Source organism: Streptomyces sp. JW3 (assembly GCF_052216785.1).
Taxonomy (GTDB): domain Bacteria; phylum Actinomycetota; class Actinomycetes; order Streptomycetales; family Streptomycetaceae; genus Streptomyces.
This window is the reverse complement of the sequence record NZ_JBQOUX010000013.1, coordinates 1-56265: the sequence shown is the minus strand read 5'-3', so window position 1 is coordinate 56265 and position 56265 is coordinate 1. Positions and strand designations below refer to the sequence as shown.

Below are 56265 nucleotides of genomic sequence, written 5' to 3'. Positions count from 1 at the left end.
CAAGGCGGCTGTCGCCGCCGACACCTACTCCTGGCAGAACGCCCGGATCGACGGGGGCGGTTTCGTCCCCGGCATCGTCTTCAACCGCACCGAGCGGAACCTCGCCTACGCCCGTACCGACATCGGCGGCGCCTACCGCTGGCAGCAGGCGACCAAGACCTGGACGCCGCTGCTCGACCACGTCGGGTGGGACGACTGGGGGCACACCGGTGTCGTCAGTCTCGCCTCCGACCCGGTCGACCCGGACCGGGTGTACGCGGCGGTCGGCACGTACACCAACGACTGGGACCCGACCAACGGCGCCGTGCTGCGCTCCGCCGACCGGGGCGCGACCTGGCAGAAGACCGATCTGCCGTTCAAGCTGGGCGGCAACATGCCGGGCCGGGGCATGGGCGAGCGCCTGGCCGTCGACCCGCACGACAACGACGTGCTGTACCTGGGCGCGCCCAGCGGCAAGGGCCTGTGGCGGTCGACGGACGCGGGGGTCACCTGGTCGCAGGTGACGGCCTTCCCCAACCCCGGGAACTACGCCCAGGACCCGAGCGACACCAGCGGCTACGGCTCCGACAACCAGGGCATCACCTGGGTCACCTTCGACGAGTCGACGGGCAGCGGTGGCGCGGCGACGAAGACCGTCTACGTCGGGGTCGCCGACAAGGAGAACGCCGTCTACCGGTCGACGGACGCGGGCGCCAGCTGGCAGCGGGTCGCCGGGCAGCCCACCGGATACCTCGCGCACAAGGGGGTCCTGGACGCCGAGAACGGTTACCTGTACCTGGCCTACAGCGACACGGGCGGGCCGTACGACGGCGGCAAGGGGCGGCTGTACCGGTACGCGACGGCGACCGGCACCTGGACGGACATCAGCCCGGTCGCGGAGGCCGACACCTACTTCGGGTTCAGCGGCCTGACCGTCGACCGGCAGCATCCCGGCACGGTGATGGCGACCGCGTACAGCTCCTGGTGGCCGGACACCCAGATCTTCCGGTCCACGGACAGCGGCGGTACCTGGACGCAGGCGTGGAGCTACAGCTCGTATCCGAACCGGGAGAACCGCTACACGATGGATGTGTCGTCCGCGCCGTGGCTGACCTGGAGCGCGAATCCGACACCGCCCGAGCAGACGCCGAAGCTGGGGTGGATGACGGAGTCGCTGGAGATCGACCCGTTCGACTCGGACCGGATGATGTACGGGACGGGTGCGACGGTCTACGGCACGGAGAACCTGACCAACTGGGACTCCGGGGGCGAGTTCGCCATCACGCCGATGGTGCGGGGACTTGAGGAGACGGCCGTCAACGACCTCGCCGCTCCCCCGTCCGGCGCCCCGCTGCTCAGCGCGCTCGGTGACATCGGCGGCTTCCGGCACACCAGCCTGACCGAGGTGCCGTCGATGATGTTCACCTCGCCGGGCTTCACGTCGTCCACGAGCCTGGACTACGCCGAGACCAACCCGAACACGGTGGTTCGCGTCGGCAATCTGGACTCCGGTCCGCACATCGCCTTCTCCACCGACAACGGCGCCAACTGGTTCGGCGGGACCGACCCGTCGGGGGTGAGCGGCGGCGGCACGGTGGCGGCCGGGGCGGACGGCGGCCGGTTCGTGTGGAGCCCGGCCGGCACCGGGGTGCGGTACACGACCGGTTTCGGCACCTCCTGGCAGGCGTCGAGCGGCATCCCGGCGGGCGCGGTGGTGGAGTCGGACCGGGTCGACCCGTTGACCTTCTACGGGTTCAAGTCCGGGAAGTTCTACGTCAGTTCGGACGGTGGCGCGACCTTCGCGGCGTCGGCGGCGACCGGGCTGCCGAGCGGGGACAGCGTCCGGTTCAAGGCGCTGCCCGGCGGCGAGGGCGACATCTGGCTGGCCGGTGGCGCGAGCGACGGGGCGTACGGTCTGTGGCACTCCACGGACGGCGGCGCGAGCTTCACCAAGCTGTCGAACGTCGAGCAGGCCGACACCGTGGGCTTCGGCAAGGCGGCGCCCGGCGCCTCGTACCAGACGTTGTTCACCAGTGCGAAGATCGGTGGGGTGCGCGGCATCTTCCGGTCGACGGACCAGGGTGCCACCTGGACCCGGGTCAACGACGACGCCCATCAGTGGGGCTGGACCGGGGCGGCGATCACCGGTGATCCCCGGGTGTACGGGCGGGTGTACGTGGCGACCAACGGGCGGGGGGTCGTGTACGGCGACACCTCGGGGACCGGTACCGATCCCGGTACTGATCCGGAGCCCGAGCCGACCGGTGCCTGCTCGGTGACGTACACGATCACCAATCAGTGGTCCGGTGGCTTCCAGGCGGACGTGAAGCTGACCAACACGGGGCCGGCCGCCTGGAACGGCTGGGCCCTGACCTGGTCCTTCCCCGGCGGGCAGAAGGTGAGCCAGATGTGGAACGCCGAGCACTCCGCGTCGGGCGCGGCGGTCACCGCCAAGAACGTCGGCTGGAACGGGACCGTGGCGGCCGGTTCGTCGGTGGGGTTCGGCTTCACCGGTGAGTGGTCGGGGAGCAACGCGAAACCGGCGGCGTTCACGCTGGGCGGCAAGAACTGCGCGGTCGGCTGAGCCGAGCCGCGGACGGGACGGGCGGGGTGTGCTCTCCGGCGGGAGCACACCCCGTTCCCGTGCCGCCGTCACCCCGCCTGGGCGCCGATGATCTCGTCGGCGAGCCAGCGAGCGACGCCCTCGGGATACGGCGCCGGCAGCATCAGGACGAGGTGCCGGAAACCGGCCGCGGTCGCCCTGCCGATGGCCTCCCGGGTGGGTGCGGGGTCGTCGTAGGAGACCGGCAGGACCAGGGAGCGGGTGATCGTCGCCGGGTCGCGGCCCAGGTCGGCGCAGTGCCGGTCCAGGAGCGCGCCGCGCGCCACGGCGTCCTCGACGTCGTCGCCCGGGTAGTTCCAGATGTCGGCGTGTTCGGCGGCCACCCGGAGGGTCGCGGAGGCACGGCCGCCGATGAGGACCGGCGGGTGCGGGCGCTGCACCGGCTTGGGGTTGCCGTAGGCGCCGGTGAGCCGGACGTGGTCGCCGGCGAAGTCGAACGGCTCCGGCTCGGTCCACAGCCGCCGGATCACCGTGCACGCCTCGCCGAGGGCGCGCACGGCGTGCCCGCCGTCGTGGTAGGGCAGGCCGTGGGCGTCGTACTCGCGGCGGGCCATCGGGACGTCGGGCCGGGAACCGGCGCCGATGCCGAAGTCGAGGCGGCCGCCGGAGACGACGTCGACGGTCGCGGCGATCTTGGCCAGCACGGCGGGCGGACGGAGCCGGTTGCTGGTCACCATCACGCCGAGGCGCAGCCGACGGGTCTGCGCGGCGAGCGCGGCGAGCAGGGTCCAGCCCTCGTAGGTGACGCCCTTCGGGTCGCCGAAGATCGGCAGCAGGTGGTCGAAGAGCCAGGCGTGCTCGATCCCGGGGACGGTGTCGGCCTCGCGCCAGACCCGCAGGAGGTCGGCGTAGTCGACCTGGGAGGGGGCGGTCATGATGCCGAAGCTGGTGTCGGCCGGTGGTGTCATTGCGGTGTCCTTACTTGCTCTGGAGCCGGCCCAGCGGCTGCGGGTCGGCGTCCAGTTCGGCGCTCGCCGTGCGCCAGGCGGTGTCGTCGGGGTCGAGGGCGCTGCGCAGGTAGGCGGTGGTGAGGCGCTGGAGCAGGGCGACTCGCGCGGGGCTCTCGTCGGTGGTCTCGGCGACCTCGTAGCCCGGGATGCCGCCGAGCGAGTGGCCGGCGCCGAACAGGGTCAGCAGCGCCTTGTCCTTCGGGCTGAACTCGTAGGCGTCGGTTAGCCAGTCGGGGCCGCGGGTGGAGAGCGGGGAGTCGTCGGCGTCCCCGGCGACCACCAGGGCGGGGGTGGTCATGTCGTCGAACGTGGGGTTCATGAAAGGGAAGTGCTCGGCGGCGAACGGGGACAGGTCGGCGCCGCCGCGGCCGGTCAGCGCGAACAGCACGCCGGCCGTGACCCGGGGGTCGGACAGGTCCGCGCCCGGGACGCCGTCGGCGTCGAGGACGCGGGCGCCCAGCAGCATGCTCGCGCTCTGGGCGCCGAAGGAGTGCCCGGCCACGGCGATCCGGCCGTGGTCGACCCGGCCGGCGAGCCCCGGCACGGCCGCCTCCAGCGCGTCGAGCCGGTCGAGCACCCGGGTGAGGTCCTCGACCCGGGTGCGCCAGATCAGCGGGGTGCGCGGGTCGTCGGCGGGCAGGCCGAGCCGCCGGGAGTCGAGGTGGGTGGGCTGGACGACGACGAAGCCGTGGGCGGCCCAGTGGTCGGCGAGCGGCGCGTAGCCGTCCATCGACCAGCCGTAGCCGTGCGAGAAGACCAGGACCGGCAGGTCCTGCCCGGTGACGGGCGCGGAGATCCGGACCTGGAGGTCGTCACCGCGGCCGGGTGCGGAGAGCACGACCGGCTTCACGGAGACGATCGGGGCGGGCGCGGACGGGAATGCGGGCATGGGAGTGCCTTTCGCGGTCGGGCGGTCCGTCTGGCATGATGAATCCAAGCGGAACCGTGTTCCGCTAACGATACGGAACGACGTTCCGCTTCGCAAGGCGACCGAGCCCGGAGCCTGCGGCGGTCGCGGGAAGGAGCGGCACGGTGAGCGACGACGAGCAGGGCGCGGAGCGCACCGCGCGGCCCCGGCGGGCGGACGCCCGGCGCAACCAGAAGACGCTGCTCGACGCGGCGGCCGCGGTCTTCGTCCGGTCGGGGGTGGACGCGCCGGTCCGTGACATCGCCGCCGCGGCCGGGGTCGGCACCGGCACCATCTACCGGCACTTCCCGACCCGGGCCGACCTCATCGTGGCCGTCTACCGGCACCAGATCGAGGCGTGCGCCGAGGCGGGCCCGGCCCTGCTGGAATCCGCCGCGTCACCGCACGCGGCGCTGGGGCAGTGGATCGACCTCTTCGTCGACTTCCTGGTCACCAAGCACGGCCTCGCCGCCGTACTGCGCTCCGACGACCCCGGTTTCCAGGCGCTGCACGCCTCCTTCCTGGACCGCCTCCTCCCCGTCTGCGCCCGTCTGCTGGCGGCGGCGGCCGAGGCGGGTGAGATCCGGCCCGGCCTGGCGGCGTACGAGCTGATGCGCGGCGTCGGGAACCTGTGCATCGGCGCGGACAGCGACGACCACTACGACGCCCGCCGGCTGGCCGGGCTGCTCGTGGCGGGACTGCGGGCTTCCTGACCGCTCCCGCTTCGCCCCTGCCCCGGGTGTGCGCTCTCGCACGCCCTTGCCGCCGTCGCACCGGGCCTCGACCGTGGAATCAGGTGGGGTGACCTTTCGACGACGGAGGCCGTATGCGGCGACGATGGAACGGCGCGCTGGGCCGGCTGCTGCTGGCGCTGGCCGTGCTGCTGGAGAGATCGATGGCGGGCGAACGGGCGACGACCCGCTGGAAGACCCGCCGGAACACGGCGTTGCAGGCGGCGCACCGGCGGGGCGTTCCGGTGGAGGCGCTCGCGACGCGGCTGGAGCTGACCCCGAAGTGGGTCCGTGACGTGGTCGGCGACCCGCGCAAGGCGGCCGTCGCGGAGACCGGCCGGCCGCGCGGGCGCCGGGCGCGGCCCCCCGGCTGAACCGGGAGGCCGCGCTCGCGCGCTACGGCGTGTACACCGTGGGCCGCGGTGCCGTCGCCATCCCGTTGCCGAGGAAGAAGCTCGGGTGCGGGGGCTGGTTGTACGCCGTGTTCTGCCAGGCGAGGCCCGTGCGGTACATCGTGTCGTGGAGGAGGGTGGTGATCTTCGTGCTGGTCTCCACCGGCGTCGAGTAGATCCGCAGCGCGGTGTTGGAGCTGGTGCGCCAGATGACCTCCTCGCGCCAGTCGCCGAGGATGTCGCCGGAGAGCACCGGGGTGGCCTTGGTGCCGTTGTTGGAGGCGACGCCGGAGCCGGTGAGCAGGCGGGTGTCGGAGGACGTGCCGTACTTGTCGATGTGGGTGCCGTCCAGGAGTTCGCGGACGGTGTCGCCGTCCCACCAGGACAGGAAGTTGGCGGAGGACGGTTCGCGGCCCTTGGTGGCGCCGGCCTCGTCGCGGATGTAGGTGTCGGAGGCGGACCAGACCTCGGCGCCGTCGTTGCCGGCGTAGATGTCACCGGCGACCCCGCGGCCGTTGTCGCAGCAGGCGTCGAGCTTCCAGCGGACGGCGCCGCTCGCGGGGTTGATGTACACCTCGGCGGGCTGCGAGGTGGACTCGGAGACCTTGAAGTACTCCAGGCCCGAGGTGGCCGGGTCGAGGTCGCCCAGGTGCTGGGCGTCGCCGTGCCCGGTCTTGGTGGTCCACAGACCGTTGCCGTTGTCGTCCACGGCCATCGCGCCGTACACGATCTCGTCCTTGCCGTCGTTGTCGACGTCCCCGACGGAGAGGCTGTGCGAGCCCTGGCCGTCGTAGCCCTTGCCGCTGTTGGTGGAGGAGCTGGTGTCGAAGGTCCAGCGGCGGGTGAAGGCGCCGCCGCGCCAGTCCCAGGCGGCGATCACACTGCGGGTGTAGTAGCCGCGGGCCATGATGAGCGAGGGCCGGGCGCCGTCCAGATACGCCGTGCCGGCCAGGAAGCGGTCGACGCGGTTGCCGTAGGAGTCGCCCCAGGAGGAGACGGTGCCGCGGGCCGGGACGTAGTCGACGCTGCCCATCGCCTTGCCGGTCTGGCCGTTGAACATGGTCAGGTACTCGGGGCCGGACAGGATGTACCCGGAGGAGTTGCGGTAGTCGGCCGAGGAGCTGCCGATCACCGCGCCGGTGCCGTCGGTGGTGCCGTCGGCGGTCTTCATGGCGACCTCGGCCTTGCCGTCGCCGTCGTAGTCGTACACCTGGAACTGGGTGTAGTGGGCGCCGGAGCGGATGTTCTTGCCGAGGTCGATCCGCCACAGCCGGGTGCCGTCCAGCTTGATGCCGTCGACGATGGTGTTGCCGGTGTACCCGGACTGGGAGTTGTCCTTGGCGTTGGTCGGCTGCCACTTCAGGACGATGTCCAGGGCGCCGTCGCCGTCGAGGTCGCCGACCGAGGCGTCGTTGGCCTCGTAGGTGTAGGCGACGCCGTCGGGAGTGGTGCCGCCGGCCGGCGGGCTGATCGGCACGTCCTTGTAGCCGGCCCGGAACTGGATCGCGTTCACCGAGTCGGCCTGTTCGACGCCGTTCACGATGGCGCGGACGGTGTAGTCGGCCTGTTCGGGGGCGCCGGAGTGGAAGTAGTTGGTGGAGCCGGTGACCGGGGTGGAGTTGACCTTCGTGCCGGCCCGGTACACGTTGAAGGAGACGTCGTTCGGGTCGGTGCCGAGCCAGCGCCAGCTGACCAGGTTGCCGGCCGAGGTGTGGACGCTGACCACGCCCCGGTCCAGCTTCTCGACCTGCCGGGCGGTCGCGGCCTCGGCGGTGTCGGCGGTGAGCGTGGTCAGCCCGGCGCCGGCCAGGGCGGTGACCGCGGCCAGGGTGGTGATGAGGACGCGACGTCTGCCGCGCCCGTGCGGGTGCTTCATGGGGGTTGCCTCCTGAGAGAGGGGTGTTCCTCCCTCAGTCGCCGCCGGGGGCACGGGAGTTGCCGCCCCCTCCTCCTTCCGCGGCCGCCCGGCCGGGGAGCCGCCGCTGCCCTGCCGGGCAGGTACCGCGCGGGAAGTGGCGGGCCGATCGGCGCGCAGGCAGGCCCGCGCCCGCCTCCCGAAGCCGCCACTCGGTGCCGCGAACGCAGCGTGCCGAGCCGCGTCCAGCCGGTGGGGCCCGTCCTCGGCCAGCGCGTCGAGCAGCGTCCGCCGGTCGGGGTCCCCGGGTCGTGCTCGCCGGTCAGGGCCCCCAAGTCGTGCTCGCCGGTCAGGGCCCCCAAGTCGTGCTCGCCGGTCACGCCCCCGAGTCGTGCTCCCCGGTCAGGGCCCCGAGTCGTGCTCCCCGTGCGCGACACCGGGAAGGCCCGGGACCGCGCGCCGACCGGCCGCCGGTGGGCGGTCTCCGCGGAGCCGGCCGCGCGCCGGCCCGCCGTCGGTGGGCGGTCCCGCGGAGCTGATCGCGTCCGCGTCCCCCGCGCCCGCCGGTCAGGGCTTCTCGAACGCCAGCAGGGTGAACACCGGGTCGGGCCGGGGCCGGTCCTGGTCGGGGAGGGCCGCGAGGCGGGCGGCGAACCGGTCGGCGAGCGGGTCGCCCGGCGGGAGGGTCATGAACCAGCCGCGCCGCAGGTCGGCGATGGTACGGCGCGGGCTGCGGCCCTGTCCCCGGCCGGTGAACCGGGCCCGCCCGGCCGGCCGCAGCCCGTGCTCGCGGGCGTACCCCTCGACCGCCCCGGCCGAGTCCGGCACCGGGCTGGGCGGCCGGGCGGCGAGCACGGCGTCGATGTCGCTGCCCACGTTGTGCGAGGGGCCCTTGTCGACCGTGGTCACGTACACCCCGCCGGGCCGCAGCACCCGGGCGCACTCCCCGACGATGGTGCGCGCGTCGGACACGGCGGCCAGATGCAGCAGCCACACGCTGCTCACCGCGTCGAACGCCCCGGCGCCGAACGGCAGTCGGCGGGCGTCGGCCCGCAGCACCGCGCCGGGCAGCCGGGCCGCCGCCCGCCCGATCATGGCGGGTGAGAGGTCCACGCCGGTCACCCGCAGCTCCGCGCGGGCCGCCGCGAGGCGCCGCGTGACGATCCCGGTGCCGCAGGCCGCGTCGAGCAGGCGGCGCGCCCCCTCCGGGACCAGGCTCAGCAGCGCCTCGGCGGCCGCGGCGGCCCTGGGCTCGCCGCCGCGGGCGGCGTCGTACCGCTCCGCTTCCTTGTCGTAGTCCAGCACACAGCTCAGTGTGCCCCGTGGCCCGGGGCCAGATCCGCCACCCGGCGGGCCAGCTCGAGATCCTTCTCCGTCACCGCGCCGCCCGCGCTGTGCGTGTGCACGCTCAGCGACACCGTGTCGTAGCCCAGGGTCAGGTCGGAGTGGTGGTCGAGTTCCTCCTGCACCTGGGCGATGTGCACGACCATGGCGGTGGCCGCGACATGCGAGGCCAGCCGGTAGGAACGGGTGAGCCGGCCGTCGTCGAGCGACCAGCCGGGCAGCTCGGCCAGCCGGTCCTCGATGTCCTGCTGCGACAGCGGTTCGACGGGCATCGGCCGCGCTCCTTCCCGGGTCCGGACGGTCTCCCGCCCAGCCTGCCACAGCACTTCGTGCCGGACCTCTCTTGTGGGACGGGCAGGGTGACGTGAAAGACTGGTGAAGTACTTCGGCGCGTTGGAGGGGCGTGGCGTGAGTGACCGTAGGCCCGCGCCCACTGTGGGACAGGTGGTGCTGGGAAAGCGGCTCCAGGAGCTGCGCGAGAGGTCCGGCCTGAGCCGGGAGGCCGCCGCGAAGGTGCTGCGGGTGGCCCCGGCGACGGTACGCCGGATGGAGACGGCCGAGGTCGCGCTGAAGATCCCGTACGTCCAGATCCTGCTGAACGCGTACGGCGTGCCCGACGCCGAGGTGGCGTCCTTCGTCGACCTCGCGGAGGAGGCGAACCGGCCCGGCTGGTGGCAGCGGTACCACGACGTGCTGCCCGAGTGGTTCAGCCTGTACGTGAGCCTGGAGGGCGCCGCCCGCATCATCCGGTCCTACGAGCCGCACTTCGTGCCGGGGCTGCTCCAGACGGAGGACTACGCGCGGGCGGTGCTGGAGACCGGGACCATCGGGACGGCCGGCGAGGCGGCCGTGGAGCGGCACGTGGCGCTGCGCATGGAGCGGCAGGGGCTGCTGGCGCGCGACCGGCCGCCGCACCTGTGGGTGATCATGGACGAGACGGTGCTGCGCCGCCCGGTGAGCGTCGACGGCCGGGTGATGCGCGAACAGCTCGACAAGCTGCTGGACTTCGCCGGGCGGGAGCGGGTGACCCTCCAGGTCGCCGAGTTCGACACCGGCCCGCACCCGGGGACGTACGCGCCGTTCACGCTGTTCCGGTTCGCCGAGCCGGAGCTGCCGGACATGGTGTTCACCGAGTACCTGACCGGCGCCCTGTACCTGGACTCCCGGGACGAGGTCTCCACGCACCTGGAGGTGCTGGACCACATGACGGCCCTGGCCGCCTCCGCGCAGCGCACCCAGAAGATCCTGCGCGCGTACCGCGAGAGCTACTGAGCCGGTGCCACCGCCGAGCCGCCCCCCGCCCGCCCGACGACCCCGAGCCGCACGACGAGCCCGACCCGCACGACGAGCCCGAGGAGAACGCCGCGCATGACCGCCCGAGACGACGCCGTGCCCGCCATCGACACCAGCCGGCCGCACCCCGCCCGGGTCTACGACTGGTGGCTGGGCGGCAAGGACAACTACCCGGTCGACGAGGAACTGGCCCGCAGGATCCTCGCCGCCGACGAGACGGCGGTGCGCGGCGCCCGCGCCAACCGCCGGTTCATGCACCGGGCGGTCCGCACGGTCGCCGAGGCGGGCGTGCGCCAGTTCCTCGACATCGGCACCGGCATACCGACCCAGCCGAACCTGCACCAGGTGGCGCAGGGCGTCGCGCCCGAGTGCCGGGTGGTCTACGCCGACAACGACCCGATCGTGCTGCGGCACGCCGAGGCGCTGCTGCGCGGCTCCGCCGAGGGCTCGACGGACTACGTGCACGCCGACGTCCGCGACCCGGACACGATCCTGCGGCTGGCCGGCGAGTCCCTGGACCTGACCCGGCCCGTCGCCCTGTCGCTGGTGGCGCTGACGCACTACCTGGGCGACGCGGCCGACGGCGACGACGCGCACGGGCTGCTGAAGCGGTACGTGGACGCCCTGGCCCCGGGCAGCTTCCTGATCCTGTCGCAGGTCACCGCGGATCTGAACCCGGCGGCGGTGGGCAAGGCCGCCGCCCTGTTCGCGCGCGGCGGCACGCCGTTCTTCCCGCGTCCGCTGGCCGAGTTCGCCCGCTTCTTCGACGGTCTGGAGCTGCTGGGTCCCGGGGTGATCCCGGTGACCGGGTGGCGGCCGGAGCCGGTGGACGTGGCGGCGCAGGAGGAGGGCATCGTGCCGGTGTACGCGGGGGTGGCCCGCAAGCCCTGACCCTGCCGGGGAAACCCGTACGGCGACCCGTACGGCGACCCGTACGGGCCCCGTGAACGGGTGCGCTCCCGTGCCCGGCCCTAGGTTCGTGAACCAGGGCCGCCAGCAAGGGAGCGCACGTGACTCAGACGCGGACACCGCCCACCGAGCCGGGGGCGGCACTGCTGCGCGCGGGCCGGTTCCTGCGCCCGGGGACGGCCGCGCCCGACCTGCACAGCATCGGGCTGGCCGGCGGCCGGGAGGCGGACGCCTTCTACCGGGACCGCTGGAGCCACGACAAGGTCGTCACCTCCACGCACGGCGTCAACTGCACGGGTTCGTGCCGCTGGAACGTGTTCGTCAAGGACGGCATCATCACCTGGGAGACCCAGGCGACGGACTATCCGTCGGTCGGCCCGGACCGCCCCGAGTACGAGCCGCGCGGCTGCCCCAGGGGCGCCGCCTTCTCCTGGTACACCTACTCCCCCACCCGGGTGCGCTACCCGTACGTGCGCGGGGTGCTGCTGGAGATGTACCGGGAAGCGAAGGCCCGGCTGACGGACCCGGTGCTGGCCTGGGCGGACATCCAGGACGACCCGGAGCGGCGGCGCCGCTACCAGCGGGCCCGGGGCAAGGGCGGCCTGGTGCGGGCGTCCTGGGACGAGATGGTGGAGCTGGTCGCCGCCGCGCAGGTGCACACCATCAAGCGGCACGGCCCGGACCGGATCGCCGGGTTCTCCCCGATCCCCGCGATGTCGATGGTGTCGCACGCGGCGGGCGCCCGCTTCCACGCCCTGATCGGCGCTCCGATGCTGTCGTTCTACGACTGGTACGCCGACCTGCCCGTCGCCTCCCCGCAGGTCTTCGGCGACCAGACCGACGTACCGGAGTCCGGCGACTGGTGGGACGCGGCCTACCTGATCATGTGGGGCACGAACGTCCCGGTGACCCGCACCCCCGACGCGCACTGGATGGCGGAGGCCCGCTACCGGGGCCAGAAGGTCGTGGTGGTCTCCCCCGACTACGCCGACAACACCAAGTTCGCCGACCAGTGGCTGCATCCGCACCCCGGCACCGACGCCGCGCTGGCGCTGGCCATGGGGCACGTGGTGCTGAAGGAGTTCTTCGTCGACCGCGAGACACCCTTCTTCTCGGACTACGTACGGCGCTTCACCGACCTGCCGTTCCTGGTCACCCTGACCGAGCGGGACGGGGCGTACGTGCCGGCGAAGTTCCTGCGCGCCGCCGACCTCGGGCAGGCCGGTGAGGACGCCGGCTGGAAGACGGTGGTGCTGGACGAGGCGACCGGCCGCGCGGTCGTCCCGAACGGCTCGCTCGGCTTCCGCTGGAACGCGGCCGACCAGGGCAACTGGAACCTGGACCTCGGGGACCTCAGCCCCCGCCTCACCCTGCACGGCCACGCGGCGTCGACGGGCGTCGAGGTGCTCCTGCCCCGCTTCGACACCGACGGCGGCCCGCACGGGCAGGGGCACGGCGAGGTGGTCCGGCGCGGGGTGCCCGCGACGCGGCTCGGCGGCCCCGACGGACCCCTGGTGACCACCGTCTTCGACCTCCTGCTGGCCCAGTACGGCGTCGCCCGCCCCGGCGTCCCGGGCAGGTGGCCGGCGTCGTACGAGGACGCGGCGGACCCCTGCACCCCGGCCTGGCAGGAGACGCACACCTCGGTGCCGGCGGCGGCCTGTGTGCGCATCGCCCGCGAGTTCGCGCGGACCGCGGAGCGCTCCAAGGGCCGCTGCATGATCCTGATGGGCGCGGGCACGAACCACTGGTTCCACTCCGAGACCATCTACCGGGCCTTCCTGGCCCTGCTCCAGCTCACCGGCTGCCAGGGCCGCAACGGCGGCGGCTGGGCGCACTACGTGGGCCAGGAGAAGTGCCGCCCGCTGACCGGCTGGGCCGCCCTCGCCGGCGGCCTGGACTGGTCCCGGCCGCCCCGGCAGATGATCGGCACCGGGTACTGGTTCCTCAACACCGACCAGTGGCGCTACGACCGGTTCAGCGCCGATGTCCTGGCCTCGCCGCTGGGTGAGGGCCGGTTCGCGGGGATGACCGGCGCGGACTGTCTGGCGCTGTCGGCGCGGGCGGGGTGGATGCCGTCGTACCCGACCTTCGACCGCAATCCGCTGGAGCTGGGCGAGGTGTTCGGCGACCCGGTGGCCAAGGCGGTGGCCGAACTGCGCGCCGGGACACTGAAGTTCGCCTGCGAGGACCCCGACGCGCCGGAGAACTGGCCCCGAATCGTCACCCTGTGGCGGGCCAACCTGCTGGGGTCCTCCGCGAAGGGCGCCGAGTACTTCACCAAGCACCTGCTGGGCACGCACTCGTCGCTGCGCGCCGAGGAGGCGACACCGGACCAGCGGCCCCGGGACGTGGTCTGGCACGACGCGGCCCCCGAGGGCAAGCTCGACCTGCTGCTCTCCCTGGACTTCCGGCACACCTCCTCCACCCTGCTCTCCGACGTCGTCCTGCCCGCCGCCACCTGGTACGAGAAGCACGACCTGTCCAGCACCGATATGCACCCCTACGTGCACGCCTTCTCCCCCGCCGTGGACCCGCCCTGGCAGGCCCGCACCGACTTCGACACCTTCAAGGCGCTGGCGGAGAAGCTCAGCGAACTGGCCGTCGGTCACCTCGGCGTCCGCAAGGACCTGGTGGCCTCGCCGCTCCAGCACGACACCCCGGGCGAGCTGGCCCAGCCGGGCGGTGTGGTGCGGGACTGGAAGCGCGGCGAGTGCGAGCCGGAACCCGGCAAGACCATGCCCGCACTGGCCGTCGTGGAGCGCGACTACCCGGCGATCGGCGCGAAGTTCGCGGCGCTCGGCCCGCTGGTGGAGGCCAAGGGGCTGCCCGCCAAGGGCATCGCCCTGCGCCCGGACGCGGAGGTGACCGTGCTGCGGGAGCTGAACGGCGCGGTGCGCGGCGGTCCGGCGGACGGCCGGCCGGCCCTGGACACGGCGGTGAAGGCGGCCAACACGATCCTCGCCCTGTCCGGCACCACCAACGGCCGCCTGGCCGTGCAGGGGTTCCGCACCCTGGAGGCGAAGACCGGGCAGGAGATGGCCCACCTGGCCGCCGAGCACGAGGGCCGGCGCATCACCTACGCGGACACCCAGTCGGCGCCCGTGCCGGTGAACGCCTCCCCGGAGTGGTCGGGCAGTGAGCACGGCGGCCGCCGCTACACGGCGTTCACGCAGAACACCGAGCAGCTCAAGCCGTGGCACACCCTCACCGGCCGGCAGCACCTCTTCCTCGACCACGACTGGATGCACGAACTGGGCGAGGCGCTCCCCGTCTACCGCCCGCCGCTGGACATGCACCGCCTGTTCGGCGAACCCCGGCTCGGCCCGGACGGCACCCGGGAGGTGACGGTCCGCTACCTCACCCCGCACAACAAGTGGTCGATCCACTCCGAGTACCAGGACAACCTGTTCATGCTGTCGCTGTCCCGGGGCGGCCAGACCATCTGGATGGCGCCGCAGGACGCGGACGCGATCGGGGTGGCGGACGACGACTGGATCGAGGCGGTCAACCGCAACGGCGTGGTGGTGGCCCGCGCGGTCGTCTCGCACCGGATGCCGCCCGGCACGGTCTACCTGCACCACGCGCAGGAACGCACGGTGGGCGTCCCGCTGACCGAGACCACCGGCATGCGCGGCGGCATCCACAACTCGCTCACCCGGCTGATCCTCAAACCGACCCATCTGATCGGCGGCTACGCCCAGCTGTCCTGGGCGTTCAACTACCTCGGTCCGACCGGCAACCAGCGCGACGAGGTGACGGTGATCCGCCGCAGGAGCCAGGAGGTGACGTACTGATGCGGGTGATGGCCCAGATCGCGATGGTGATGAACCTCGACAAGTGCATCGGCTGCCACACCTGCTCGGTCACCTGCAAGCAGGCGTGGACCAACCGCCGGGGCATGGAGTACGTCTGGTTCAACAACGTGGAGACCCGCCCCGGCCAGGGCTACCCCCGGCGCTACGAGGACCAGGACAAGTGGCGCGGCGGCTGGGAGCTCAACAAGCGGGGCGCGCTGAAGCTGAAGGCGGGCGGCCGGTTCAAGAAACTGACCGGGATCTTCTCCAACCCCAGGCTCCCGGAGATCAAGGACTACTACGAGCCCTGGACCTACGACTACAAGAACCTCACCGACGCCCCGCTGGGCACCGACTACCCCGTCGCACAGCCGATTTCCCAGCTCGACGGCAAGCCGATGAAGATCGGCTGGTCCTCGAACTGGGACGACAACCTGGGCGGTGCCCCGGCCTACGGCGACCTCGACCCGATGGTGGAGCGGGTCCGGCAGCAGGCGGCCGAGAAGGTGCGGTTCGCGTACGAGGAGACCTTCATGTTCTACCTGCCGCGGATCTGCGAGCACTGCCTCAACCCGTCCTGTGTGGCGTCCTGTCCGTCGGGGGCGATGTACAAGCGGGCGGAGGACGGCATCGTCCTGGTCGACCAGGACCGCTGCCGGGGCTGGCGGATGTGTGTGACCGGCTGCCCGTACAAGAAGGTGTACTTCAACCACCGCACCGGCAAGGCCGAGAAGTGCACCTTCTGCTACCCGCGCGTCGAGATCGGCCAGCCCACGGTCTGCTCGGAGACCTGCGTGGGCCGGCTGCGCTATCTCGGCGTGCTGCTCTACGACGCCGACAAGGTGACGGCGGCGGCCGAGACGACGGACGAACGGGAGTTGTATCAGGCGCAGTTGGACGTGTTCCTCGACCCGGAGGACCCCGAGGTGCGGCGGGCCGCCGAGGCGGCGGACATCCCGTACGACTGGATCGAGGCGGCCCGGCGCTCCCCCGTGCGCGCGCTGGTCAGCACGTACCAGGTCGCGCTGCCGCTGCACCCGGAGTACCGGACCATGCCGATGGTCTGGTACATCCCGCCGCTGTCCCCGGTGGTGGACGCGCTGACGGAGACCGGGCACGACGGCGAGGACGCGGACAACCTGTTCGGCGCCATCGACACACTGCGCATCCCGCTGGAGTACCTGGCGGAGCTGTTCGCGGCCGGGGACACCGGCCCGGTGCGGGCCTCGCTGGAGAAGCTCGCCGCGATGCGCGCCCACATGCGGTCGGTCAACCTCGGTGCGGAACCCGACCCGGGGATCGCGGCGGCGGCCGGGATGGCGCCGGGCCAGATCGAGGACATGTACCGGCTGCTGGCCATCGCCAAGTACGAGGAGCGGTACGTGATTCCGACGGCGGCCGTCGGGGACGCGCACCGGCTGGAGGCGTCCGCGCTGCCGGACACGTGCAGCCTGGACTTCGACGGCGGGCCGGGCGCGGGCGGCGACGGGCCGTTCGGCCAGGACTCGGGACGCAGGCGGCTGCCGCTGGTGCCGGTGGAGAACTTCCATCTGCTGCGCCGCCGGCAGACCGCCGACGAACCGTCCGACGAGAGGGAGGTCTGATGCCCGGTTTCGAGGTGCTGTACCAGGCGGCGGCGCTCTGCCTGACCTACCCGGACGACGACTTCCGGGCCCGGCTGCCGCTGCTGCGGGAGGCGGCGCCGCAGTTGCGGGAGTTCACCGACCACGCGGCGGTGACCTCGCAGCCCGACCTCCAGGCGCACTACGTCGAGGTGTTCGACTTCAAGAACCGGCACAGTCTGTATCTGAGCTGGTGGAGCGACGGCGACACCCGGCGGCGCGGCATGTCGCTGGTCCGCTTCAAGGAGTGCTACCGGGCGCACGGCCTGGAGTGCACCGAGGAGGAACTGCCCGACTTCCTCCCGGCCGTGCTGGAGCTGGCCTCGCGGACCGGCGACACCCGGCTGCTCGTCGAGTACCGCGACGCCCTGGACCAGCTCCGCACCCGCCTCACCGCCTGCGGCACACCGTACGCGTGTGTCCTGGACGCGGTGTGCGCCACCCTGCCGCCCGCGACCGCCGGAGCCCGCCGATGACCGTCTTCCTGTGGGGTGTGCTGCCCTACGCCGCGTTCCTGTCCCTGGTGGCCGGCCTGGTGTGGCGGCACCGCTACGACCGGTTCGGCTGGACCACCCGCTCCTCCCAGGTGTACGAGTCGAAGCTGCTGAACATCGCCTCCCCGGTGTTCCACTACGGCATCCTGTTCGTCCTCGTCGGCCATCTGATCGGCCTGTTCGTCCCCGAGTCGTGGACGGCCGCGATCGGTGTCGACGAGCGCGCCTACCACCTCTTCTCCCTCTACGGCGGCACCCTCGCCGGGGTGCTGGCGGTGGCCGGCCTCGCGGCGCTGGTCTACCGGCGGCGCACCAACGCGCCGGTGTTCCGGGCCACCACCGGCAACGACAAGTTCATGTACGTCTTCCTGGTCGGCGCGATCGTCCTCGGCATGGTCGCCAAGCTCGCCCACTCCACCGGCACCGGCTACGACTACCGGCACTCCATCGCCCCGTGGTCGCGCAGCCTGTTCCGGCTCAGCCCGGAGACCGGGCTGATGACAGGGGTGCCGGTGCTGTACCAGGTGCACGCGGTGATCGGCATGCTGCTGATCGCGCTGGTGCCGTACACCCGGCTGGTGCACATGTTCAGCGCGCCGGTGCAGTACCTGTTCCGGCCGTACGTGGTCTACCGCTCGCGCGATCCCGAGCAGTTGGGTCCGCGGCCGGACCGGCCGGGGTGGGAGCGGGCGGAGCTGCGCGGGCCGGGCGGGGGACGGTAGCGGGTCACCTGCCGACCGCGTAGCCCTGCATCATGCGCGGGTTGGCCGCCGCCGACAGCACGCCCGTCTCCGGGTCGCGGGCGACCGCGCACAGCCGTCCCTCCGACCAGGGGCCGGCGACCGTGACGCGGTGACCGCGGCGGCGCAGCCCGGCTGTCACGGTGTCGTCGAAACGGGACTCCAGGACCAGCGATCCCGGGTCCATGAGCCGCGGGTAGAACGACGACGGGAAGCTCTCGGTGTGCCAGTTCGGGGCGTCGATGGCGCCTTGCAGGTCGTAGCCGCCGCGGAACTTCTCGCGCAGGGCGACGGCGAGCAGGAAGTGCAGGCTCCACTGGTCCTGCTGGTCGCCGCCGGGGGTGCCGAAGGCGAGCACCGGGACGCCGTCGCGCAGGGCGAGGGACGGGGTGAGGGTGGTGCGGGGGCGGCGGCCGGGGGTGAGGGAGTTGGGCAGGCCGGGCTCCAGCCAGGTCATCTGGAGCCGGGTGCCGAGCGGGAAGCCGAGGGCGGGGACGACCGGGTTGGACTGGAGCCAGCCGCCGCTGGGCGTCGCCGAGACCATGTTGCCCCAGCGGTCCACGATGTCGAGGTGGCAGGTGTCGCCCCGGGTGGCGCCGTCCCGGGCGACGGTCGGCTCCCCGGCCCCGGCCGCGGTGGTGCCCCGGCGGGCCGGCCCGGTGGCGAGCGCCGGCAGCCGGGGGGTGCGTCCGTCGGGGCGGCCGGGGCGCAGCTCGTACGAGGCGTGCGCGGGGTCGATCAGCGCACGCCGTCCGGCGTTGTACTCGGCCGACAGCAGCGTCCGCAGGGGTACGTCGGCCCCGGCCGCGTCGCCGTACCAGGCCTCGCGGTCGGCCATCGCCAGCTTGGTGCCCTCGACGAGGGTGTGCACGTACTCGGCGCTGGCGTACTCGGTCCCGCTGCCCGGGGTGCCGAAGTCGTCGTCCAGCAGGGCGAGTTGCTGGAGCAGGGCCGGGCCCTGGCTCCAGGGGCCGGCCTTGGCGACGGTCCAGCCGTTCCAGGTGTGGGTGACCGGCTCCTCGTAGTGCGCGGTGTATCCGGCGAGGTCGGCGCCGGTGAGGGTGCCGGTGTGGCGTTCGCCGGAGGTGTCCATGGTGGGGCGGGCGGCGAAGGCGGCCAGTTCCTCGGCGACGAAGCCCTCCCGCCAGACCCGGCGGGCCGCGGCTATCTCCCCCTCCCGGCGCTCGGAGCCGACGGCGCCCGCGGGGACGGCGGCGCGGGCCTCGGCGAGCAGGCGCCGCCAAGTCGCCGCGAGCGCGGGGTTCTTGAGGAGGGCGCCGGGGGCCGGGGGCCGGCCGCCGGGGAGGTAGATCTCGGCGGAGGTGGTCCACTCGGTCTCGAACAGTTCCCGGACCGTCTCGACCGTCGCGCCGACCCGCTCGACCGCCGGATGCCCGTGCTCGGCGTACCCGATGGCGTACTTCAGCACGTCCGCGAGGGACTTGGTGCCGTGGTCGCGCAGCAGGAGCAGCCAGGCGTCGAAGGCGCCGGGCACGGCGGCGGCCAGCGGGCCGGTGCCGGGCACCAGGTCCAGGCCGAGCGAGGTGTAGTGCGCGATGCTCGCGCCGGCCGGCGCGGGTCCTTGCCCGCACAGCACCCGGGGCGCGGACCCGGCGGGCGCGAGGACGACCGGCACCTCGCCCGCCGGGCCGTTCAGATGCGGTTCCACGACGTGCAGCGTGAACGCCGCGGCCACCGCCGCGTCGAAGGCGTTGCCGTCGTCCTCCAGTACGGCCATGGCGGCGGCGGAGGCCAGCCAGTGGGTGGTCGCCGCCATGCCGTGGGTGCCCTGGAGGGTGGGGCGGGTGGTGAACATACGGGTGAGGCTACCCAGCGCCCCGCGGCCCTTACCCCGGTGATCGACTCGGCGTAACCTCTTGCTGCGTACATCTTCTTCACCCAGGGGCCGGGGGAACCGCGTGCAGCACATGTCCACACCACTCGCGAGAACACTGGGGGCGACGGCCCTGGGGTCCGCGGCGGTCGCCTGGCTCGCGGCGGGGTTCCACTTCGTCGGCGCCCCGCGCTGGGACGTCCTGGTGCCGCTGGCACTGGCCGCGGTGTCGGCGCTGGGGTGGCTGCTGGCCTGCCGCGCGGCACCGGCCGTGCGACCGCTGCCGGTGACGGCTCCGCCGAGCGACACCATCCCCGGCAAGCTGGGGCCGATCCGCCGTGACTGGGGGTTCGCGGCGGCGGCCTGGCTGACCGTCTGGGCTCCGTACGTGGCCGGCCGCACCGCCTGGAAGGGCGACGGGTCACCGCTCGGCGCCCTGTACTGCCTGCTCGCCTGGTTCCTCGGGGTGGTGCTGACCCTGTTCGTCATCGGCCTGCTCAAGAACCAGCTCTACCCCGCGCAGCGCATGCTGCGAGCGGACGCCGCCGGGGGCGGTGTGCACGCGGTCCGGGTCCGGTTCGGCACCCCGCTGCGGGGCGTGTACCGCTACCCGACCGGGACCGGCGTCGGCAAGATCGCCGCCTTCGTCACGCACGGCGTCGAGCTGGTACCCGAGAACGGCACCGGAGACGGGCCGGCCGTCCGGCTGCTGGCCATGGAGGGCCACAACTTCCGGATCGCCCTCGGCGACAAGCACCTCACCCACGCCGCCGCCCAACTGGTCGGCCACACCGGATGGTTGTGCTGGCCCACCCGGTGGCGCGACATCGCCGCCACGAACCCCAAGCACAAGGTGCCCGCCGCCTTCGTCTCCGACTCCGGCCATGTGGTGTGGGGCGAGACGGCGGAGGACGGTCACACGCCCTACCTTCGGGGCGGCGCCGCGCCACTGCACGCCACCAGCCCGGCGCGCGCCGCCGACCCGCTGCCCCGGCCGTCCCGGTACTTCCCGAAGACCCACGCCTCGCATCTGCGGATCGCGGCCGTCGGCGCCCTGCTGGCCGTCCCTTACCTCACCGGCGTCGTGTCGTCCTGGCCGGGCATGCTGCTGGGCGTGGCGGCCGGGGCGGCCGGGCTCTTCGCGGGCATGACCATGGACGGTGTGGGCGTGGACAAGGAGCCGTGGACCACGCTGGAGAGTTCGCACCCTTCGCTGCGCTGACGGTCTCCTGACGGAGTGTCAGCGAGGGGCCGGGTTCCGGTGGCCGGCCGCCGCGAGGGCCGCCGCGGCCCGGTCCCGGTGGGTACGGAACCGGCGCAGGTACGACCGTGCCAGGGGGCCCGGCGGGACGCCCCGGGCGAAGGCGCGCATGTTGCGTCCACCGGTGTTGTAGCCCAGGGCGAGCAGCTCGTCGCGGGTGTAGCGGCGCACGTGGTGTGCCGGGAGGCTCCGGTCGAGGTCCTTCAGGTGCAGGGCGGCCACCTCGACGGCGAACTCCGGGTCGGCGCGCAGGTCCTGCCACCGGCCCGGCAGAGCGTGCGCGCGCCGGACCCGTTCGAAGGCCGCGCGGTGCATGTTGGCCAGCCCGAGGGAGGCGCCGGGCTTCCACCACTGCCACAGCCGCTCCAGCAGCGGATGGTGCGGCTTGTACGCCTCGTTGTAGAGGACGGTCATCAGGAGCAGCGGGGACACTCCGGCCGCCGCGGCACCGCGGACGACCGGGGCGGCGTAGTCGGCCGGGTCGTAGCCGCCGGGCCGCAGCGGGGGCGTCGGGGCGCCCCGGTGGCCGGCCGGCCGGGACCGCGGCACCGGCCGGTCCGGCCCCCGCCCGTCCGCCTCTCTCTCGTCCGTACCTCTCTCGTCCGTACCACTCTCGCCCGTCCCTTGGCCGTTCGTCCCATGCCCGTTCATCCGCCCGCACCTCTCCTGGAGCGCCCACCGTCGTGGGATGCGCGTGCCCGGGGGATCGGGAGCCATGCCGGTGACCGGTGGCCGGGCCCGGCGGGCGGCCGTGTCAGGCGCCGGCGGCGGCCGGTGCGGGGGCGGCCGTGCGCCGCAGCGCGGCGACGCCGAACGGTATCGCCAGCAGGGCGAACAGGGCGACGACCAGGACGTAGCCGACCGCGGTGTCGCGCAGCCCCGCGCGCGGCACGATCAGGCCGGCCACCACGGCCGGGACGCTGTTGGCCAGGTAGCAGACGACGTAGACCGAGGCGAAGAGCTGGGCCCGCTTCGCGTGGCCGGCGGTCTGCGCCAGCATCCGGAAGGCGCCGAAGAAGGACAGGCCGAAACCGAACCCGGCGACGACGGCCGCGGCCAGCAGCAGGGGCATCGACGGGACCAGCAGCGCGGGCAGGGTCAGCACGGCGCCGACGACCAGGCCGACGGAGCCGGTCACCATCATCCGCAGCGGCGCCATGGCGCGCAGGGTGACGCAGGCCACCGCGGCGGTCCCGCAGATCAGGGCCACCACGAGGCCGGCCATGACGTGGTTGCCCGTGTGCAGGATGTCGGCCGTCAGCGACGACCCCAGGGAGAGGTACAGGCCGCCGATCGCCCAACTGGCGATGAAGGCGGGCACCGCGATCAGGAAGGCCGCCCGGTCGGCGGACGGAACGGCGACCCGGGGCCGCAGCGAGGCGAGGGTGCCGGGGTGCCGCGGGGAGGTTTCGGGGATCAGCGGCACGGTCGCGGCCAGCAGCACGAAGGCGGCCACCAGCAGCGCGAAGACGACGATGTGCGGGGCGGGCGCGTACTGGGTGAGGACGCCGCCGGCCAGGGCGCCGAGGGCCATGCCGCCGGCGGTGCCGCTGCTGGTCAGCAGCGGGCCGAGCTTGGAGCCCGGATGCTGGAGGTCGATCAGTCCGGCGCTGATGGCGCCGGTGGCGGCACCGGTGGCGAGCCCCTGGAGGGCCCGGCCGACGATCAGCTGGCCGACGCCGCCGGCGGTCATCATCACCGCCATCGCGGCGGCCTCGGCCACCAGCGCGGCCACCAGCACCGGGCGCCGGCCCAGGTGGTCGGAGAGCCCGCCGACCACCAGCAGGGCGGCGAGCAGGGCCACGGCGTAGATCGCGAAGACGACGGTGAGGGCGGTGGCCGACAGGCCCCAGCGGTGCGCGTAGTCGGAGTAGAGCGGGGAGGGCGCGCTGCTGGCCGCCATGAGCGTGAGCTGGGTGAGACCCAGCAGCCAGAAGCCGGCTCCACGGGTCAGGCGCGGGGGACGGACACCGGGTGCCGGAGCCGGCCGAAGAGCGGTGGACATGAGAACTCCAGAGCAACTGTTCCATGATTCTCGAACAGTGAGAGCTTACGCCGCCTCCGCTGAATGTTCCAACAATCTCGAACCCTCTTTGTTCCAGTAGTCTCGAACCATGACTGGATCGACCCGCGAGTTCGCCCATCCCGAGGCCGCCGGACTGGAGCTGACCGGCGTGCTCTTCGCGCTGAGCGATCCGATCCGGCTCGACCTGGTGCGCCGGCTGGCCACCGAGGGCTCGCTGGAGGTCGCGGAGTGCCAGCCCCGCTCCGGCCCACTGCCGAAGTCGACCCTCTCCCACCACCTCAAGACGCTCCGCGAGGCCGGCGTCATCCGCAACGTCCCGAACGGCCGCCACCGCTCGCTCAGCCTGCGCCGGGACGACCTGGACGAACGGTTTCCGGGACTGCTCGACGCGGTGCTGTAGCCGCTCAGGCCGGGCAGGTCGGCTCGTCCTGCGGTGTGGTGGGTGAGGCGTCCGGCTCCGGTGTGGGGCTCGCCGAGTCCGTGGGGCACTGCGGCGGGGACGTCGGGTCGGGGGTCGGTGAGTCGGTGGGGTCCGGTGTGGGAGACGGGTCCGGCGTCGGCGGGGCCGAGGTGTCGGACGGCGAGGGGTCCGGTGGCTGCGAGGCGGTGGGCTCAGTCGCGGACGGTTCGGGGGACGGCGAGGGCGACGCCGGACGGGTCGGTGTCGGGGAGGGAGTGGGCGTGGCGGGGTCGTCGCCGATGACGACGCCGTCCTCGCGGCCCGCACCGCCCCGGCCGCCGCCGACCGGCTCGGTCGCCTGGGTGTCGCCGCCGGCGCCGGGGGTGACCGGGATCACGCCCTTGCCGTCCGGCACGGTGTGCACGCCCCGGCGGTAGAAGTCCAGCCAGTGGCGGACCAGGTCGAGGTAGGCGCGCGAGTTGTTGTAGCTGAGCACGGCCGCGTCGAGGTCGGCCGCGACGCTCAGGTTCCGGTCCCCGGCGCACAGGTAGTGGCCGGCGGCCAGGGCCGCGTCGAAGATGTTGTTCGGGTCGCTGCGGCCGTCGCCGTTGCCGTCCGCGCCCCAGCGGGCCCAGGTCGACGGCAGGAACTGCATCGGGCCCACCGCCCGGTCGTACACCGGGTCGCCGTCGTGCACGCCGTTGTCGCTGTCCAGGATCAGGGCGAAGCCCCGGCCGTCGAGTGCCGGGCCCGTGATGCGGCCCAGCGTGGTGCCGGCGCGGTCGACCGCGCCGCCGCGGGCCTGTCCGGACTCCACCTTGCCGATGGCGGCGAGCAGTTGCCAGGGCAGCCGGCAGCCCGGGTCGGTCCGGGCGACGGACGCCTCCGCGTCCCGGTAGGCGCGCAGCACGGTGCCCGGGATGCCGGACTCGGCGCGGATCCGGGCGGCCTGGGCGACGCGGGGCGCGATGTCCGGGGAGACCAGCGGCGGGAGTTCGGTGTGGTACGAGTCGTCGTCGGGCGGGGCGAGTTCGGCGTAGGGCAGGTCGGCGACCGGGGCGGCGCGGTCGTCGGCGGCCGGGCGGCCGTGCTCCTTCGGGGCGGGTCCGGGGGCCTGGGAGCCGGTGAGCGCCGCGACCGCGGTCACGGCGACGGCGGTGGCCAGCAGCCCCTGTCGGGTCCGGGCGGGCACCCGTCGGGCGCGGTGTCGGGGCATGGGCTGTCACTCCCTGGTGGTGAGGTGCGTACGGGGTCAGCGGCCGAAGGTGTCGATGCCCGAGACCAGCCAGCGGCCGTCGCGCCGCTGGACGTCCACGGCGAGCATCGCGCCCGCGTAGGTCCCGTCGTCGTCGGCCTTCTTGTCACCGGCGGTGCTGACGCTGCTCTGGTCGGCGTAGACCAGGACCCGGGCCCGGTCGCCGTCGATCCGCTCGACGGCGCTGTCGGTGACGGTGGTGGTGATCACCGCCTTCTGCTGGTCGGCCTGGGTGCGGACGGCGGCGAACAGGTCGCGGTGCTGGGCGACGGCCCGGCCCGTCAGCCACTCCTTCGCGGCCTTGTCGAAGGCGGCGGGGTCGGCGTGGTCGTACGAGAACAGCGCGCCGACCGCCTTGCTGGTGGCGCCCTTGATCTCGCTGGTGCGGGCGGTGTCCAAGAGCGCGGTGTTGCGGGCGGCGGGGGTGTCGCGGAGGCTCTCGGCGCGGGCGTGCGCCCAGCCGGCGAAGCCGCCGAGGAGGAGGGTGAGGAGGCAGAGGGCGGCAAGGGGCCGCCGGGAGCCGGGCGACGCCGTGGTGGTACGGGACGAGGGGTGGGTGCGGGTGGGTGGTGGCTGGTCGCGCGGTTCCCCGCGCCCCTTCATGGCGTCGGGGGCGGCCTGTGTGCGCAGCGTCTCGCGGGCCTGGCGGCGGCGGAGGGTGTTGAGGCTGTGGCGGGTGGTCGTCGGCATGGTCTGTGGTCCTCTCCTGCGGCCGGTCAGCCGGCCGACGTGCCGCCGACCGGGGCCTGCCCCAGGGCGCTGAGCTTCCAGTGGCCGCCGGTGCGGGTCAGTTCGCCGAGCATGCGGCTGTCCTTGTCGGTGCTCTCGTCGCCGGGCGCCCGCACCGTCACCCGCAGCGCGACCAGCACCCGGGCCCGGCCGGCCCGGTCGTCGAGTTCGGTGACGGCGCCGGACAGCACCTTGGCCGTGGTGACGGTCTTGGCGCTCTTCACCTGGGCGGCGAACTCCTCGCGTCCCGCGACCAGTTGGTCGTGCAGGTCGCCGGTGGTCGAGGACTCCCAGAGGTCGAGGCCGCGGTCGAGGCCGCGGTGGTCGAGGGTGTTGAGGTTCTGGACGGCCTGTTCCCCGGCGGCGAGGGCGTCGTCGCGCTGCTCGGCATAGGCCACGGTGTCGTCGTGGGCGGCGTCGTACCAGTCCTGGCCGGCCCACGCGGCGAAACCGCCCGCGAGCAGGACGAGGACGAGCGCGAGGGCGGTGACCGGCAGTGTCCGGAGTCCGGCCGCCGCCGCTCTGGTCCCGCGTTTCATGGGTGTTCCCCTCTTCCGCGCCCGCTCAGCGGGTCCTGATGTCGACGATCCACCACTGGTCCCGCTCCCAGCGCGCGGTGACCGTGAGCTGCGCCGCGGCGGCGCTGCTGCCGTCCTTGCCGCGGTCGGAGATCTGGTCGAGGAAGACCAGCAACCGCGCGCTGTCCCCGTCGAGTTCGATCACCCCGGTGCGCACCGCCTGGGTGCTCAGGGTGACGCGCCGCTTCTTGAGGTCCGCGCGCACCCGGTCGATCAGCTCGGTGTACTGGCGGGCCGCGCGTCCGGCGAGGACGGAGCGCGCGGAACGCTCGGTGGCGGCCAGGCCGTCCGGCGTGTACGAGAAGACCCGGGCCAGGGCGTTGCCGACGTCGCCGGCGACGCGGGTGGTCGCCCCGGCGTCGGTCAGCGCGTGGTTCCCGGCGGACGGGGTGGACCTCAACTGGTGGGCGCCGTAGAAGAATCCGCCGCCGGCGAGGACGAGTGCGGCGGCGGTGACGGAGGGGACGAGGCGCCGCCAGAGCGGCTTCCGCTGCCTGCGGTCACCCTCCGCCTCCGCCTTTGCTTCCGCCTCCGCTGTCGCTTCGGATGCCGCCGGGGTGGGTGGGTCTTCGGTGCCGGGCTCCTCGCGGAGGGGTTCGGCCTCCGTCCCGTCGCCCGAGGCGGTGGGGGGGCGCCGGCCGAGGGGCAGCAGCCGTGTCATCGGGTCGTGTCCTCCTGTGCCGTCCGTGCCAGCGGTACCGCGCTCAGTGCCTTGACCTTCCACTCGTCCTCGGCCGTGCGGGCCAGCACGGCCTCCAGCCGTTTGCGGTCCGTGGTCGGCGTCTTCGCGCCGGCCGGTGTGACCTCGACGCGGACGGTGGCGACGAGCTTGGCGGTGCCCGCGCGGGTGTCCAGGGCGGTGAGTGCCGCTTCCGTGACGGTGCCGCGTGCGGAGGCCCCCTTCGCGGGGCGGGTGGCGCCCAGTTCCCGCCGCAGCGGGCCGGTCGAGGCGGCCCGCCAGTCCGCGATGCCGGCCCGGGCCCGCGCCAGGGACGAGGCGTCGAGGGTGTTGAGGACGGCGAGCGTCTCGCGGCCGTCGGCCAGTGCCGCGTCGCGTTCCCGGCCGTAGGCGAGCGAGTCGTCGCCGCGGGCCTGCGCGTACGTCCACGCCCCGGTGCCGCAGAACGCCAGCGCCAGCGCCAGTCCCGTGCCGGCGAGTGTCCGGGCCCGGTTCATCGGCCCGCCGCCGCGCTCGCGTCGAGCAGTCCCGCCAGGCCCTCCGTGCCGGTGCCGCCCGCGTCGGGCAGGGCCAGCGCGCCCGGCAGCGCCGACTCGGCGGAGCGCGACGCGGCCGTCGCGGAACCCGTGCTGCCCGAGGGCAGTGAGCCGGGCTGGGCCGGGGCCGGCAGCGCGCCGCCGCTGGGCGCGTTGGCCGAGCCGCGTACGTTGACGCCGCTGGCGGCCGGCGCCGTACAGGCGGCGTCGGTGTTGAGGGCGGGCGCGGTGCCGAGGTCCAGGCCGGTGCGGTAGCGGGTGCCGCCGTACCCGTCCGTGCAGGGCAGCGGCTTGAAGAAGGTGACGGCCAGGCCGAGGTTCATCTTTCCTCCGTCGACGGCGGTGGCGCCGGCCGAGATGGCCGCCGGGTACTTCACCAGGAGTTCCTCGATGCCGCGCTGCCGGGTGAGAGCCACCTCGGAGGTGGTGACCAGGTTGGCGAGGACCACGCCCAGACTGGGGTCGAGGTCCCGCAGCAGCCCGCTGACCTGGTTCGCGGCGTCCGGCGTGACGGTGAGCAGGCGGCGCAGGTCGGCGTCGGAGCCCTTGAGGGCGGTGGCGAGTTCGGTGGCGCCGTCGGCGAAGCCGCGGATCGCCGCGGCCTCCTCGGCCTGGGTGCGCAGCACCGTCTCGCCGTCGGTGAGCAGCCGGGTGGTGGCGGGCAGGTTGCGGTCGGCGGCCTCGACGAAGGCGCTGCCGCTGTCCAGCAGCGCCTGGAGGTCGTCGCCGTGTCCTTCGAAGGTCTTGCCGAACTCGTCGACGACCGTGCGCAGATCCTCCAGCGGCACCGACCGGGTGAGGTCGTTCACGCTGGTGAGCACGTCGGTGACGGGCGCGGGCACCTCGGTGTCGGGCAGCGCGATCCGGGCGCCGTCCGCCAGGTAGGGACCCGCGTCGCTCTCGGGCCGCAGGTCGATGTACTGCTCGCCGACCGCGGAGAGCCCGGCGACCACGGCCCGGGTGTCGGCCGGGATGCCGGGCGCGGACTTCTTGATGCGCAGTTCGGCGACCACCCCGTCGGCGGTGAGGTCGAGGTCCCCGACCCGGCCCACCGACACCCCCCGGTAGGTGACGTCGGAGTGGGTGAACAGGCCTCCGGTGCGGGGGAGTTCGACGTCCACGGTGTAGTAGTCGGCGACGCCGACATAGCGGCCGAGGTCGGCGTAGCGGATGCCGAGGAAGCCGAGGACGAGGACGGCGATGAGGAGGAACGCGAGATTCTTCAGACGTACCGCGAGGGTGATCATCCCTGCTCACCCCTGTCCCCGGCGTCTCCCGAACCCCCGGTCGGTGTCTGCGCGGAGGGCAGCGGCAGCGGTGCCGACTTCTGCTTCGCCGTGCTGTCCTGCTCGCCCTGCGCCGTGGCGCTGGGCGTGGGCGTGGCGGACGCGGTGCCGGCCGGCACCAGCGGCGGGATCACCTGGGTGCCGGGCTCGGCGGTCATGTTCAGGTACACGTTGAGGTAGTCGCCCTTGACGCCCTTGAGCACCTCGTCGGTGAACGGGTAGGTGAGCAGCACCTGGAGCGAGTCGGGCAGGTCGGTGCCCGCGTCGGCGAGGGCCTTCAGGGTGGGCGCGAGGGCCTTGAGGTCGGCGACCATGTCGTCCTTGCTCGCTTCGATGGTGGAGACGGCGACCCCGGACAGCGTGTCCAGGGAGCGCAGCATGGTCAGCAGGGCGCCGCGCTGTTCGTGCAGGGTCTTCAGGCCGGGGGACAGGTCGCTGAGGACGGTGCGTACGTCGTCGTCGCGGCCGGCCAGGGTCGCGGCGAGCCGGTTGACGCCGTCGAGGGCGTCGGTGATGTCGGCGCGGTGGTCGTCGAGGTCGGCCACCAGTTCCTCGACCCGGCGGAGCATGGAGCGGACCTCGGGCTCGCGGCCGCCGAGCGCCTTGTTGAGTTCCTGGGTGATGGTCTTGAGCTGGGCGACGCCGCCGCCGTTGAGCAGCATGGACAGGGCGCCGAACACCTCCTCGACCTCGGTGTTGCGGCCGGTGCGGGCGACCGGGATGACATCGCCGTCGGCGAGCCGCCCGGCGCCGTCCGCTTCGGCGGGCGCGACGAGCTGGACGTACTTCTCGCCGAGCAGGCTGGACTGTTCCAGGCGGGCGCCGGCGTCGGCGGGCAGGTCGACGGCGCCGTTGATCTCCATGGTGACGCGGGCCGTCCAGTCGTCGCCGTCCAGGCGGATCCGGGTGACCCGGCCGACCGCGACGTCGTTGACCTTGACGGCGGCCTGCGGCACCAGGCTGAGGACGTCGTCCAGTTCGGCGGTGACGGTGTACGGGTGGGAGCCGAGGTCGGCGCCGCCGGGCAGCGGCAGGTCCTCGATGCCGTCGAAGCGCGGCGCGGTCACCGAGAACGCGCCGAGGGCGAGGGCGAAGCCCAGGCCGAGGGCGAGCAGGCCGCCGAGCCCGGCGCCGGCGGCGGCCCCGGTGGTCAGCGCGCCGCGCCGGACCGGGCCGGGCCGGCGCATCACCGCTCCCCCGCTTCGGAGGTCGCGGCGCCGCCGGTGGCGGGCAGCGGCAGCAGCGGGCCGCCCATGCTGATCTCGTTGAGGTTGGCGCGGCCGTCCAGCAGGCCGGTGTCGGGGTCGTAGGCGCCGACGAGGTTGTCCGCGGCCAGCGGGGCGACGTCCAGCGCCTCGGCCAGTGCGGCGCGCTGGTCGACCAGGGTCTGGGTGAGCGGCACCAGTTTGTCGACGTTCTTCTTCAGCTCGCCCCGGTTGTCCTCGATGAAGGTCTTCACCCGGGCCAGGGCGGTGCCGAGTTCGTCCAGCGCGCCGGCCAGGTCGTCCTTGTTGTCGGCGAAGTAGCCGACGACCGTGTCCAGGCGTTCCTGTGCGGTGCGGACGTCGGTGTCGTTGTCCTTCAGCATGGTGGTGAAGGTCTGGAGCCGGCTGAGGGTGGCGAACAGGTCGTCGCTGGAGCCGTCGAGGGTCTTGGCGGCCTTGCCGAACTCCTCGATGCTCTCGCCGATGGCCGCGCCGTTGCCGTCGAGGTTGGCGGCGCCGGTCGTCAGCAGGTCGGACAGGGCGCCGGCGGAGTTGGCGCCGTCCGGGCCCAGCGCCTCGCTGAGGTCGGTGAGCGAGGCGTAGAGCTGGTCGATCTCGACCGGGGTGCGGTTGCGGGAGGCGGGCAGTACGGCGCCGTCGGCGAGCGCCGGTCCGGAGCTGTAGGCCGGGGTGAGCTGGACGTACCGGTCGGCGACCACGCTGGGTGCGACGACCAGGGCGCGCGCCGACTTCGGGACCCGTACGCCGTCGTCGAGCGCCAGCTCGACCCGGACCCGGGTGCCCTGCGGGTGGACGGACTCCACCTCGCCGACCCGGACGCCGAGGATGCGCAGGTCGGAGCCGGCGTAGATGCCGACGGCGCGGTCGAAGTACGCGGTCAGGCGGGTGCCGGCGGAGTCGAGGGCGCGGGCGGTGGCCAGGCCGGCGGCGACCACCACCAGCGCGAGGGCCACGGCGAGAAGTTGTCGGCGCCTGGGCATCACTCACCACTCCCCTGGGCCGTCCCGGACTGCTTGGGCGGCATGCAGGACTTCTCGGGCTGGGACGTGGCGGGCAGGTAGTCCCGCGGCACGACCCCGCACAGGTAGCTGTCGAACCAGCGGCCGCTGCCCACGGTGTTGCCGAGCAGCCGGTAGTAGGGGCCGACCAGGGCGAGGGTCCGGTCCAACTGGGTGCTGTTCCGCTCCAGGACGGTGGTGACCCGGCCGAGCGCCGTCAGGGTGGGGCCGAGCTGTTTCTCGTTGTCCGCCACCAGGCCGGTCAGCTGGGCGCCGAGGTCGCGGCTGCCCTTGAGCAGGGCGGTGATGGCGTCCCGCCGGTCCTGGAGTTCGCCGAGCAGCGGTCCGGCGTCCTCGATGAGGGTCTCGAAGCTGGACTTCTTGTCCTTCAGGGTCTGTGTCAACTGGGCGCTGCCGTCCAAGAGTTCGGCCAGTTCGCGGTCGCGCTTGGAGACGGAGCGGGACAGGTCGGACAGTCCGGTGGCGGCCTGGCGGACGTGCGGCGGGGAGTCCGCGAAGGTCTCGGAGATGGTCTCGAAGCTCTCGGCGAGCCGCTGGGTGTCGATGTCGTCGACGGTGGAACTGAGGTCCTGGAAGGCTTGGGTGACGTCGTACGGGGAGGTGGTCCGGGTCCGCGGGATGCGGTGGCCGGGGTCCTGTTCCCCCGCGCCGAGCGGGTCCAGCGCCAGGTACTTGTCGCCGAGCAGGGTCTTGATGGCGATGGCCGCGGTGGTGCGGTCGCCGATCCAGGCGTCCTCGACCTCGAACGTGACCTTGACCCGGTCGCCGTCCAGGGCGACCCCGGTGATCTCGCCGACCTTGACGCCGGCCACCCGCACCTCGTCGCCGTCGTCGAGTCCGGCGGCCTCGGTGAAGTCGGCGGTGTAGGTGGTGCCGCCGCCGGTCAGGGAGAACCGGTCGGCGTGGTAGGCGAGGACGGTGAGCAGGGCGAGCAGCACCAGGCCGACCAGGGCCACGGTGACCGGGTTGCGTTCCTTGACCGGCTTCAGCCGCGGCCGGCGGGGGCGGCGGGGCGGTGCGGGGACGGGGGTGGGTGGCTGGTCGGGCCGCAGCAGCAGGGTCATGCGCCGCACCTCGCTTCGGTGACCGCGATGCCGGTGGGCGGCTCGGCGCCGGTGGAGGTGGTGACGCCGTCCACCCGGGCCTCGCAGAGATAGAGGTTGAACCAGGAGCCGTAGGAGGAGAGCCGGCCGAGCGCGGTCAGCTTGGCGGGGGTGTTGGCGAGGAAGTCCTCGATCTGGCCGGTGGCGCCGGCGAGGTTGCCGGAGAGCCGGCCCAGTTCGTGGATGTCCTGCTTGAGCGGCGCCCGCCCGTCCTCGAGGAGTCCGGCGGTCACCGTGGTGAGGTCGCCCATGGCGGCGACCGCCTCGCCGAGTGGCTCCCGGTCGTCGTTGAAGCCGGTGACCAGCTTCTGGAGGGTGTCGACGAGGGTGTCGAAGTCGGCCTCGCGGTCGTTGAGGGTGCCCAGCACCGTGTTGAGGTTCCTCACCACCTCGCCGATCACCTGGTCCTTGGCGGCCACCGTCGAGCTGAGCGAGCCGATGTGGGTGATGAGGCTGTCGACGGTGCCGCCCTCGCCCTGGAGCACCTGCACGATGGAGCCGGCCAGTTCGTTGACGTCTTTCGGGGAGAGCCCTTCGAACAGCGGCTTGAAGCCGTTGAAGAGCAGGGTGAGGTCGAGGGCGGGGGCGGTGCGGTCCAGTCCGATGGTGTCGCCGCTGTCGAGGGTGCCGGTGAGGTCGCCGCTGCCCCGGTCCAGGGCGATGTAGCGCTGGCCGACCATGTTGAGGTACTTCACGGCGGCGGTGGTCGAGCGGGGCAGGGTGCGGTCGTCGCGGACGGTGAAGGTGACCTGGGCGGTGCGCCGGTCGACCACGCGGACGTCGGTGACCTCGCCGACCTCGACCCCGGAGATACGCACACTGTCGCCGTCGGTGAGTCCGGTGACGTCGGTGAAGAGCGCCCGGTAGGAGGCCCGGTCGTCGTCGCCGACGCCGGTGCCCGCGACGCTCACCCCGAGGATCGTGGTGGCCAGCGCGGTCACCAGCAGGAAGGCGAGGGACTTGAGCACCGGGCCGGTCAGCGGGCGGCGCCGGGTGGCGTGGGTGCTGCGCCGAGAACTCATCGCAGGGTCACCTCCGTGCCGCGCAGCGCCGGGCCGACCAGCAGGCTGCTCCACTCCGGGAGGTCGGTGGCGGCCTGGCCGGCGGCCGGCGCGAGCAGTTCGTTCACCAGGTCGTTCTCCTGCGGGGAGTTGGCCGGGCCGAGGTCCTGCCCGGCCGCCGCGGGCACCTGTACGGCCGGTTTCGCGGCCACCCCGAGGTAGGGCACCGGGTAGCAGCGGGGGCCGCCGCCGGCGTCGTAGGAGGGGGTGTCGGTGCCGGGGCGGTAGGCGCCGCGGGAGGGCACGGTGGTGACGTCGACCCGCAGGCCGGGCCGGTCGGTGCCCTTGCCGAGCGCCTGGTCCATGGCCGGGACGAAGTCGGCGAGGGTGCGCAGGGTGCAGGGGAAGGCGGCGGAGTACTCGGCGAGCAGGTCGAGGGTGGGGCGGGAGGCGGCGGAGAGGCGGATGATGTTGTCCTCGTTCTGCCGCAGGAAGGCGGTCAGGTCCTCGGCCGTCCGGGTGGTGGCGCCCAGCGTGCCGGCCAGCTCGCTCTCCTTCTCGGCCAGTGTGCCGCTGGTGGTGGTGAAGTCGGTGAGGGCGGTGAGGATGTCGGGGGCGGCGTCGGCGTAGACCTGGCTGACCTTCACCAGCTCTTTCAAGTCCCGGTTGAGTGTGGGCAGTTGGGGGTTGAACTTCTTCAGGTGGTCGTCGAGGAGGGTGAGGGTGTCGCCCAGTTGGTCGCCGCGTCCGGCGAGTGCCTGGGAGACGGCGGAGAGGGTGGCGGAGAGTTTCTGCGGCTGGACGGCGGTGAGCATCGGCAGCACGTTGTCGAGGACCTGCTGGAGTTCGACGGCGCTGGCGGAGCGGTCCTGCGGGATGACGGCGCCGGCCGCCAGCGGCTCGGCGGAGGGCGACGCGGGCGGTACGAGGGCCACGAACCGCTCGCCGAACAGCGTGGTCGGCAGCATCTGGGCGCGTACGTCGGCCGGGATGCCGGCGCGGGCGCCGGGCTTCAGGGCCAGGGTGAGCCGGGCGCCGTCGGCGGTGGCGTCGATGGCGCGGACCTCGCCGACGACGACACCGCGCAGCTTGACCTCGGCGCCCAGGTGCATCTCGTTGCCGACGCCGGCGGTCTCCACGGTGACCGGGTCGGAGTCGGTGAACTGCTTGTCGTAGACGGCGACGGCCAGCCACACCAGCAGGACGGGCACCACCAGGAAGACCACCCCGGCCAGCCGGCGGCGCACTGTCGCGCCTCGCGATCCGCTCATCTCACCCCGCCACCTTCACGGTCGTGGTGGCGCCCCACAGGGCCAGCGACAGGAAGAAGTCGGTGACACTGATCAGCACGATGGCGTTGCGCACCGACCGGCCGACCGCCACCCCGACCCCGGCCGGGCCGCCGGAGGCCCGGTAGCCGTAGTAGCAGTGGGCGACGATCACCATCACGCTGAAGATGAGCACCTTCAGGACGGACAGCAGCACGTCGGTGGGTGACAGGAACAGGTTGAAGTAGTGGTCGTAGGTGCCCCGGGACTGGCCGTTGAACAGGACGGTGACATAGCGGGAGGCCAGGTAGGAGGAGAGCAGGCCGATCGCGTAGAGCGGGACGATGGCGACCACGCCGGCGATGATGCGGGTGGTGACCAGGTAGGGCAGCGAGCGCACCCCCATGCCTTCGAGGGCGTCGACCTCCTCGTTGATGCGCATCGCGCCGAGCTGCGCGGTGAAGCCGGCGCCGACGGTCGCGGACAGGGCGAGTCCGGCGACCAGCGGGGCGATCTCGCGGGTGTTGAAGTACGCGGAGACGAACCCGGTGAAGGCGGCGGTGCCGATCTGGTCCAGGGCTGCGTAGCCCTGGAGTCCGACGACGGTCCCGGTGAACAGGGTCATCGCGATCATCACGCCGATGGTGCCGCCGATCACCCCGAGACCGCCGGTGCCGAAGGCGACCTCGGCGAGCAGCCGCTGCACCTCCCGGAGGTAGCGGTGCAGGGTGCGCGGTATCCAGAGCAACGAGCGTACGTAGAACAGGAGTTGGTCGCCGGAGCGGTCGAGCCAGACGAGCGGGGAGGCCACCGGTGTTCAGCCTCCCTTCGGCGGAACGATCTGGAGGTAGACGCCCGTCATCACCATGTTGACGAAGAAGAGCAGCAGGAAGGTGATGACGACGGACTGGTTGACGGCGTCGCCGACGCCCTTGGGGCCGCCGCGCGGGTTGAGGCCCCGGTAGGCGGCGACGATGCCGGCGATGAACCCGAAGACCAGCGCCTTGAGTTCGCTGATGTACAGGTCGGGCAGCTGGGCGAGGGCGGAGAAGCTGGAGAGGTAGGCGCCGGGGGTGCCGTCCTGGAGGAAGACGTTGAAGACGTAGCCGCCGAGGATGCCGACCGCGGAGACCAGGCCGTTGAGCAGCACGGCGACGCCCATGGTGGCCAGTACCCGGGGCACCACCAGGCGCTGCACGGGCGAGACGCCCATGATCTCCATGGCGTCCAGTTCCTCGCGGATGGTGCGCGAGCCGAGGTCGGCGCAGATCGCGGAGCCGGCCGCGCCGGCGATCAGCAGGGCGACGATCAGCGGGCTGGCCTGCTGCACGACGGCCAGCACGCTGGCCCCGCCGGTGAAGGACTGGGCGCCCAACTGCTGGGTGAGCGAGCCGACCTGGAGGGCGATCACCGCGCCGAACGGGATGGAGACCAGGGCGGCGGGCAGGATCGTGACGCTCGCGATGAACCAGAACTGCTCGACGAACTCGCGGAACTGGAACGGCCGCCGGAAGATCGCGCGGGCCACCTCGGCGGCGAGCGCGAAGAGCTGTCCCGTCTGCCGCAGGGCACCGGTGATCATGTACCACTCCCGGCGGCGGGCATCGGGAGGGTGGCGGCGGCCGCGGCATCTGGTGCGCCGGGGGTGCCCGGTACGCCGCTGGGGGCGCCGGTGCTGCCCGGTACGCCGCCGGGGGTGCCGGTGCCGCCCGGTACGCCGCCGGGGGTGCCGGCGCCGCCCGGTGCGGCGAGGGTGCCGCCGTTGCCGTGCGTGGCGTAGGTGCGTTGGATGGCGGCGCGGGCCGCGGGCGGCAGCCGGTCCAGCATGCCCAGGACGCGTTCGCGGTGGCGGCCGGCGGCGCGGCGCGGCGGCAGTCCGGGGGACGGCTCCAGTTGCGGGACGATCTCCCGGGGGCCGGCCGGCACCGGGCTCGGGCCGGCCGCCTCGGCGGCCAGGGTGGCGGCGTCCTTCTCCTCGGACATGCCGATCGGGCCCTCGCGGCGTCCGGCCAGGAACTGCGCCACGGCCGGTTCCTCGCTGGTCAGCAGCACCTCGCGGGGGCCGAAGGTGACCAGTTCGCGCCGGTAGAGCATGCCCATGTTGTCGGGCACGGTGGCGGCGATGTCGAGGTTGTGGGTGACGATCAGCATCGTCGCGTCGATCCCCGCGTTCAGGTCGATCAGCAGTTGGGAGAGGAAGGCGGTGCGGACCGGGTCGAGCCCGGAGTCCGGCTCGTCGCACAGGATGATCTGCGGGTCCAGGACGAGCGCGCGGGCCAGCCCGGCCCGTTTGCGCATGCCGCCGCTGATCTCTCCCGGCAGTTTGCCCTCGGCGCCCAGCAGTCCCACCACGTCGATCCGCTCCATGACGATGCGGCGGATCTCCGACTCCTTCTTGCGGGTGTGCTCGCGCAACGGAAAGGCGATGTTGTCGAAGAGGGACATGGAACCGAAAAGGGCGCCGTCCTGGAACATGAGCCCGAACTTTTTCCGGGTCTCGTAAATATCGCGTTCCGGGCTGTTCACCATGTCCACGCCGTCGATGAGGACACGGCCCCGCTCGGGCTTGAGAAGTCCGATGAGCGACTTCAGAAAAACCGTCTTCCCGGTGCCGGACGGCCCGAGCATGACGCTGACTTCTCCGGCCGGCAGTGTGAGGCTCACGTCCTGCCAGATCCGCTGCTTGCCGAAGGACTTGGTGAGACCCTCGACCACCACTTCGATTCCCATATCACCTCCAAAGAGGGTGCGGCCGGTGTGCACCGCGGAGCGCACGTTAAGCCGGTGCGCCGTTCACTGACAATAGGCGGGACACGGCTCGCGCCGATCTTCTTGTTCTTTGTCACCGCGCAGACAAACCGGGTCGTGGACTTTGTCTGCCGGGTGCGGGGCAGGGCCGCACGGCCACCGGGGGGACGGTCCCGTACGGCTCTGCCGACGGATGTCCGCCCCTGAAGGAGGGCAAGGCCGGAAGTCATCCGTCGCGTCTCCTCAGCGAGGGGGCACCCACCGGGAGATCAGCGCCGTATCCGGCACGCTACGGCTGAGTAACCTGAGCGGGCAAGGGTCAGAACCTACTTTTCCGTAGGTTTCGGTTCGGCCATCGGCGCTTTGTCAGCCGGGCGACAAAAAGGCCCTTTCCTCTTGTCACCGGATGAGTACTGACGCCCCCTGCCGGGCCGGCCGCGGCGGTGGCGCCCGACTTGGCAGTCGGTGACTAAGCCGGGCACCGGACCGCTCATCTGGGGACAGATTCCAGGGCTTTCCCAAAGAATCATGGTCGGCGACATTGTTCGGCTAAGTTTCCCGCAAGTAACGTCAGGGTCGCGGTCGAGGATTTCCGAGCCGCGGACCGCCCGTTTCCCCGCTCGTCCAAGCGGGCGCGATCCCCCTTCGCCGGTCAATCCACAAGGAGAGTCCCGGAGTCATGAAGAAGCCCCTGACAAGAATCGCCGTCGTCGTCGGCGCGGGCGCCGCCGCCTTCGCCATGGCCGTCGCGCCCGCCTCGGCCGTCCCCTCCACCGTCTGGACCGTCACCCCGTCGCCGGCCAACTTCACGGCGAACAACAGCGGGAACATCATCCTGACCGCCAACATCCCGATGACGTGCACGACGTCGACCGCCACCGGCACGCTGAACAGCGCCACCGGCAACCCCGCGACGGTGGCCTCCATCAACGCCATCAACTTCGGCACCAGCGCCTCGCCGTGCACCAGCGTCCTGGGCAACGTCACGACCGTCGCGACCACCCCCTGGACCGTCGTCGCGCAGGACTACACCGCCTCGACCGGTGTCACCAAGGGCTACATCGGCAACGTCAAGGCGAAGGTGACCGCCGGCGCCTGCGCGTTCACCGTCGAGGGCAAGGCCACCGGCACCTACACCAACTCCACCGGCGTCCTGGCGGTCAACAGCGTCAGCGGCGACCTGGCCGTCACCTCGGTCTCCGGCTGCGGCACCGTGGTCACCACCGCCACCAAGCCCACCTTCAAGGGCAACTACCCGGTCAAGATCACGGGCACCACCACCATCCCGCAGATCGTCGGGACCAACCCGTAACCGGTGTGCGGCCCAGCGGCGCCCGGCCGGTGACCCCGGCCGGGCGCCCGCGGGTCGCCCGCCCGTACCCGGCCGCCGCCGGCCACCCCGACCCCGACCCACCCGAGCGGAGCGACAGATGACCGTCCCCCGTACCGTCCCGCGTCCCTCGGCCCGCGGCCGGGCCCGGCGCGCGGCCGCCGCCGCGTTCGTCGTGCTGGCCGCGACCGTGCCGGCGGCGGCCGGCGCCCAGGCGGCCGGTCCGCAGACGGTCGACGCCGCACTGCCCTACCTGTGCGCGCTGCCGTCCGGGGAACAGCCGGCGACGGTACGGATCTCCGCGACCCTCCCGGACCGGGCGGCCGCCGGTGCGCCGGTCCAGCCCGCGGACGTGACCACGACCGTCGAACTGCCGGAGCGGGCCACCGGGGACCTCACCGCGCTGGGCGCGGCCGGCGTCCGGGCGGCCACCCGGCTCACCGTCGGGGTCGCCCAGGGCGAGGCCGCCGCCGAGGCGACCTGGCGGGGCGACGCCGAACCCGTGGCCCTGCCGCCGTCCGGGCCGCTGACGCTGACCGCGACCGGAGACGTCCCCTCGGTGACCGGTCAGGGCACGCACGAGCTGACCTTCACCGCCGGGAACCTCGCCGTCGACCTGACCCCGTCCACCGCGGACGGCGGCGCCACCGCCCCCGCGTCGCTGACCGTTGAGTGCCGGCTCGCCGACGGGGCACCGGACGGAGGCCGGCTGGCGGCCGTTCCCCTCGGCACGGACGAGACCGGCGGCACGCGGTCCCCGAGCGGATCGCCCTCCGGGACCGCCTCCGCGTCGGGCCCGCCGGGGCAGTCCGCCGACGACGCCGGCCGGCAGGGCGAGCGCGCCCCGAAGGTGGCCGAGGCCCCGCCGGACGGCAGCACCGCCGAACGCACGGCGCCGCCCTGCAAGTACGACGACGAGTACCCGGCCGGGCCGATGTCGCTGAACGCCTACATCACCGGCTACGCCAACGTGAACAAGCTCGACGGGGCCGCGCTGATCCCGCCGTTCTGCACCCTGATCACCCAGGGCGAGCCGCAGTTCGAGTTCCTGCCGGACTTCAGCGGCGCCACCATCAGCCAGCACTCCACCGCCGACCTCTGGTACAAGCAGCGCAAGCAGAGCCCGCCGTTCCAGGCGACCTTCCTGTCCTTCGACTTCACCCCGACGAAGGCCACCATGGTGCTGGAGCAGACCGGCCCGATGACCATCGACTCCAGCGGCTTCACCGACTTCATGTTCACCAGCACGGACACCTACGTCCGGGCCCCGATCGCGCTGCGGGTGACATCCCTGGAGATCAACGGCACCCCGCTGGACGTGGGCGCCGAGTGCCGGACCAGGACCTCCCTGGTCTCCGAGGACCCGGAGCCGGAGAAATACCCCGGTGACCACCTGGTCCTGTACGGCCGGGGCGAACAGAACCTGGGCGAGACCGCCACCGGCTACCTCCTGCTCTCCGGCGGCCCGCTGACCGGTGAGGCCGCCATCCCCGCCTTCACCGGCTGCGGCACCGCCGACGGCGAGAACCTCGACCGCCTGCTCACCGCCTCCGTCTCCGGCCCCGGCAACTACATCAAGCAGATCCAGGGGCAGGCCTGCTTCGTCTCGGCCGAGGAGCTCAACCTGGACGAGTGCACCGCCGACGGCCAGCCCAAGAAGATCCCCGTACCCGAGCGCTGAGTTCCCCTCCCCCAGCCCCTTACGGAAGGCACCTCATGAACCGCTTCTCCCACCGCGCCGGAATCGCCACCACCGTCACCGCCGTCGGCACCGCGCTGGGCGCCTTCGCGTCCATGGGCACCGCGACCGCGGCGGCCGCCGTGCCGAACGGCGAGTGGGCGCCCTTCACCCGCTGTCCGGTGGACGCGCCGGCGATGCTGGCCGCGGACGGCCTGGCCCAGACCCCGCAGTGCGTGGTCTCCAGCTCGGCGAGCGGCTCCATCAAACTGGGCAACACCACCGTCACCACCGGCAGGACCAACCTCCAGATCGGGGTCGTGCAGAACTCCGACGGGACCAGCACCGTGGTGGCCCCGGCCGGCGGCGCGCTGATCGCCGACTCCGCGACCGTCCCCGGCGGGCTGCTGGGACTGATGTGCCCGAGCAACGTGCCCGCCGTCACCGCGATCTGCGAGCAGCTCAGCAACAGCTCCCTCAACAAGATCACCGCGACGGTGGAGTCGGTCGGCACACCCTACGCCTTCAACCAGACCGCGGGCATCGTCACCGGGGAGCCGATCGTCGCCATACCCGTCCGCATCCACCTGGAGAACCCGCTGCTCGGCAGCAAGTGCTACATCGGCACCCAGGCCAAGCCCGTCGTGCTCCAGCCGGAGAACCTGGAGTTCCCGGAGTTCGGCATGACGTTCTTCCAGGGTGACGGCACGCCCGCCGACGACGGCGAGATGAGCCGCATCAACCTCACCGGGTCGACCCAGAACGACAGCACCTTCGCGGTGCCCGGCGCCAGTGGCTGCGGCCTCGGACTGCTGGGCATCATCGACGCGGCGGTCAACCTCAAGACCGGGCTGCCCTCCGCCGCCGGGAAGAACAGCCTCACTCTCAACAGCACCCAGACCGCGCTCGCCGGTCTGAACGCCCCCGGCACCGTCGCCCCCGACGCCGGCGAGCGCCTGGCGCAGAACTGGCACTCCGCCGTCAATTAACGGCCGCGCAACGGCGATTCTCAGCCGTCCCGGCACCCCCGTCCCGTCCCTTCGCACCTAAATGTGCACGGACTGTGTACGTCCCACCGAACATGATTTAGCTTCAACAGCCCAGACACGCAGCACCCCAAGTCCGGTCGGGTGCCTCCCTCGCACCTGCTCCGGGGGCACCTGCCCGGCACACCGTGGGCACCGGAGAGCAAGGGACGGCACTCATGCCTTCAACCGCGCGGCCGCCGGAGGTCGGTGAACCGCTCGAACCCCTTCCCAAGGAGTTCGCCGCCTTCATGCGGCCGGAGTTGCCCGGTCTGATGAAGGAGATCGGCATCGAGGTCACCCGGGCCTACCCGGTGTACGGCCGGCTGCTCAACGGCCCGAACGCCGACGCCATCCGGCAAGGTGTCGAGCAGGCCCTCTACGCCTTCGTGGACCGGGTCGCCGACCCGGGCAAGAACGCCGCGCTGCGCGACGAACTGCTTCGCCGGTTCGGCCGGGTGGAAGCCTACGAGGGCCGGGAACTGGACACCCTCCAGGGGGCGTACCGGCTCGGCGCCCGGGTCGCCCTGCGCCGCGCCAAGGCGGTCGGCCAGCAGTACCGGCTCTCCCCCGCGCTGATCCTCGCCTTCGCCGACGCCCTGTTCGCCTACGTCGAGGAACTGGAGCGGATCTCCCGCGAGGGCTACGTCGAGGTGCAGTCCCGGGCCTTCTCCGAGGTGCCGGCCCAGCGAAGACGGCTGCTGCACCTCATCCTGGCCGCGCCCCCGCTGCCCCAGGCCCTGACCGGGCTGTGCGAGGCGGCCGCCTGGCCACTGCCCAGCGAGATCACCATGATCGCCCTGCGGTCCCCGGTGCCGGACCACCTGGAGGCGGGTCTCGCCGACGACGTGCTGTCCGACCTGGACGTCCCGCAGCCGCACCTGCTGGTGCCGGGCGCGCTCACCGCGGAGCGCCGGGCCATGCTCGACGCGGCCCTGACCGGCGCGCACGCCGTGGTGGGGCTGACCGTGCCACTGGCCCAGGCGGCGGACTCCATCCGCTGGGCGCGGCGGGTGGCGCAGCTGATCGACGAGGGCGTGGTGCCGGACGCGCCCGTGGTCCGCTGCGCCGACCACCTGGTGACCCTGTGGCTGCTGTCGGACCCGGCGCTGGTGACCCACCTCGCGGCCGGTGAGCTGGCCCCGATCGACCATCTGCCGGCCAGCCGCCGCGACCGGCTGGTGGAGACCCTGCGGGTGCACGTCTCCACCCGGGCCCCCGCCGAGCAGGTCGGCGAGCTGCTCGGCGTGCACGCCCAGACCGTCCGCTACCGGCTGCGCAACCTGGACTCCCTGCTGGGCGACCGGCTCGCCGACCCCGACCGCCGCTTCGCCCTGGAGGCGTCCCTGCGCGCCCTGCACCTGCTGGAACGGGACTGCGACGGCGGGTGACCCGCCGCCCCCTCCGCCGGGTCGCGGCGGAAGGGGCGCGCGCCGGCGGTTTCAGGCGAGCTTCGCCGACAGCGTGATGGTCGTGCCGGTCAGCGCCTGGCTGACCGGGCAGTTCTGCTTGGCGTCCTCGGCGGCGGCGACGAACGCGTCGTTGTCGAGGCCGTCGACGGTGCCCTCCACGGTGAGGTGGATGCCGGTGATGCCCTCACCGGGCTGGAAGGTGACGTCGGCGGAGGTGACGAGCTTGGTGGGCGGGGTGCCGGCGCCGGTCAGGCCGTTGGACAGCGCCATGGAGAAGCAGGACGAGTGGGCGGCGGCGATCAGCTCCTCGGGGCTGGTCTTCCCGTTCGCCTGCTCGGCGCGGGACGGCCAGGACACCGGCTGCTCGCCGATGCCGGACGAGTCGAAGGTGACGACGCCGTTGCCCTCGAACAGGTTGCCTTCCCAGACGGTGTGTGCGGAGCGCGTGGTGGCCACGTCAAGTCCTTTCGCGGTTCGGATGGTTCCGTCCCTATCCGATCACACTCGGGGCCCGTCCACGGAGAACGGGGGTGCACCGGCGGCTGAACGCCCCTCGCGGGTACGCCGGCCCGCCAGCACCGCGTACACCAGCACGCCGGCGAACAGGAACAGCGCGCCCTGGTAGACCGAGACGTACGGCCCGCCGGCGAGCGAAGCGAGTGGGGGTCCCCCCGCCCGAAGGGTGGGGGAGGATCGCGGGCGGCGAGCCGGCCGAAGACCAGCGCGAGGGCGATCGCGCCGACGGTGAGCACGCCGAAGGCGAGCAGGCTGACCGTGCCGAAGGGGGCGACGGAGGCCGGGAGCAGGAAGATGCCGCCGCCGATGATGTTGCCCATGACCAGGGCGGTGGCGACGGGGAGTCCGAAGCGGCGGGTGTGCCGGTCGGGGGTCCGCCGCGGGGCCGGCGGGGTTGCGGTCCCGGTGACGTGCATGGGTGGTGCGCCTCTCTGGCCTTTCCGGTGGTGCGGCCCGGGATCGCCGGGCGCCGCCCATGGTCGGGCACTCCCGGGCGGTCGGCCGAATCAGGCGCTTTTGTCCTGTACGACCCCGTCCGGCATCGCAAAAGGTGCGTCCTCGTGCGCTTCGGGCGGTGAATCGTCCAGCGGTATCTGCGGGCCGTCGGACTCGCGCAGCCAGCGGCGCAGGACCCGGTGCACATGTTCGGCGCCGACCAGCTCCGAGCCCTCGGCGACCGGGGCGGTCAGCGCGGTCGGGGAGAGCAGGAACGCCTTGGACTGGGCGCCGCCGAGCCCGCCGTGCGAGCCGATCTGCTCCTCGAAGGCGAGCACCTCGCCGTCGGCCGGGTCGAGCGAGGAGTTGACCATGATGTCGGCGGTGTGCGGGAAGGCGTGGGTGCGGCGGACCGCGTCGGCGGCGCCGGGGCCGAACGGGGCGAGCGGGCCGGGGTCCTCGCCGAGCCGGTCCAGCGGTATCTCCGCGCCGCGCGCGCCGAGCACCAGACCGTCGTACTCGTCGTCGGCGTGTGCCTCGCTGCGGACCAGCAGGAAGCCGACGCCGGGGTGGTTGGCGAGGGTGGTGAGCAGCGCGGGGTGGCGGGCGTCGATCTCCTCGCGGCTCATCCGGTGGCCGACGTCCGGGAAGGAGATCAGACCGAGGTTGCCGGAGGCCAGGACCAGGGGTTCGGAGCGGCGGCGCGAGGGGCGGTGCTGTTCGCCGCCCTCCTCGACCGGGCGGCCCATCGCGGCGCGGACGGTGTTGCGGGCCTCGGCGCCGCTGTGGGTGCGCTGGGCCTTGCGCGGCACGGGCAGTCCGCAGCCGGCCCGGACCAGGTCGGCGAGGGTGAGTCCGTAGCGGGCGTGGAAGGTCTCGCCGGGGCTCTGGCCGTGGTCGGACAGCACGACGATCCGGTACGGGCGCGGGGCGTGCTCGGCGGCCTTCTCGATCAGCGCGAGGGAGCGGTCCAGGCGGGCGAGGACCTTCTCGGCGTCCCGGCTGTGCGGTCCGGAGTGGTGCGCGACCTCGTCGTAGGCGACCAGGTCGGCGTAGACGGCGGTGCGGCCGGCCAGCATGTCGCCGATGACCGCGGCGACCACGACGTCCCGTTCGACGACGGTCGCGAAGGCCCGGACGAAGGGGTAGAGGCCGCCGCGCGAGACGCGGGGGCGGACCTTGCGGGCGCGGGCCCGCACGGACTGGCCGATCTCGCGGGCCACCTCGGCGCCGAAGGACAGGGCGGTGCGGACCGCGTTGGCGGGGTCGGAGAAGTAGGCGAAGTACCCGGCCCGGGAGCGGGTCTCCCGGCTGCGCCGGCGCACCGCGATGGACAGCACCAGGGCCTGCTGGTCGGCGCCGCCGCTGAAGAGGTTGCCGCGGCTGGCGCCGTCCAGGGTGAGCAGGCCGCCGTCGCCGGTGTGCTCGACGGCGCGGCGCTGGAGTTCGGCGGCGCTGGAGGGGCGGTTGCAGACCATGACCTCGCGGGTGTCCTTCTCGTACCAGCGGAAGGCGGGGACGTCGTGGTTGGAGCCGTGCAGGATGCCGAGCTGGCTGGCGCCGGTCTGGCTGGACCAGTCGGTGCGCCAGTGGGTGAGCCGGTGGCTGCCGGGGGCGGTGCCGGCGCCGAGCCAGCGGGCGACGGTGGGCATGGCGCCCTTGCCGGCTGCCGTCCGCAGTACGTCGTGGCCGACGCCGTCCAGTTGGATGAAGACGGTGCCGTGGCCGCTCGGGCAGGGCGGGGCGGTGCCGCGGCGGCGGTCGGCCAGGCGGTAGAGCCGGCGCCGGTAGGCGTCGTCGTCGCGGACGGCGAGGGCACCGCCGGTGGCGGAGGCGACGGCCGACATCACGGCCGCGACCACCACCGCGGTCTCCGGTCCGGCGGCACCGTGCGCGGCCGGGTTGACGCGCAGCGCCACCAGCAGCAGCGCGCCGTTGAGGAAGAAGACCAGCAGCCCGAGCACCAGGGCCGGCACCAGCAGCAGCAGCCGGACCAGCAGCGGCCACACCAGCGCCGACAGCAGACCGAAGGCGCCGGCGCCGAACGCGGCGGTCACCGCGATCTGCGTCGCGCTGTCCTCGTTGGCGGACTGGAGCTGGAAGTCCGGCAGGAGGCCGGCGAGCACCAGCATGGTCACCGTGGAAACGGCCCACACCGTGACACTCCGGCCGATCTGACTGGCGACCCGCCGCCAGCGCCCCGCGTTCACGCGTTCACGCTCCGCACACCTCACGTTCCCGGCCCGCCGTCCGACACGGACCGCTCTCCAGCGTGTCACAAGGCGCGGGCGGGTCCGGCCGGGGGTTTGACGGGCCAGGGGTTAGACCGGCGGGTACAGCCGGCGCCGCCGGGGGCCCGACGGGGATGAGGCCCCCGTCAGCGGCCGTCGTAGCCCGCCGTCGGCATCGACAGCCGGCGGTGCACGCACGCCTTCATCTCGGCGTCGTACGCCGGTTCCGCGTGCCCCACGGTCTCCACCCGGACCCCGCGCCGCGCGCACTGCGCGGTGAACTCCTCCACCGAGGCGAGCGCGCTCTCCAGCACCCGGCGGCTGGGGGCCACGAACAGGTCGTGGCCGGGTCGGACCCCGTCCCACAGGACGTCGTGGTCGGGCCGCAGGCGGCTGACGAGCAGCTCCCGGGCGACGACGTACCCGCGTTCGGCGGCCCAGCGGGCGCACATGGCGTGCTGGCTGCGGGAGTCGACCAGGAAGGGGTCGGCGTCCAGCTCCTCCAGCGGCGTCAGACTCGCGATCGCCGTCACTCTCACCGGTCCCATGGCGTCCCCCTCACCTCCGGTTTCGCCGCCGACACTACTCCTGGACGTAGGCTTCGGGGGAGTCGCGCGAAGGAGGCAAAGAGGTGCCGGTGGAGGTCACCTGGTGGGGTCACGCCACCTGCACGGTCCAGGACTCGAACATACGTGTGCTCACCGACCCGTTGTTCGCTCGTCGACTTGCCCACCTGCGCCGCCGCCGGGGCGCGCTCCCCCCGCCCGAGGCGTGGCGGGCGGACGTGACGCTCGTCTCCCATCTGCACGCCGATCACCTCCATGTGCCGTCGCTCGCGCGGCTCGCGCCGGGCACCCGGCTGCTCGTGCCCCGGGGCGCGCCCCGCACGGTGCCGGGCCTGCGCCGGCTCTCCCACCTGGCGGTCACCGAGGTCGCGCCCGGCGACCGGACGACCATCGGTGACCTGCGCATCCGGGCGGTGCCGGCCTGGCACGACGGGCGCCGGCTGCCGCTGGGGCCGCACCGCTCCCCCGCCCTCGGCTATGTGATCGAGGGCGAGGCCCGTACCTACTTCGCCGGAGACACCGGGCTGTTCGACGAGATGGCCGAGGCGGTCGGGCCCATCGACGCGGCGCTGCTGCCGGTGGGCGGCTGGGGGCCGCACCTGGGCGCGGAGCACCTCGACGCGGGCCGGGCGGCCCAGGCACTGGCCCGGCTGGCGCCGCGCAGCGCGGTGCCGGTGCACTACGGCACGTACTGGCCGATCGGGATGGACGCCGTGCGCCCCCATGAGTTCCACGCGCCGGGGGATGAGTTCGTGCGCCTGGCCGCGCTGCACGCGCCGGGTGTGGCGGTGCACCGGCTCGGGCACGGCGAGCGGGTGCTTCTGGAGGCCGCCCGGTGAGCTGGCTCGGATCGGCCGTGACGGTCGTCCCGACGGAGGCCACCCAGCAGGCCCTCGGTTATCCGTCGCTGTTCCTGCTGGTGCTGATCGGGGCGCTGGTCCCGGTGGTGCCGACCGGGGTGCTGGTCAGTTCGGCGGCGGTGGTCGCCTTCCACCAGACGGCGATCTCGCTGGGGATGGTGTTCCTGACGGCGTCGCTGGCCGCGTTCCTCGGGGACGTGACGCTGTACTGGCTGGGGCGGCGCGGGATGCGGTCGAAGAACGGCTCGCGCTGGCTGGAGGCGATCCGCTCGCGCGCTCCCGAGGACCGGCTCGCCCAGGCGCAGGAGAAGCTCGCCGAGCACGGGGTCGCGGTGCTGGTGCTGTCCCGGCTGGTGCCGGCCGGCCGCATCCCGGTGATGCTGGCCTGCCTGATGGCCAAGTGGCCCACCCGCCGCTTCGCCCGCGGCAACCTGCCGGCCTGCCTGGCCTGGACGGTGACGTACCAGCTGATCGGCATTCTGGGCGGTTCGCTGTTCCGGGAGCCGTGGGAGGGCGTGGTCGCGGCGGTCGTGCTGACGGTGGTGATCGGCGCGGCCCCCAGCGTGTGGAAGCGGCTGCGGGGGCCGGCGAAGGCGTGACCGGCGCCGGCCCCGCGGCCGGGATCAGCGCGCGCCGGCGGACGAGGGTCGTCATCGATGCGGGCGGCCGCCCGGCCGGGCACCTGGGTGTGCGACGTGACTTCGCGCGCGCCGCTGCCCGATCCGGTCCTCTCGCACCGGGCCGAGGACCGTTCCCCGGTGCCGGCGGTGTTCCTGGCTCACGCCCGGCGCCGGGACGGGGCGGCGGGCCGGCCGGCGGGGCGGGCGGCGAGCGTCCGGGAGGCGCCGACCGGCAGGTCCCACAGGTCCTCGCGGGGCAGCCCGGCCCGCTGCCAGGCGGCCCGGACCCGGGTGAGGGGTTCCAGGACGGGTTCGGCGGACAGGACGAACGTGCCCCAGTGCATCGGCGCCATCCGGCGGGCGCCGAGGTCCTGGGCGGCCCGGACCGCCTCCTCCGGGTCGCAGTGGACGTCGCTGAGCCACCAGCGGGGGTCGTAGGCGCCGATGGGAAGCAGGGCGAGGTCGATACCGGGGCAGCGGCGGCCGATGCGGGCGAACCAGTGGCCGTACCCGGTGTCGCCGGCGAAGTACACCCGGCGGCCGTCGGGGGCGGTGAGCACCCAGCCGCCCCACAGGCTGCGGCAGGTGTCGGTGAGGGTGCGCTTGGACCAGTGGTGGGCCGGTACGAAGTCGAGGCGGACGCCGCCCAGTTCGGCCGCCTCCCACCAGTCCAGCTCGGTGACGACGGTGAACTTGCGGCGGTGGAACCAGCGGCCGAGCCCGGCCGGCACGAACACCGGGGTGTCGCGGGGCAGCCGGCGCAGGGTCGGCGCGTCCAGGTGGTCGTAGTGGTTGTGGCTGATGACCACGGCGTCGATGCGCGGCAGCGCGTCCCAGGGGACGCCGACCGGGGTGATCCGGGCGGGCGTGCCGAGGATACGGCGGGACCACACCGGGTCGGTCAGGACGGTCAGCCCGCCGATCCGCACGATCCAGCTGGCGTGCCCGGCCCAGGTGACAGCGATGTCGTGGGCGCCGGCCCGGGGCAGCGGGCCGGGTTCGACCGGCAGCCGGGGGATGTCGGCGAGGCCCTCCCGGCCGGGTCGGACCGCGCCCTCCCGGGCGAACCGGGCGGTGGCCTTGAGGCCGGGCAGTGGGGCGGTCAGCCGGTCGTGGAAGGTGCGCGGCCACATCCGGCGCTCGGCCAGCGGCCGGGGCGGGGCCGGCGGCGGGAACGGGGCGGCGGGGCCCTGGGCGGGCGTACTCGTGGCCGGCTCGGACTGCTGCGTCATCGAGGGTGCTCCCATCGCCGATCGTCGTGAGGATCGCCGCCGCGGGGACCGTGGTCGCGGGGATCGCCGCCGCGAGGACCGCCGCCGCGGGAATCGTGGTCGCGGGAATCGTGGTCGCGGGAATCGTGGTGGGGATCGCCGCCGCGAGGTCCTCCGTCGCGGGCACCTCCGTCCTGGAGATCACCGCCGCGGGGACCGCCGTCGTGGAAATCGCCGAAGGCCGACTTCAGGTCGTTCAGCGCGCGCTGCGCGTGCGGCGGTTCCAGGGGGTCGGGGGCGGTCAGGCAGCGTGCGCGCTGCTCGTCCGTGGCGCCCAGCAGCGGGCCGGTGGACAGCCGTACCCGCAAGGCGGCGAGGTCGTCGCCGAAGCGGTGGCCGCCGGGGGCGGGGGTGCCGAGCCGGGCGGTGAGGAAGTCCTCCAGTTCCTGCGCGTCGCCGACGCCGCGCTCGGCCAGCGCCAGGCGCAGCGGGCCGAGGTCGGCGTACAGGTGCCGGCCGGCCCGCGGCGGCCGGGACAGCGCGCCCGCGCCGGTCACCACGGCGTGCACGGCGGCGGCCACCCGCGCGTGCAGGCGGACGGCGGCCGCCCGGTGGGCGACGACCGGCTCGGGTTCGGACAGGGCGTACGCGGCGGCGGCCGTGACCGGGGCGGCGACGCGGGCGCCGAGCGCGGTGAGGACGTCGAGCACGCGCGCGTGCAGACGGTTCCCGACCGGCGATGCGGGGAGGCGGGCGACAGCGGCCGGCCAGCCGGGCGGCAGCAGCGCGCCAGCCAGGTCGGTGACGACGGTGACGTGCTCGGGGAGCATCTCGGCGGGGCTGATCAGCACGGTGTCGTGCGGGTCGTGCAGGGTGTCGCGCCAGGTCTCGTCGCTGATCAGGTGCAGGCCCTCGGCGACGGCGGCCTCGACGGTCTCGTGCAGCACCTCGGGCGGGGCGACGGTGCCGGTGGGGTCGTCGGCGACGGACAGCACCAGCAGCCGCGGATCGCCGCCCTCGGCGCGGACCCGGCGCACCGTCTCCAGCAGCGCGTACGGGTCGGGTACGCCGCCGCACTCGGCCGGGGTGGCGACGTGGAAGACGGGTCTGCCCAGCAGCCGGGCGTACGGTGCCCACCAGGCGGCGCAGGGCCGGGGCACCAGGACGTCGCCGCCGAGCGCCGCGGTCAGCGCGAGCAGCAGGGCCGGGGCGCCGGGAGCGGCGGCCACCTCACCGGGAGCGGTGGGCAGGCCGCGCCGGTCCCAGTGACCGGCGGCGGCGGCCAGCAGGGCGGGGGCGCCGCCGACCGGGTCCTGGCCGGTGCGGTCCGCGGCGGCGGCGAGGACGGCCAGGAGTTCGGCCGGTGCCGGCAGCCCGTCGTCGGGGGGCGGCGGCCCGAACCGGACGGGGCCGTGACCTTCGGGGGCCGTCCGCCGCATCGGTACCTCCGCCAGTCCGTTCCACTGCTGCCCCGTCGCCGCCGGGCCGGTCCGCCCCGCACCGTTTCGCCCGCTGACCGTGGTGACACCGGTCGTCCTCTGAGTACCCAGCGCACCGGCCGCCCATGGCCCCGGGCGCGGGTTGCGCGGATCACAGCGGATCACAGGGGGTGCGGGGTGCGGCGGGCCGTCCCGGGCGCGCCGGACCGGCCCGCGCCGTCAGCCGTCCCCGGCGGTCCGCCGGCGGTGCGGGCGCAGCCGGTGCGCGGCCGCGGCGAAGGCGCCCGCGATCAGGACGCCGCCGGCCACCAGGGCGGGTACGGAGTCGGTGAAGGTGCCGCCCGTTCCGGCGTGCACGCCGTTCGGGACCGTGCCGTCGCCGCACGACCCGCCGTGCGGCACGGACTCCGGGCACGGCGGCCGGGTCGCGCAGGGCGCGCCGGGGCGGGCCGGCTCGGGGCAGGGCGGCTTGCCGCCGCCCGCCTCCCCCGTCTTCGACACGGTGAACTTCGCGCTCCACGGATGGCCCTTGCCGTGCGCCGCCGGGCAGCTGCCGTCGACCGTCCGGACGCCGAGATGACCGGCGGGGGCGATCCGGGCGGTCCCCCGGTAGGCGGGCCCGGCGGTCGTGCCCTCGTGACCGGAGTCCCCGTGACCGGAGTCCCCGTGACCGGAGTCCCCGTGACCGGCGACCTCGTGGCCGGCCACCTTGTGGAGCTTGACGGTGCTCTTCTCGAACGCCTGCGAGGTGGCGTCCAGGGCGGCCGGGGCGGGTCCGCCGGGCGGGCAGGAGACGGAGACGGTGACGTGGGCGCCCGGCCGGACCGTGGCCGGGCTCACCTCGGCGGTCGCCCGGCCGGCCCCGCCGCCCCGTCCGGCCGGACCGGTGCCGTCCTGGAAGGGCTCCTCCGCACCGAGTACGGCTCCGAAGTCGTCCTCCTCCAGGACGTCGTCCGCCGCGTCCGGGATCTCGGGCACCTCCGCCCCGTCGGGGAGTTCCGGGACCTCGTCGGGAAAGCCCGGGTCGGCCTCCTCCCGGGGCACCGGCGGGGCGGTCGCCACCCCCGGTGCCGCGAGGCCGGGCGCGGTGCCGAGGCCCAGGGCGGCAACGGCCAGGGCGGTGGTCGTCAGGACGCGGGCGGCGCGGCGGCGGGCGGCGCGGCCCTCGGTGCGGCCGGTGGGCATGGGGCGGGCTCCTTCGAGCGGCGGCTGCGGGGGCACGGCACTCGCGCCCCCGGTGCCATCAGAGCCCGCCCGGCGCCGGCCCGCGCGCGGCCCTGCTCCGTTCGCGGGACCCGGGCGCCCGAGCGGGTGACAGACCAGGTTTCACACCCCGGCCCACCGCCCCGGCCCCTGGCTCAGCCGGCCGGCTCCCGCAGCACCTGTTCCCGCACCCGGTGGCAGCACCGGCTGATCAGCCGGGACACGTGCATCTGGGAGATGCCCAGCTCCTCGGCGATCCGGCTCTGCGTCATGTCGTCGAAGAACCGCATGTAGAGAATGGCGCGTTCGCGTTCCGGCAGCGCGGCGAGGCGCTTGCGGACGGCCTCGCGGTCGACGACGGTGTCCAGCGCCGGGTCCGGCCCGCCGAGCACGTCGCCGAGCGAGTAGCCGTCCTCGCCGCCGGGCAGCTCGGCGTCCAGGGAGAGCGCGGTGAAGCTCTCCAGCGCCTCCTGGCCCTCCCGTACGTCGTCCTCGCTGAGGTCGGCGTGCGCGGCGATCTCGGCGACCGTCGGGCGGCGGCCGGAGATGGTCTGGGACAGGTCCTGGCCGGAGCGGCGGACCCGGTTGCGCAGGTCCTGCACCCGGCGCGGGACGTGCAGGGTCCACATGTGGTCGCGGAAGTGCCGTTTGATCTCGCCGGTGATGGTCGGCACGGCGTAGCTCTCGAAGGCGTTGCCCAGTCCGGGGTCGTACCGGTCGACGGCCTTGACCAGGCCGAGGGCCGCGACCTGGCGCAGGTCGTCGTAGCTCTCGCCGCGGCTGCGGAAGCGGCCCGCGAGCCGTTCGGCCATGGGCAGCCAGGCCTCGACGATCCGGTCTCGCAGCGCGTCGCGCCGGGGGCCGTCGGGGAGGGCGGTGAGTTCGCGGAAGGCGGCTGCGGTGTCGGGGGCGTCGTCGTGCGGGTGGGGCCTGGCGGGAACTCGGATCGGCATGGTGCGTCGCAACTCCCTCGGAGTGCGGGGTCCGCCGTCACGTCCGGCGGCGGCTCGTCCGGTACGACCGGGGGTGCGGGGACGGACGCCGGTGCGACGGCGCGACCGGGAGGTCGGGCGGTCACCGCGGGAGCGTGTCCGAAGGTCCCGTAGGTACGGACGGACGCCGCCGTGGGCGGCGTCGCGCCGCTCCCACGGGCGTGCCTCCTGTCCGAAGCACTGAGGGTCCGCCTGCCCCGTCGGCCGCGCGGCAAACACCCGGGAGGTTTCCGGTCCGCCGCCGGGGGACTCGTACGACTGCCGCCGCATCACCCGCACCCCACCCGGGAGGTCCCTTCCATGGGTTCCAAAGTCTCCGACCACGTCCTTCAGCGGCTGCGCGAGTGGGGAGTCGACCAGGTGTTCGGCTACCCGGGGGACGGCATCAACGGGCTGCTCGCGGCCTGGGGCCGGTCCGACAACCAGCCGCGTTTCGTGCAGTCCCGGCACGAGGAGATGTCGGCCTTCCAGGCGGTCGGTTACGCCAAGTTCAGCGGCCGGCTCGGGGTCTGCGCGGCGACCTCGGGACCGGGCGCGATCCACCTGCTCAACGGGTTGTACGACGCGAAGCTCGACCATGTGCCGGTGCTGGCGATCGTCGGTCAGACGCACCGCACCGCGATGGGCGGCTCGTACCAGCAGGAGGTGGACCTGCACACGCTGTACAAGGACGTCGCCTCGGAGTTCGTGGAGACGGTGACCGTGCCCGAGCAGCTCCCCAACGTGCTGGACCGGGCGATCCGGACCGCCTACGCGCGGCGCTGTCCCACGGCGGTCATCATCCCCGGCGATGTGCAGGAGCTGGACTACTCGGCGCCGACGCACGCCTTCAAAATGGTGCCGTCCAGTCTGGACCGCGGTTCCTGGACGGCCGTTCCCTCGGAGGAGTCGGTGCGGCGGGCGGCGGAGGTGCTCAACTCCGGTGACAAGGTGGCGATCCTGGTCGGCCAGGGCGCGGCCGGCGCCCGGCACGAGGTGGAGACGCTGGCGGAGCTGCTCGGCGCGGGCGTCGCCAAGGCGCTGCTCGGCAAGGACGTCCTCAGCGACGAACTGCCGTACGTCACCGGCTCCATCGGTCTGCTGGGCACCCGCCCGTCGTACGAGCTGATGCGGGACTGCGACACGCTGCTGACCATCGGTTCGTCCTTCCCGTACTCGCAGTTCCTGCCGGAGTTCGGCAAGGCGCGCGGCGTGCAGATCGACATCGACCCGCACATGATCGGGATGCGCTATCCGTACGAGGTGAATCTCGCCGGCGACGCGAAGGCCACGCTGGAGCGGCTGATCCCGCTGATCGAGGACGGCCGGGGGCGGGAGTGGTACGACACGGTGTGCGCCAACGTGACGCGCTGGCGGGACACCATGGAGCGGCGGGCCGCGCTGGACGCCGATCCGATCAACCCGGAGTACGTGGCCGCCGCCCTCGACCCGCTGCTGCCGCCGAACGCCATCGTGACCTCCGACTCCGGTTCGACCGCCAACTGGTACGCCCGGCACCTGACCATGCGCGAGGACATGCGCGGTTCGCTGTCCGGCACGCTGGCGACGATGGGGTGCGGGGTGCCGTACGCGATCGGGGCGAAGTTCGCCCATCCGGAGCGGCCGGTGGTGGCGCTGGTCGGGGACGGCGCGATGCAGATGAACGGGATGGCGGAGCTGATCACGGCGGCCAAGTACCGGGAGCTGTGGGCGGATCCGCGGCTGATCGTGGCCGTCTGGAACAACCGGGACCTGAACCAGGTCACCTGGGAGATGCGGGCGATGGAGGGCGCGCCGTCCTTCCTGCCCTCGCAGGAGCTGCCGGACGTGCGGTACGCCGACTTCGCCCGTTCGCTGGGGCTGACCGGCATCCGGGTGGAGAAGCCCGAGGACGTCGAGGGCGCCTGGCGCACGGCGCTGGCGGCGGACGGTCCCGTGGTGCTGGAGTTCCTCACCGACCCGGCGGTGCCGCCGGTCCCGCCGCACGCCTCCTGGGACCAGCTGGAGGCCACCGTCGCCGCGATCCTGAAGGGCGACGCGGACCGGGGTTCGATGGTCAAGCAGGGCTTCAAGTCGAAGATGCAGGAGTTCCTGCCGGGCGGCGGCCGGGAGAAGAAGTAGGCGGCGCACGCACCGGGCGGGCGGCGGCTCAGCACCACGCGCCGCCGCCCGCCCGGTCCGCGATGATCTCCACCGACAGTTCGCGGCCGGCCGGTGCCTCCAGTGTCAGGTACGCGGTCGTGCCGCCGATCCGCTTGCGGTAGCAGGCGTCCGTCCGCGGCTGCCAGCCCTGGTCCGGGGCGGCCGTCCGGTAGTACGCGCGGACGGCGGCCGCGGACCCCTCGTAGGGGTAGGAGGCCCCGGCGACCACGGACAGGTCGTCGTCGTCGCAGGAGCGGTACGGCCGGCCGGCCCCGGCCCCGGCCGGCCCCGCCGCCAGTACGGCCTCCGCCGCCAGGGCCTGGCCCAGCCGGTCCTCCGGGTCCCCGCAGCCGTACTCGAACAGCAGGTACCGCGCCGGTTCCCCCACCGCCTGGTAGGCGAAGCCCAGCAGTCCCGCGGTGAGCAGCAGCCCGCTCAGTGAGATCCCGGCCGTCCGGATGCGCATGACGCGGAACGGTAACGCATCGACGGCGCACCGCCGTTCGAGCCGACCGGTGCTGGATCATCCGCGGGTTCGAGGCGGCGGCGGTGCGCGCGCTGTGCGCCGAGGACCTCGACAGAGCCCGGGACGACCGTGCCGTCCGGGCGCGCGGAGTGCCGTCAGGCCGCCCGCGCGCCGGGCTGTTTCCTGGCGTCCGGCACGGCCGGGAGCGGCGGCCCGGCCGGGGGCGGGCCGGGCGCGTCGAGCGGGTCGGCGGGGGCCGGGTCCGCGATCGGCAGCAGCAGTTCCTCGTACCGGCCGAGCGCCAGGACCACGCCGAGCATGAGGACCGGGATGAGCACAGTGAACAGCACCGCCATGGTCCTGTCCGTCCTTCCCGAGGAGGGTGGGCGCGAGGGGGGGGGCCAGGGCCGGGTTCCCGCTGTCCGCGGGGCAAACCGGGGCCGTGCGCGGGGGCGGGTCCAGGGACGGCGACGCATCGCGCGTCCGGTCCGAACCGTCCGGCGTAATCCGTGTTGCCCCGCGCCTGCCGGGTACGCGGTGCCCACCCCCGAAGGAGCTGGAGGGAGACATGCAGCGAGGCAGCGACCGGCTGAGCGCCCACCGTGACGACGAGATGAAGCACGAACTGCAAGGTCTGCTGCGGTCCGGGCACCCCACCCGCACCGAGGAGTGGCACGACCCCGAGCCGATCGCCGAGGACGACCCGGAGGTGGCGTACGGCCCGGTGACGCCGAGCCGCGCGCCCTCCCTGCTGGAGTCGCTCCGGCTGGAGCTGGCCCGGAACCTGACCCGCGGGGCGTTCCCGGCGGGCCCGCGGGAACTGGCCCGCGGGCTGCGGCGCGAGCACGCGCCCGAGTCCCTGGTCGAGCGGGTCGAGGGACTGCCGCACAAGGCGAGCTACGCCACCGTCCAGGAGCTGGCCGAGGCCCTCACGGACGCGCGCTGAACGTGGGAGAGAGGACAGGAACCCGTATGCGCATCGCATTTCTGACCGCGCCCGAGGGCGTGGAGCAGGTCGAGCTGACCGAGCCGTGGCAGGCGGCGAAGGACGCCGGGCACGAACCCGTACTGGTGTCCACCCAGTCCGGGGAGATCCAGGGGTTCGACCACCTGGACAAGGCGGACACCTTCCCCGTCGACGAGGTGACCGGCGAGACGTCGGCGGACTCCTTCGGCGGTCTGGTGCTGCCGGGCGGCGTCGCCAACCCCGACTTCCTGCGCACCGACGAGCGGGCCGTCGCCTTCGTGAAGGACTTCTTCACCCAGGGCCGGCCGGTCGCGGCGATCTGCCACGCCCCGTGGACCCTGGTCGAGGCGGACGTCGTACGCGGCCGGGTGCTGACCTCCTGGCCGAGTCTGCGGACCGACATCCGCAACGCGGGCGGCACCTGGGTCGACGAGCAGGTCAAGGTCTGCGACCACGGACCCAACACCCTGGTCACCAGCCGTAAGCCGGACGACCTGAAGGCGTTCTGCGAGACGTTCCTCGCGGAGTTCGCCAAGGCGGGCTGAGCGGAGCGGAGACAACCTGACGAGGGTGGGGGGGCCGGGGGGGGGCCCCCCCGCGTGCGGGCC

The 56265-nt window shown here is 73.5% G+C and carries 49 protein-coding genes and 3 pseudogenes (1 of these 52 only partly in view); 20 read left to right on the top strand and 32 right to left on the bottom strand.

Annotated elements, in window-relative coordinates; translation table 11 throughout:
- On the top strand, nt 1-2563 hold the 3' portion of the coding sequence (locus ACTT8P_RS08345; protein ID WP_442830894.1) for a cellulose binding domain-containing protein. The gene continues 92 nt to the left of window position 1, outside the view; the window shows 2563 of its 2655 coding nt (coding positions 93-2655); its start codon lies off the left edge, out of view; its stop codon occupies nt 2561-2563.
- A 68-nt stretch (nt 2564-2631) separates the two neighbouring features.
- Here ACTT8P_RS08345 and ACTT8P_RS08340 read toward each other — a convergent pair whose 3' ends face one another.
- Nucleotides 2632-3510: an LLM class flavin-dependent oxidoreductase gene (locus ACTT8P_RS08340; RefSeq protein ID WP_442830893.1), complete on the bottom strand. Its 879-nt coding sequence runs from the start codon at nt 3508-3510 to the stop codon at nt 2632-2634.
- A 10-nt stretch (nt 3511-3520) separates the two neighbouring features.
- On the bottom strand, nt 3521-4441 hold the full coding sequence (locus ACTT8P_RS08335; RefSeq protein ID WP_442830892.1) for an alpha/beta hydrolase family protein: 921 nt from the start codon (nt 4439-4441) through the stop codon (nt 3521-3523).
- A 143-nt stretch (nt 4442-4584) separates the two neighbouring features.
- Between ACTT8P_RS08335 and ACTT8P_RS08330 the strand changes: the two genes are divergently transcribed.
- Both ACTT8P_RS08330 and ACTT8P_RS08325 read left to right on the top strand, forming a co-directional pair.
- The gene (locus ACTT8P_RS08330) at nt 4585-5172 is read left to right on the top strand and encodes a TetR/AcrR family transcriptional regulator (protein WP_442830891.1); all 588 of its coding nucleotides are present in this window, start codon (nt 4585-4587) and stop codon (nt 5170-5172) included.
- Nucleotides 5173-5285: 113 nt separating this feature from the next.
- Nucleotides 5286-5564, top strand: coding sequence for a hypothetical protein (locus tag ACTT8P_RS08325; protein WP_442830890.1), 279 nt, complete (start codon nt 5286-5288; stop codon nt 5562-5564).
- Between the two features lie 22 nt (nt 5565-5586).
- On the opposite strand, the gene ACTT8P_RS08320 is transcribed toward ACTT8P_RS08325, so the two are convergent.
- The 3 genes from ACTT8P_RS08320 to ACTT8P_RS08310 all read right to left on the bottom strand — a co-directional run bounded on the left by ACTT8P_RS08320 (nt 5587) and on the right by ACTT8P_RS08310 (nt 9053).
- Nucleotides 5587-7458, bottom strand: coding sequence for a rhamnogalacturonan lyase (locus tag ACTT8P_RS08320; protein WP_442830889.1), 1872 nt, complete (start codon nt 7456-7458; stop codon nt 5587-5589).
- Between the two features lie 546 nt (nt 7459-8004).
- On the bottom strand, nt 8005-8742 hold the full coding sequence (locus tag ACTT8P_RS08315; RefSeq protein WP_442830888.1) for a class I SAM-dependent methyltransferase: 738 nt from the start codon (nt 8740-8742) through the stop codon (nt 8005-8007).
- A gap of 5 nt (nt 8743-8747) precedes the next feature.
- The gene (locus ACTT8P_RS08310; RefSeq protein ID WP_442830887.1) at nt 8748-9053 is read right to left on the bottom strand and encodes a 4a-hydroxytetrahydrobiopterin dehydratase; all 306 of its coding nucleotides are present in this window, start codon (nt 9051-9053) and stop codon (nt 8748-8750) included.
- Between the two features lie 136 nt (nt 9054-9189).
- Here ACTT8P_RS08310 and ACTT8P_RS08305 point away from each other — a divergent pair, with 136 nt between their 5' ends.
- The 6 genes from ACTT8P_RS08305 (at nt 9190) to narI (ending at nt 17618) form a co-directional block, all read left to right on the top strand.
- Nucleotides 9190-10053 (top strand): helix-turn-helix domain-containing protein, encoded by an 864-nt coding sequence (locus tag ACTT8P_RS08305; protein WP_442830886.1) that lies wholly within the window; start codon nt 9190-9192, stop codon nt 10051-10053.
- Between the two features lie 96 nt (nt 10054-10149).
- Complete coding sequence (locus tag ACTT8P_RS08300; protein WP_442830885.1) at nt 10150-10965, top strand: SAM-dependent methyltransferase; 816 nt, start codon at nt 10150-10152, stop codon at nt 10963-10965.
- Between the two features lie 119 nt (nt 10966-11084).
- A complete protein-coding gene (locus ACTT8P_RS08295; RefSeq protein WP_442830884.1) occupies nt 11085-14780 on the top strand; it encodes a nitrate reductase subunit alpha in 3696 nt (1231 codons plus the stop codon).
- The gene (gene narH, locus ACTT8P_RS08290) at nt 14780-16384 is read left to right on the top strand and encodes a nitrate reductase subunit beta (protein WP_442830883.1); all 1605 of its coding nucleotides are present in this window, start codon (nt 14780-14782) and stop codon (nt 16382-16384) included. Before ACTT8P_RS08295 ends, narH begins: the two co-directional genes overlap by 1 nt.
- On the top strand, nt 16384-16878 hold the full coding sequence (narJ, locus tag ACTT8P_RS08285; RefSeq protein WP_442830882.1) for a nitrate reductase molybdenum cofactor assembly chaperone: 495 nt from the start codon (nt 16384-16386) through the stop codon (nt 16876-16878). The genes narH and narJ overlap by 1 nt, the downstream gene beginning before the upstream one ends.
- Nucleotides 16875-17618 carry a respiratory nitrate reductase subunit gamma gene (gene narI / locus ACTT8P_RS08280; protein ID WP_442830881.1) on the top strand — a complete coding sequence of 248 codons (744 nt, stop codon included), beginning with the start codon at nt 16875-16877 and terminating at the stop codon, nt 17616-17618. The genes narJ and narI overlap by 4 nt, the downstream gene beginning before the upstream one ends.
- Nucleotides 17619-17622: 4 nt before the next feature.
- Here the strand turns inward: narI and ACTT8P_RS08275 are convergent, their stop codons facing one another.
- Complete coding sequence (locus tag ACTT8P_RS08275) at nt 17623-19452, bottom strand: gamma-glutamyltransferase family protein (protein ID WP_442830880.1); 1830 nt, start codon at nt 19450-19452, stop codon at nt 17623-17625.
- 112 nt (nt 19453-19564) lie between these two features.
- Here ACTT8P_RS08275 and ACTT8P_RS08270 point away from each other — a divergent pair, with 112 nt between their 5' ends.
- Nucleotides 19565-20692, top strand: a complete 1128-nt coding sequence (locus tag ACTT8P_RS08270) for a hypothetical protein (protein WP_442830879.1) — start codon at nt 19565-19567, stop codon at nt 20690-20692.
- Nucleotides 20693-20710: 18 nt separating this feature from the next.
- On the opposite strand, the gene ACTT8P_RS08265 is transcribed toward ACTT8P_RS08270, so the two are convergent.
- Together ACTT8P_RS08265 and ACTT8P_RS08260 are read right to left on the bottom strand one after the other, a co-directional pair.
- On the bottom strand, nt 20711-21280 hold the full coding sequence (locus ACTT8P_RS08265; protein WP_442830878.1) for a lytic transglycosylase domain-containing protein: 570 nt from the start codon (nt 21278-21280) through the stop codon (nt 20711-20713).
- 205 nt (nt 21281-21485) lie between these two features.
- Nucleotides 21486-22736 carry an MFS transporter gene (locus ACTT8P_RS08260; protein WP_442830877.1) on the bottom strand — a complete coding sequence of 417 codons (1251 nt, stop codon included), beginning with the start codon at nt 22734-22736 and terminating at the stop codon, nt 21486-21488.
- Between the two features lie 109 nt (nt 22737-22845).
- On the opposite strand from ACTT8P_RS08260, the gene ACTT8P_RS08255 reads away from it, so the two are divergent.
- Nucleotides 22846-23157 carry an ArsR/SmtB family transcription factor gene (locus ACTT8P_RS08255; protein WP_442830876.1) on the top strand — a complete coding sequence of 104 codons (312 nt, stop codon included), beginning with the start codon at nt 22846-22848 and terminating at the stop codon, nt 23155-23157.
- A gap of 4 nt (nt 23158-23161) precedes the next feature.
- Here ACTT8P_RS08255 and ACTT8P_RS08250 read toward each other — a convergent pair whose 3' ends face one another.
- The 14 genes and pseudogenes from ACTT8P_RS08250 to ACTT8P_RS08185 all read right to left on the bottom strand — a co-directional run.
- Complete coding sequence (locus ACTT8P_RS08250; protein WP_442830875.1) at nt 23162-24373, bottom strand: lytic transglycosylase domain-containing protein; 1212 nt, start codon at nt 24371-24373, stop codon at nt 23162-23164.
- Nucleotides 24374-24409: 36 nt separating this feature from the next.
- On the bottom strand, nt 24410-25102 hold the full coding sequence (locus tag ACTT8P_RS08245; protein ID WP_442830874.1) for a hypothetical protein: 693 nt from the start codon (nt 25100-25102) through the stop codon (nt 24410-24412).
- Nucleotides 25103-25128: 26 nt separating this feature from the next.
- Nucleotides 25129-25680 carry a hypothetical protein gene (locus ACTT8P_RS08240; RefSeq protein ID WP_442830873.1) on the bottom strand — a complete coding sequence of 184 codons (552 nt, stop codon included), beginning with the start codon at nt 25678-25680 and terminating at the stop codon, nt 25129-25131.
- Nucleotides 25681-25705: 25 nt separating this feature from the next.
- The gene (locus ACTT8P_RS08235) at nt 25706-26380 is read right to left on the bottom strand and encodes a hypothetical protein (protein WP_442830872.1); all 675 of its coding nucleotides are present in this window, start codon (nt 26378-26380) and stop codon (nt 25706-25708) included.
- Nucleotides 26377-26895, bottom strand: a complete 519-nt coding sequence (locus tag ACTT8P_RS08230) for a hypothetical protein (protein WP_442830871.1) — start codon at nt 26893-26895, stop codon at nt 26377-26379. Before ACTT8P_RS08230 ends, ACTT8P_RS08235 begins: the two co-directional genes overlap by 4 nt.
- Entirely contained in the window at nt 26892-28181 is a 1290-nt protein-coding gene (locus tag ACTT8P_RS08225; protein ID WP_442830870.1) for an MCE family protein, read from the bottom strand. The genes ACTT8P_RS08230 and ACTT8P_RS08225 overlap by 4 nt, the downstream gene beginning before the upstream one ends.
- On the bottom strand, nt 28178-29407 hold the full coding sequence (locus ACTT8P_RS08220; protein ID WP_442830869.1) for an MCE family protein: 1230 nt from the start codon (nt 29405-29407) through the stop codon (nt 28178-28180). Before ACTT8P_RS08220 ends, ACTT8P_RS08225 begins: the two co-directional genes overlap by 4 nt.
- The gene (locus tag ACTT8P_RS08215; protein ID WP_442830868.1) at nt 29407-30426 is read right to left on the bottom strand and encodes an MCE family protein; all 1020 of its coding nucleotides are present in this window, start codon (nt 30424-30426) and stop codon (nt 29407-29409) included. Before ACTT8P_RS08215 ends, ACTT8P_RS08220 begins: the two co-directional genes overlap by 1 nt.
- Entirely contained in the window at nt 30426-31529 is a 1104-nt protein-coding gene (locus ACTT8P_RS08210) for an MCE family protein (protein WP_442830867.1), read from the bottom strand. Before ACTT8P_RS08210 ends, ACTT8P_RS08215 begins: the two co-directional genes overlap by 1 nt.
- Nucleotides 31526-32590, bottom strand: coding sequence for an MCE family protein (locus ACTT8P_RS08205; protein ID WP_442830866.1), 1065 nt, complete (start codon nt 32588-32590; stop codon nt 31526-31528). The genes ACTT8P_RS08210 and ACTT8P_RS08205 overlap by 4 nt, the downstream gene beginning before the upstream one ends.
- A complete protein-coding gene (locus tag ACTT8P_RS08200) occupies nt 32587-33840 on the bottom strand; it encodes an MCE family protein (protein ID WP_442830865.1) in 1254 nt (417 codons plus the stop codon). The genes ACTT8P_RS08205 and ACTT8P_RS08200 overlap by 4 nt, the downstream gene beginning before the upstream one ends.
- Nucleotide 33841: 1 nt before the next feature.
- Nucleotides 33842-34648: an MlaE family ABC transporter permease gene (locus ACTT8P_RS08195; protein ID WP_442830864.1), complete on the bottom strand. Its 807-nt coding sequence runs from the start codon at nt 34646-34648 to the stop codon at nt 33842-33844.
- A 6-nt stretch (nt 34649-34654) separates the two neighbouring features.
- Nucleotides 34655-35468: pseudogene (locus ACTT8P_RS08190) on the bottom strand (MlaE family ABC transporter permease).
- Between the two features lie 97 nt (nt 35469-35565).
- A pseudogene (locus tag ACTT8P_RS08185) lies at nt 35566-36567 on the bottom strand (ATP-binding cassette domain-containing protein); the annotation flags it as partial.
- A 697-nt stretch (nt 36568-37264) separates the two neighbouring features.
- On the opposite strand from ACTT8P_RS08185, the gene ACTT8P_RS08180 reads away from it, so the two are divergent.
- The 4 genes from ACTT8P_RS08180 (at nt 37265) to ACTT8P_RS08165 (ending at nt 42009) form a co-directional block, all read left to right on the top strand.
- Nucleotides 37265-37897 (top strand): hypothetical protein, encoded by a 633-nt coding sequence (locus tag ACTT8P_RS08180; RefSeq protein ID WP_442830863.1) that lies wholly within the window; start codon nt 37265-37267, stop codon nt 37895-37897.
- Between the two features lie 118 nt (nt 37898-38015).
- Nucleotides 38016-39596, top strand: a complete 1581-nt coding sequence (locus ACTT8P_RS08175; protein WP_442830862.1) for a DUF6801 domain-containing protein — start codon at nt 38016-38018, stop codon at nt 39594-39596.
- Between the two features lie 35 nt (nt 39597-39631).
- Entirely contained in the window at nt 39632-40582 is a 951-nt protein-coding gene (locus tag ACTT8P_RS08170; RefSeq protein ID WP_442830861.1) for a hypothetical protein, read from the top strand.
- Between the two features lie 215 nt (nt 40583-40797).
- Nucleotides 40798-42009 (top strand): helix-turn-helix domain-containing protein, encoded by a 1212-nt coding sequence (locus tag ACTT8P_RS08165; protein ID WP_442830860.1) that lies wholly within the window; start codon nt 40798-40800, stop codon nt 42007-42009.
- A 51-nt stretch (nt 42010-42060) separates the two neighbouring features.
- Here ACTT8P_RS08165 and ACTT8P_RS08160 read toward each other — a convergent pair whose 3' ends face one another.
- The 4 genes and pseudogenes from ACTT8P_RS08160 to ACTT8P_RS08145 form a co-directional block, all read right to left on the bottom strand.
- Nucleotides 42061-42486: an OsmC family protein gene (locus ACTT8P_RS08160; RefSeq protein ID WP_442830859.1), complete on the bottom strand. Its 426-nt coding sequence runs from the start codon at nt 42484-42486 to the stop codon at nt 42061-42063.
- Nucleotides 42487-42719: 233 nt separating this feature from the next.
- Nucleotides 42720-42962: pseudogene (locus tag ACTT8P_RS08155) on the bottom strand (amino acid permease); the annotation flags it as partial.
- Nucleotides 42963-43052: 90 nt separating this feature from the next.
- Nucleotides 43053-45191 (bottom strand): alkaline phosphatase family protein, encoded by a 2139-nt coding sequence (locus ACTT8P_RS08150; protein WP_442830858.1) that lies wholly within the window; start codon nt 45189-45191, stop codon nt 43053-43055.
- Between the two features lie 167 nt (nt 45192-45358).
- On the bottom strand, nt 45359-45760 hold the full coding sequence (locus ACTT8P_RS08145; RefSeq protein WP_442830857.1) for a hypothetical protein: 402 nt from the start codon (nt 45758-45760) through the stop codon (nt 45359-45361).
- Between the two features lie 83 nt (nt 45761-45843).
- Between ACTT8P_RS08145 and ACTT8P_RS08140 the strand changes: the two genes are divergently transcribed.
- Together ACTT8P_RS08140 and ACTT8P_RS08135 are read left to right on the top strand one after the other, a co-directional pair.
- On the top strand, nt 45844-46617 hold the full coding sequence (locus ACTT8P_RS08140; protein ID WP_442830856.1) for an MBL fold metallo-hydrolase: 774 nt from the start codon (nt 45844-45846) through the stop codon (nt 46615-46617).
- A complete protein-coding gene (locus ACTT8P_RS08135) occupies nt 46614-47237 on the top strand; it encodes a DedA family protein (protein ID WP_442830855.1) in 624 nt (207 codons plus the stop codon). The genes ACTT8P_RS08140 and ACTT8P_RS08135 overlap by 4 nt, the downstream gene beginning before the upstream one ends.
- A 179-nt stretch (nt 47238-47416) precedes the next feature.
- Here the strand turns inward: ACTT8P_RS08135 and ACTT8P_RS08130 are convergent, their stop codons facing one another.
- From ACTT8P_RS08130 to ACTT8P_RS08115, 4 genes are all read right to left on the bottom strand, one after another.
- Nucleotides 47417-48490: an MBL fold metallo-hydrolase gene (locus tag ACTT8P_RS08130; protein ID WP_442830854.1), complete on the bottom strand. Its 1074-nt coding sequence runs from the start codon at nt 48488-48490 to the stop codon at nt 47417-47419.
- Nucleotides 48487-49908: an aminotransferase class I/II-fold pyridoxal phosphate-dependent enzyme gene (locus tag ACTT8P_RS08125; protein ID WP_442830853.1), complete on the bottom strand. Its 1422-nt coding sequence runs from the start codon at nt 49906-49908 to the stop codon at nt 48487-48489. The genes ACTT8P_RS08130 and ACTT8P_RS08125 overlap by 4 nt, the downstream gene beginning before the upstream one ends.
- A gap of 219 nt (nt 49909-50127) precedes the next feature.
- Nucleotides 50128-51093: a hypothetical protein gene (locus tag ACTT8P_RS08120; RefSeq protein WP_442830852.1), complete on the bottom strand. Its 966-nt coding sequence runs from the start codon at nt 51091-51093 to the stop codon at nt 50128-50130.
- Between the two features lie 173 nt (nt 51094-51266).
- Nucleotides 51267-52064 carry an RNA polymerase sigma factor SigF gene (locus tag ACTT8P_RS08115; RefSeq protein ID WP_442830851.1) on the bottom strand — a complete coding sequence of 266 codons (798 nt, stop codon included), beginning with the start codon at nt 52062-52064 and terminating at the stop codon, nt 51267-51269.
- A gap of 339 nt (nt 52065-52403) precedes the next feature.
- Here ACTT8P_RS08115 and ACTT8P_RS08110 point away from each other — a divergent pair, with 339 nt between their 5' ends.
- A complete protein-coding gene (locus ACTT8P_RS08110) occupies nt 52404-54203 on the top strand; it encodes a thiamine pyrophosphate-requiring protein (protein ID WP_442830850.1) in 1800 nt (599 codons plus the stop codon).
- A 28-nt stretch (nt 54204-54231) separates the two neighbouring features.
- Here ACTT8P_RS08110 and ACTT8P_RS08105 read toward each other — a convergent pair whose 3' ends face one another.
- Nucleotides 54232-54690: a hypothetical protein gene (locus ACTT8P_RS08105; protein ID WP_442830849.1), complete on the bottom strand. Its 459-nt coding sequence runs from the start codon at nt 54688-54690 to the stop codon at nt 54232-54234.
- A 155-nt stretch (nt 54691-54845) separates the two neighbouring features.
- Nucleotides 54846-55046: a hypothetical protein gene (locus tag ACTT8P_RS08100; protein WP_442830848.1), complete on the bottom strand. Its 201-nt coding sequence runs from the start codon at nt 55044-55046 to the stop codon at nt 54846-54848.
- A 212-nt stretch (nt 55047-55258) separates the two neighbouring features.
- On the opposite strand from ACTT8P_RS08100, the gene ACTT8P_RS08095 reads away from it, so the two are divergent.
- Both ACTT8P_RS08095 and ACTT8P_RS08090 read left to right on the top strand, forming a co-directional pair.
- Nucleotides 55259-55636, top strand: coding sequence for a DUF2795 domain-containing protein (locus ACTT8P_RS08095; protein ID WP_442830847.1), 378 nt, complete (start codon nt 55259-55261; stop codon nt 55634-55636).
- A 26-nt stretch (nt 55637-55662) separates the two neighbouring features.
- Nucleotides 55663-56202: a type 1 glutamine amidotransferase domain-containing protein gene (locus ACTT8P_RS08090; RefSeq protein ID WP_442830846.1), complete on the top strand. Its 540-nt coding sequence runs from the start codon at nt 55663-55665 to the stop codon at nt 56200-56202.
- Nucleotides 56203-56265 lie beyond the last annotated feature (63 nt).

Coding starts and splice junctions, on each gene's coding strand:
- ACTT8P_RS08340 (WP_442830893.1), bottom strand. CDS start 3,510: ATGACACCACCGGCCGACACCAGCTTCGGCATCATGACCGCCCCCTCC.
- ACTT8P_RS08335 (WP_442830892.1), bottom strand. CDS start 4,441: ATGCCCGCATTCCCGTCCGCGCCCGCCCCGATCGTCTCCGTGAAGCCG.
- ACTT8P_RS08325 (WP_442830890.1), top strand. CDS start 5,286: ATGCGGCGACGATGGAACGGCGCGCTGGGCCGGCTGCTGCTGGCGCTG.
- ACTT8P_RS08320 (WP_442830889.1), bottom strand. CDS start 7,458: ATGAAGCACCCGCACGGGCGCGGCAGACGTCGCGTCCTCATCACCACC.
- ACTT8P_RS08310 (WP_442830887.1), bottom strand. CDS start 9,053: ATGCCCGTCGAACCGCTGTCGCAGCAGGACATCGAGGACCGGCTGGCC.
- ACTT8P_RS08300 (WP_442830885.1), top strand. CDS start 10,150: ATGACCGCCCGAGACGACGCCGTGCCCGCCATCGACACCAGCCGGCCG.
- narH (WP_442830883.1), top strand. CDS start 14,780: ATGCGGGTGATGGCCCAGATCGCGATGGTGATGAACCTCGACAAGTGC.
- narJ (WP_442830882.1), top strand. CDS start 16,384: ATGCCCGGTTTCGAGGTGCTGTACCAGGCGGCGGCGCTCTGCCTGACC.
- narI (WP_442830881.1), top strand. CDS start 16,875: ATGACCGTCTTCCTGTGGGGTGTGCTGCCCTACGCCGCGTTCCTGTCC.
- ACTT8P_RS08275 (WP_442830880.1), bottom strand. CDS start 19,452: ATGTTCACCACCCGCCCCACCCTCCAGGGCACCCACGGCATGGCGGCG.
- ACTT8P_RS08270 (WP_442830879.1), top strand. CDS start 19,565: ATGTCCACACCACTCGCGAGAACACTGGGGGCGACGGCCCTGGGGTCC.
- ACTT8P_RS08260 (WP_442830877.1), bottom strand. CDS start 22,736: ATGTCCACCGCTCTTCGGCCGGCTCCGGCACCCGGTGTCCGTCCCCCG.
- ACTT8P_RS08255 (WP_442830876.1), top strand. CDS start 22,846: ATGACTGGATCGACCCGCGAGTTCGCCCATCCCGAGGCCGCCGGACTG.
- ACTT8P_RS08250 (WP_442830875.1), bottom strand. CDS start 24,373: ATGCCCCGACACCGCGCCCGACGGGTGCCCGCCCGGACCCGACAGGGG.
- ACTT8P_RS08245 (WP_442830874.1), bottom strand. CDS start 25,102: ATGCCGACGACCACCCGCCACAGCCTCAACACCCTCCGCCGCCGCCAG.
- ACTT8P_RS08240 (WP_442830873.1), bottom strand. CDS start 25,680: ATGAAACGCGGGACCAGAGCGGCGGCGGCCGGACTCCGGACACTGCCG.
- ACTT8P_RS08235 (WP_442830872.1), bottom strand. CDS start 26,380: ATGACACGGCTGCTGCCCCTCGGCCGGCGCCCCCCCACCGCCTCGGGC.
- ACTT8P_RS08230 (WP_442830871.1), bottom strand. CDS start 26,895: ATGAACCGGGCCCGGACACTCGCCGGCACGGGACTGGCGCTGGCGCTG.
- ACTT8P_RS08225 (WP_442830870.1), bottom strand. CDS start 28,181: ATGATCACCCTCGCGGTACGTCTGAAGAATCTCGCGTTCCTCCTCATC.
- ACTT8P_RS08220 (WP_442830869.1), bottom strand. CDS start 29,407: ATGCGCCGGCCCGGCCCGGTCCGGCGCGGCGCGCTGACCACCGGGGCC.
- ACTT8P_RS08215 (WP_442830868.1), bottom strand. CDS start 30,426: ATGCCCAGGCGCCGACAACTTCTCGCCGTGGCCCTCGCGCTGGTGGTG.
- ACTT8P_RS08210 (WP_442830867.1), bottom strand. CDS start 31,529: ATGACCCTGCTGCTGCGGCCCGACCAGCCACCCACCCCCGTCCCCGCA.
- ACTT8P_RS08205 (WP_442830866.1), bottom strand. CDS start 32,590: ATGAGTTCTCGGCGCAGCACCCACGCCACCCGGCGCCGCCCGCTGACC.
- ACTT8P_RS08200 (WP_442830865.1), bottom strand. CDS start 33,840: ATGAGCGGATCGCGAGGCGCGACAGTGCGCCGCCGGCTGGCCGGGGTG.
- ACTT8P_RS08180 (WP_442830863.1), top strand. CDS start 37,265: ATGAAGAAGCCCCTGACAAGAATCGCCGTCGTCGTCGGCGCGGGCGCC.
- ACTT8P_RS08175 (WP_442830862.1), top strand. CDS start 38,016: ATGACCGTCCCCCGTACCGTCCCGCGTCCCTCGGCCCGCGGCCGGGCC.
- ACTT8P_RS08170 (WP_442830861.1), top strand. CDS start 39,632: ATGAACCGCTTCTCCCACCGCGCCGGAATCGCCACCACCGTCACCGCC.
- ACTT8P_RS08165 (WP_442830860.1), top strand. CDS start 40,798: ATGCCTTCAACCGCGCGGCCGCCGGAGGTCGGTGAACCGCTCGAACCC.
- ACTT8P_RS08145 (WP_442830857.1), bottom strand. CDS start 45,760: ATGGGACCGGTGAGAGTGACGGCGATCGCGAGTCTGACGCCGCTGGAG.
- ACTT8P_RS08130 (WP_442830854.1), bottom strand. CDS start 48,490: ATGACGCAGCAGTCCGAGCCGGCCACGAGTACGCCCGCCCAGGGCCCC.
- ACTT8P_RS08125 (WP_442830853.1), bottom strand. CDS start 49,908: ATGCGGCGGACGGCCCCCGAAGGTCACGGCCCCGTCCGGTTCGGGCCG.
- ACTT8P_RS08120 (WP_442830852.1), bottom strand. CDS start 51,093: ATGCCCACCGGCCGCACCGAGGGCCGCGCCGCCCGCCGCCGCGCCGCC.
- ACTT8P_RS08115 (WP_442830851.1), bottom strand. CDS start 52,064: ATGCCGATCCGAGTTCCCGCCAGGCCCCACCCGCACGACGACGCCCCC.
- ACTT8P_RS08110 (WP_442830850.1), top strand. CDS start 52,404: ATGGGTTCCAAAGTCTCCGACCACGTCCTTCAGCGGCTGCGCGAGTGG.
- ACTT8P_RS08105 (WP_442830849.1), bottom strand. CDS start 54,690: ATGCGCATCCGGACGGCCGGGATCTCACTGAGCGGGCTGCTGCTCACC.
- ACTT8P_RS08100 (WP_442830848.1), bottom strand. CDS start 55,046: ATGGCGGTGCTGTTCACTGTGCTCATCCCGGTCCTCATGCTCGGCGTG.
- ACTT8P_RS08095 (WP_442830847.1), top strand. CDS start 55,259: ATGCAGCGAGGCAGCGACCGGCTGAGCGCCCACCGTGACGACGAGATG.
- ACTT8P_RS08090 (WP_442830846.1), top strand. CDS start 55,663: ATGCGCATCGCATTTCTGACCGCGCCCGAGGGCGTGGAGCAGGTCGAG.